The organism is Acinetobacter chengduensis, from assembly GCF_003664645.1.
Taxonomy (GTDB): Bacteria; Pseudomonadota; Gammaproteobacteria; order Pseudomonadales; family Moraxellaceae; genus Acinetobacter; species Acinetobacter chengduensis.
Genome location: NZ_RCHC01000021.1, coordinates 1 through 54,305 on the forward strand (window position 1 = coordinate 1; position 54,305 = coordinate 54,305).

The following is a 54,305-nucleotide window of genomic DNA, read 5'->3' on the forward strand; positions in this document are numbered from 1 at the left end:
AATGGTTCAAATTCAAAATGCGAAAGATTTGACCGAATTGGATTGCTTAGAAATTGAAGTATCAACGCGCCGTGCAGACATTCAGCCAAAGCTCATGGGCTGTGTAAAGCAACGTCGCTTTGAGCTTGAAAACCAAGCTGATGGGGTTTCGTCATGAAATTCAACTGCTCCTCTATCACCCGGACACTCATAGTGTTCGGGGCAAAGATGGACCATATTTTTGAAAATGTAGGTATTGGTGAAATTGAAAGCCTAATCATCAATGCGAAATTTAAAGAAGCAACTTGGAGAACAAGATGAGCTCTGTAGATGTTAACGGTGGCGTGATGGAAACAAAGCAACTAGAACCGGCTGAAATTATACGTGGCGAGATGGGAACTTGGACCCACCCTGTTTACTCAAACTATGTCAGTGAAAATCTAGATGGCAAAGAGCACATAAGCCGTGACGAATGGGATCAGCTTAAAAACCATTTCAATATCCAAACCGTCACTTTCTGGATGGAAGGCCACGTAAGCCCTGATGACTGGAAAACTATGATGGATGACTGCGATATCACAAAATGGAATCCAATTGCACCAAACGGTTTTTTCTTGATTGATATTAATTTTAGTGAAGATGACGCTTATGCAATTTTCGCTAGAAAAAAGCGTAAAACTGAGGTGGCGTGATGGATATTCAGAAAGAACGTGAAGCGTTTGAGGATCAAATAACGCGTGATGGTTTTGTAGAATTTAGTGGTTATTCATTTCAAAAAGATGAGTGTGATGAATATATTGATGAACGTGTTGAGTGCGCTTGGTTTGCGTATAAGCAAGCTTTCAGTAGAGCCATGGAACAATCCCAAAATGTTGCTGTACCTGAAGGTTTTGTTTTGGTGCAGAAATTATTGAGTGATGAATTGGCTGATGCATTAGCAAGTGATGCATTTAACAACATTCAAAGTATGTTTGATTATGAGCATAGAGATTCTCCAGCTTTACAAAGAGAGCAATTCCGATTGAGATGGTGCAAAAATAAAGCTAGAGAACTTCAAGAAAACTACAAGATGTTGATCGAAGCACAGGAGCAAGGCCATGACTAGAACTGCAAAACAAATTGTTGATCAAACACATGAACTTGCTGAGGCTTTTTATCTACACCTTGGGTATAAACATATTAGATCGTGTCACGGCAATCTTTATGAATCAACCCATCCAACAGAACAAAGTATGTGGCATTTGGCATGTTTGGCGCAAATTGAATTAACAGCTACAGATCCAAACGATGCCTTAAGTGAATTAGATGAGGAGCAAGGCGATGACAGCTAAAATTCTTGACCCGTGCTGTGGATCTCGCATGATGCATTTTGACCGTCAAAACCCAAACGTACTATTCGGGGACATCAGAACGGAAAATCATATCTTGTGTGATGGTCGCTCACTCGAAATAGCGCCAGATATTGAAATGGACTTTCGAAACATGCCTTTTACTGATGGTCAATTTAATCTAGTTGTATTTGATCCACCACACCTTGTTAAAGCTGGACCCTTAAGTTGGTTAGCATTGAAGTATGGCAAGCTTCATGAAAACTGGCGTGATGATATTAAAAAGGGTTTTGAGGAATGCTTTCGCGTGTTGGCCAACAATGGTGTGCTAATTTTTAAATGGAATGAAACACAGATTAAGGTAAGTGAAATTTTAAAACTAACAGATCAAAAGCCAGTGTTTGGTCATATTAGCGGCAAGCGTGCAAATACACATTGGATCACTTTTATGAAGATGGAAAGTTTGAAGGAGGTGTCATGATGGGTGCATTCAAATACACCATTACAATTGAATCAGATACACCTCCACAGGTGATGCTTGGTCAAAACATTGGTGGTGGCATTGTTAAGGAATTAAAAGAGGTTGAAGTGCAACTGGTGACCGCTGCACACTTGGCGAAAATTTATAACCTTAGTGTGAATACGATCCGAGATAAGCTGATCAGCATTAACCAGGGCACTGAAGGCAAGTCACTATACAATCCAAAACTTGCCCACACCCTACTCACTCAAAAAGCTAGAAAAGGCAGACCGAGAGTTAATTAACTCTCACTGCTGTTAAACATCTCCACAAGATCTTGTGCATCCGGGTTGTAGTAAGTATTAATCAGGATGCCAATTGTTTTATGACCTGTAATCTTCGCCAGTATCTCTACCGGCAATTTTCGAACTTTCACCATTCTTGTGATGGCCTCATGGCGTGTGTCATGAAAGTTGATGTGATCCAAACCCACTTCACTACGCACACGATAAAATGTCCGCCTAAATGACTTCTCACCGACCGGAACAATAATTTTCTGATCTTCAGGTATTAAGGATAGTAGTCTTTTTGCTTCAGTGGATAGTGGTACGTTTCGAGATTCACCATTTTTAGTTATAGGCAAATGAACAAAGCCCTCCATAATGTCATCCCTGGTCATTGCCAGTATCTCCCCTTTTCGCATGGCTGTTTCCAATGCAAAAAGTATGGACCATGCGACATAGTGAATAACTCTGGTTGGTCTTGTATTTCTGTCCCACTTCAGGCGATTCAGAAACAGCTCCACATCTTCAGGATAAACTCGTTGATTTCTTGGTTTTCCTTTGGGTGGCTTTACAACCGTTTTCCAAACGTTATTCTCAATCAGAAATAGTTCTTTTTGTGCATAACTGAATATCGATGAAAACATGGAGAACTCACGCAATGCTGTGCTGGTTTGCACTTCAAGAACGCGCTTATTTCTCCATCTAACAATATCATTCGGATGAAAGTCATAAATGGATTTTGTGACCAGTTCACCAGTAATGCGTTCTAAATTATCCAACTTGTTTCGAATAATATGCGCTGACTTTAATTTACTGCCACGTTCGGAATAATACTTTTCGCAAAGTTGCTTAAATGGGAATGCTGGCTTAATTCCATTCTCAATATTGGCTCGCCCAGTTTTTAACTCAAGTAGTTTTATTGCCGCCCAATCCTCACACTCTTTTGCAGTGTCACGAGTACATGAATACCTTTGCTTATGGTAGGTCACAGTAATACGCCAGCTTGACCCTCGCTGGATGGGTTTTGGTATCTTCATTTCTTGGTGTAGATTTGGTGCAGATTATTAATAATAATACCAATTATGCTGTAAAAACTGTGACAATTAATCCTATTTTGTGAATTTTCAAAATAGAAAAGCCACCTACATAAGGTGGCAAATCCTATTAAGTAACTGTAATTTAATATATTACTTTGCTACCGACGCCTCAGTAGTGATGCTCACGGTAATTTTATCACCAACATTAGGTACGTATGCACCAACACCAAAGGCAGAGCGATTAAATGACGTTGTTGCGTTAAAGCCAATAGATTCAGCTTTTGTCATCGGATGTACGCCTTGTTTATTCAACACAGCATCAAGCACTACAGGCTTAGTTACATCTTTAATGGTTAAGTTACCTGTAATTTTGTATTTGTTTTGCCCTAAAGCTTGTACTTTAGTACTTTTAAATGTGATGTTTGGATATTTTTCAGCATTAAAGAAATCCGCTGTTTTTAAATGTTCATCCAAAGCTTTCACGTTGGTATTTAAGCTAGACAGCGGAATAGTGACATCTACAGATGAATTTGCAGGTTTTGCATTATCTACGTTAATCGTACCTTGAATATCGCTAAAGTTTGCAGATGGTGTAGAAAAACCAAAGTGATTCCAATTAAATACAGTTGCCGTATGTGTTGGATCAATTTGATAAGCTACAGGCTTCGCCATAGAAAAAGTTGCAACAGATGCAAGTGCCAAACCTACTGTTAATGCTTTGATGTTCATGTTTTTATCTCACTTTAGAATACAAATCAGTTTATACAGTTCTGCTAAAAATACACTGTTAAAGATAAAACGATTTGTTGCATGTTTAGAACGATACTTTTGTAAACCCTAAGTATTTAGAGCATTCCGCTAGTTCAATGGTTTGGCCTTTCAGCAGATGAAATTAAAAGATAGATTTACCATTTTTAAACACTTCAAATTAGGATAATTGCAACAATCTAAATAAATAATAAAAACTTAGCGTATATTTTCCTAATTATAGGATACTGTTGCTTACAATAAGCCCTATTCTCCTTATTTATAATCACTAAAATAATTTCATCACCTGTATAAATAAAGTTGAATTGTTATGTCAGAAAATTTAGAAGCAATTGAAAAAGCACTCAGCACAAAACAACCTAAAGACGTTGTATTGGCTTTTTTACTCAACACCTCAAAAGAATTAGTTGCGAATGCTACAGAAAAACTTGTCGCAGAAGATGCAATTTATACCTCTCTAAATTTTAACAACCCCGAACTTAAACAAATTGAACCATGGGCAGGTACTTCAACTGGTCGCCAAGTTTATGTATATACCTTCTCAAATGTTGGCACATACTGGAATGTTGACGATTTCCAAGTCACAGATTTAATTGGCGAAGGAGAAACTGTGGCAGTATTTGGTAAATTTACCTATACGTCTGTCATTGCAAAAAATACATTCACGTCTCCATTTGCAATTAAAGCAACGGTAAAAGACGGCCTAATCACGTATTTTCAATTCTTAGAAGATACCTATGCTTCCGCTGCTTCATTCCGTGTTGCTGGTGAATGGACCATTCAACAAGATGCTGACAGCACAAAACGCTTTAATGTTTCTGCAAACTCATAATGCTGAGTTTTTAAAGTTGATAAAGCCCCCGATATCGGGGGCTTTATTTTTGGGTATCTAAACTGCATTAAAGACGATATTGAATAAAGCCTGTTTTTCTTGCAATACGATCATAAAGTTTTTGTGCTTGCTGATTATCTTGGTGTGTTAACCAATACACGCGATCACATTTTCTCTGCTGTGTATATTCTTGCACAGCTTGAATTAAAGCCCGAGCAACACCTTTCCCTCGCGCGCTCTCCAGCGTAAATAAGTCCTGCAAATATGCATAAGGCCGTACAGTCCAGCAACTATCATGTTCAATCACATGTACCAACCCAACTGCTTGATTGTCCATATAAGCCACAAAACCATAAATGTGATCTTTTTGTGGGTCAATCAGCTTTTGCCATGTATTTTCACTCACTTCTGCACTTAATTTTACCTGATAAAATTCTTGATAGCCTTGCCATAACGGCAACCAGTCTGAATATTGAATGCTATCTGATGAGAGTGGTTGAATATTTAACATAGGTATTATCGACTGTTTTAAATCTTGTATGCATTTTTATAAACGATATATACACATAAAAAAAGCTTTATTTCCTGATAGAAACAAAGCTTTTTTAGCACTACATTCAAAAACTTAGAGCTTTTCAACCAAAATGCGATCAATCTGTTTTAAACCTGTCGTTTTTTCATGGTTTTTACGACGTACTTTAATAATTTTTTCTTCAGCCATATCCTGTAACAACAGCTCAACTGCAACCATAGCTTCTAATGGAAGGTCTTGACCAATCCACTTCTGCTCGCCTGCATCCATTAAAGTGATTTCATCACTGATTTGCTCATATAAACTCATCTCTATCTCACTTCTTCGTTTTGCCTATGTATGGGTAAGACATTTACCGCAAAAATAAAAATCTGTGCTGTAAAGTTCAAAAATAAAAGACGCTCTCAATTGAGAGCGTCTTTTAAAGACTGTTTAATAACAGGTATTAAGCAGTGATTTCTTTAACCGCAGCAACAACAGCATCAGTTGTGATACCAAAGTGCTTGTACAAGTCTTTTGCAGGTGCAGATTCGCCGTAAGTGGTCATACCAATTACGCGACCATCTAGACCAACAAATTTCCACCAGTAATCAACATGCGCGGCTTCAACTGCAACACGTGCACGAATCGCTGCTGGAAGAACCGCTTCACGATAAGCTGCATCTTGTTTCACAAATTCTTCAGCACATGGCATAGATACTACGCGTACACCTTCAAGTTGAGCGTATGCTTCCATTGCCAATGATACTTCTGAACCAGTCGCAATAATGATTGCTTTCAATTCGCCTTTTTCTTTCGCAAGGATATAACCACCTTTTGCAACGTCAGCAATTTGATCCGCTGTGCGCGTTTGGAATGGTAGGTTTTGACGAGAGAAGATTAACGCTGTAGGGCCTTCTGAACGTAAAAGTGCAGATTTCCAAGAAATAGATGCTTCTACAGTGTCACATGGGCGCCATGTATTTAGATTAGGCGTACCACGTAAAGATGCGATTTGCTCTACAGGTTGATGTGTAGGACCATCTTCACCAAGGCCAATTGAGTCATGCGTATAGACATGAATCACACGTTGTTTCATCAATGCAGACATACGTACTGCATTACGCGCATATTCCATAAACATTAAGAATGTTGCAACGTAAGGAACGAAGCCACCGTGTAGCGCTACACCGTTTGCAATCGCAGTCATACCAAATTCACGTACGCCGTAATGTACGTAGTTACCTGCTGGATTGTCTTGAACGCCTTGAGCACCTTTCCAAAGTGTTAGGTTAGACCCTGCAAGATCGGCAGAACCACCTAAAATTTCAGGAAGCAATGGTGCAAATGCTTGGATCGCATTTTGGCTTGCTTTACGTGTAGCAATCGTTTCTGCTTTAGCATTCACTTCTGCAATGTATGCATCCGCCTGTACTGCAAAGTCAGCAGGAAGATCACCAGAAAGACGACGTTTTAGCTCAGCTGCTTCTGTTGGATATTGAGCAGCGTATGCAGCAAATGTTTCATTCCAAGCAGATTCAGCAGTTGAACCTTTTTCTTTGGCATCCCAAGCTGCATAAACATCAGCAGGAATTTCGAAAGGACCTTCTGTCCAGCCTAATGCTTCACGTGTTAACGCGATTTCGTCATTGCCGAGTGGTGCACCGTGGCAATCTTCTTTACCTTGTTTGTTTGGCGAACCCAAACCAATCACTGTTTTACAAATAATGATCGTTGGTTTTTTAGTTTCAGCTTTCGCTTCCAAAGTTGCAGCACGGATTGCATCAGCATCGTGACCATCAACTTTAAGTACTTGCCAGCCATAAGCTAAGAAACGTTGTTCTGTATCGTCAGAGAACCAACCTTCTACTTCACCGTCAATTGAAATGCCGTTGTCATCATAGTAAGCAACAAGCTTGCCTAGACCCAAAGTACCTGCCAATGAACATGCTTCGTGTGAAACACCTTCCATTAAGCAACCATCACCTAAGAAACAGTAAGTGAAATGATCTACAACAGCGATGTCATCTTTGTTGAATTGCGCAGCCAATGTTTTTTCAGCTAAAGCAAAACCAACAGCATTGGCAATACCTTGACCAAGTGGACCTGTTGTAGTTTCAATACCAGGTGCATAACCAAGCTCAGGGTGACCCGGAGTTTTAGAGTGTAATTGACGGAATGCTTTTAAGTCATCAATTGAAAGCTCGTAGCCTGTCAAATGCAACAAAGCATACTGAAGCATAGAACCATGGCCATTAGACAATACAAAACGGTCACGGTTAGCCCATTGTGGGTTGCTTGGATTGTGATTTAAAAACTCACGCCATACAACGTCAGCAATATCTGCCATCCCCATTGGCGCGCCTGGATGGCCTGAATTCGCTTTTTGCACAGCATCCATTGCCAATACACGAATTGCGTTTGCAACTCGACGTTCATTAAGTGGGGTCGTCATAGGTCTGCGTCCAAATAAATCTAAAAGAAACTAGAAAAGTGAATAGAAATTCAAAACTGTGTATATTGTCTTAAAAAATGGCTAAGGGGTAAAGCCTCAAGCTCGAGTTTTCGCTATTAATTCGTAATCAAATCATTTTTTGCACAATTATCCAGCACATATCGTCTTGATATCTTCTAGATTTTTATGGTCTTACAGTATATGTTGTACATCTTAAGCCGCTAAAATAGTGTTCATAGCACCCCAAACATGCGCTGGCGAGATATAAATAATTAAAATAAATATATAAATTACAAGAACTTAAAACATAGTGAATATAATTCATGTTTGTATTTTAAAAATGAATTTCCATAGGAAAACTTATCATCACGCCCATGCTTCAAGCAGATTAATAAAAATATCCCATTGTTTTAAATCAATTTAAAATAATGACTCTTGTTATATATTTAATAACAACCACATCTAAAGCATACAAAACATTGAATTATGCTCAGCACATAAAAAGCTGAATGTATAAATTTTCAACCACTTTGAGTGCTTTAGCGTAGCTTTATCACTTTTTTAAATGACCATATCAAATAAAACACCAATAAATTGAAATAAATTCATTCATTTTGGTCGACATGCGCTAGTCCTCAGACGGAAGTCGATGTAACATATTGCGTCTTTTAAATTAACTGTGATAGGACTTATGCGCGAGTACGCTGTATTTACCTCGGAATCTGTAAGCGAAGGCCATCCAGATAAAATGGCTGACCAAATCAGTGATGCTATTTTGGATGCGATCTTAAAAGAAGACCCTTATGCGCGGGTCGCTTGTGAAACGCTTGTAAAAACTGGTGCGGTCGTACTTGCTGGTGAAATCACAACAACTGCAAACGTCGACTTTGAAGCGATTGTTCGAAATACTGTAAATGGTATCGGCTACCATCATTCTGATCTTGGTTTCGATGGCTCAACTTGTGCTGTCATCAATATGATTGGTAAACAATCACCTGAAATTGCACAAGGTGTTGACCGCCAAAAACCTGAAGATCAAGGTGCGGGTGACCAAGGTTTAATGTTTGGTTACGCTAGCCGTGAAACAGATGTATTAATGCCTGCACCAATCTCATACGCGCATCGCTTAATGGAAAAACAAGCAGAGCTACGTAAGCAAGGTACACTTGCTTGGTTACGCCCAGATGCGAAAAGCCAAGTCACTTTTGCTTATGAAAATGGCAAACCTGTACGTTTAGATGCAGTTGTGCTTTCTACTCAGCATGATCCATCCATTACTCAAGCACAGCTAAAAGAAGCTGTTATTGAAGAAATCGTGAAAAAAGTGATTCCTGCTGACATGTTCCATGCAGGCACGAAATTCCACATCAACCCAACAGGCATGTTCGTCATTGGCGGTCCTGTAGGTGACTGTGGTTTAACAGGCCGTAAAATTATTGTAGATACTTACGGTGGTATGGCTCGTCACGGTGGTGGTGCTTTCTCTGGTAAAGATCCATCTAAAGTTGACCGCTCTGCTGCTTATGCAGGTCGTTATGTTGCTAAAAACATTGTAGCTGCTGGTCTTGCAGACAAATGTGAAATCCAAGTGTCTTATGCAATTGGTGTTGCTGAGCCAACTTCAATTTCAATTAACACATTCAACACTGCAAAAGTATCTGAAGATTTGATCATTGCGTTAGTACGTGAACACTTCGACTTACGTCCATACGGTATTACACGTATGTTGAACTTGATTCAACCAATGTATCAACAAACTGCATCTTATGGCCACTTTGGTCGTGAAGGTTCTGATACTGCATTTACTTGGGAAAAAACAGATAAAGCTGAAGCGCTTAAAGCCGCTGCTGGTCTTTAATTGTAAATTCCTCCCTAAAAAAGCCTGCACCATGCAGGCTTTTTTATTATTCAATTTTTAATATGCTAATTTTAGCTTCTAAGCTATTGACTCAAATTTACGCAAAGTTTATTAATAAGTATCTAAAATATATAAAGAAGAAGTTCATGCCATTTCCATTAGAATACAAATTTATAAGTGTCGCTGAAGAACAATTAGGATTTAAGTTTCCTGAAAAATATAAAGCCAAAATGCAAATTGAAAACGGTGGCGAATTCGCGATCAGCTTAAGTGATGAAGACGAATATGAAGATGGTGACGATATTGAAGTATGGTGGCTTTTCCCCTTTCAGGACACTAGTGATGTGAAAAGAATTAAACGTACCATGGAGCATCTTGTCGCAGAGCATAAATCGACGTGTGAACTTGAAGACTTTCCAGCAAACAGTGTTGCAATTGCGCATAATGGCGATGGTGATTACTTACTCATGCGGGCTGACGAAGATTCACAACTGGGAGAAGAAATTTACTTATGGCGCCATGAAGACAATGAATTTATCTACCTTCTTGCACCTTCAATTGAAGTCCTGATACCTAGTGAAGATCATTATTCAAACCATCAATAGCAGTTTGATATCGAAAAGAACTTTGGTAAAAATTACACTAAATCAACAATTTTTGATCGATTTATAAACAGCCCTTCAGCTAATATATGTTCAGCCCATGCTACGGGTATAACAAAAAAGGAAACTGTACAATGAATAAATTATTAGTTGCTCTAGGTTTAGCTGCCACTGTTGCACTTGTTGGCTGTAACAAAGACAAAGCTCCTGAAACAGGGGCTACAACAGGCGAACACTTAGAAAACGCCGCTGACCAAGCTGGCCACGATATCGCAACTGCAACTTCAGAAGCAGCAACTGCAACTGCGACCGCAGTAGACGATGCAGCAACCGCAACTGCTGACGCAGCGCACGATGCAGCAAATCATGCTGAAGCGGCGGCACATGATGCAAAAGAAGCAGCAAAAGATGCTACAGCAGCTACTGCTGGCGCAGTTGAAAAAGGTGCTGCAGACGTTAAAGAAAAAGCACAGCAATAATTGTATTACACCCAATAAAGCCCTCATACAGAGGGCTTTATTTTTTATTTGATCAAATTTACTGAAGTGTTGATGCATCCGGATTATTTCAAATCAATCAAAGATCCTATATCTCTTCACCTTTTCTCTTTATTGATTTTTATGCACAAGCTATACTCGCTTTAAGAAGAATATTTCATTTAAGCGAGCGCGTGTTATGCCTTCGTCTCATCACATAGAACAACATTATATGCAGCGTACAGGCTGGTTACGTGCAGCTGTACTGGGTGCAAATGATGGCATTATTTCTGTGACGAGCTTAATTATGGGCATGGCGGCCAGTGGTGCTTCTACACAAACTTTGCTCATTACCTGTATTGCAGGTTTAATTTCGGGTGCTACCTCTATGGCTGCAGGCGAATATATTTCAGTGAAATCTCAGGAAGACATTGAAAAAGCCGACCTTGCTATGGAACACCGTGAATTACAACGCAATCCAGAACTAGAGTTGAAAGAACTAACTCACATTTATATTACTCGTGGTTTAAGCCCAGAACTTGCACATGATGTTGCTGTGCAACTTTCTGCTCATAATGCCTTAGAAGCACATGCACGTGATGAAATTGGTATTAACGACAATACTGCAGCAAAACCATTATTGGCAGCAGGCTCTTCAGCTTTAGCATTTTCAGTTGGGGCTTTATTCCCCATGTTGTCTATTTTGTTAAGCTCAGAACAGTATGTTTCTCAAACTGTGATGATTGTAGGTGTGATTTCACTGGCTTTGCTCGGAGCACTGTCCAGCTATGCAGCAGGTACATCGTTACTTAAAGGTAGTTTGAGGGTATGTATCTGGGGCATTATTGCGATGGCTTTCTCTAGCTGGATTGGTTCTTTGTTTAATGTCACTCCGCTCTAATACACAACAGCATATAAGTTTTACAAATATATGAATTCAAATATACACATAGTATATTTATATATATTGTCCCTTCAAGGCTATTAACTTTTATACAATAGTCCTGATTCTTATTTTTTAATTTCTTCTCCTATGTCAGTGATTGCTCCGCCTGCAAATAGATCAAATGTATCTATTTGGGTGTCTTTTATTCTGTTAATTGTAGGTACATTAGGTGCCTACCAAGTAGTCGGTGTCAAACAAGCACTTTTATTCCTGATTGGTGGTGCGTTGGGTATGACGCTTTACCATGCTTCATTTGGCTTTACTTCAAGTTGGCGCGTATTTATTAAAGAACGTCGTGGCCGTGGCTTACGTGCACAAATGATCATGCTTGCGCTTGCTGTATTGCTGTTTTTCCCTGCCTTAGGTGCGGGTGAACTATTTGGCAACCCAGTCAAAGGGAATGTTAACCCAGTTTCTATGTCTGTCATGATTGGTGCCTTTATCTTTGGTATTGGCATGCAATTAGGCGGTGGCTGTGCTTCGGGTACACTTTACACTGTCGGCTCAGGCAGTATGCGGATGATTGTAACACTCATCTTCTTTTGTACAGGTTCCCTAATTGCAACCTCACATATTGATTGGTGGTTCAATTTACCCCATTTAGCACCAATTTCGATTGTAACGAGCTTAGGTGTTGCCCCTGCACTGTTCATTAACTTTGTGTTATTTGCACTGATTGCCGTAGCTACTGTGTATTTTGAAAAGAAACGTCACGGTAGTTTAGAGCTCGAACCTGTGAGCCAAACTCAAGGTTGGAAACGTTTTATTCGTGGTCCATGGCCATTAATCTGGGGCGGGATTATTTTAACCCTCCTCAACTTTGCAACATTGGCACTTGCAGGTCGCCCCTGGGGTGTAACCTCTGCCCTAGCAGTATGGGCAGCCAAGTCAGCAAGTGTAATGGGTATGGATGTTGCATCATGGGCTTACTGGCAACAACCTGCCAATGCCAAAGCACTCACTGAATCATTGTGGTTTGATATTACCTCCATGATGAACTTTGGCATCATGATTGGCGCATTATTAGCTGCTAGTCTTGCAGGTAAATTTGCACCAAACTTTAATATTCCAAAGCGTTCACTTGCAGCAGCTGTGATTGGCGGTTTAATGTTAGGTTATGGCGCACGCTTAGCGTATGGCTGTAACATTGGTGCTTATTTCAGTGGTATTGCATCAGGCAGTTTACATGGCTGGTTATGGCTGATCTTTGCGTTTATTGGTAATGGTATTGGTGTAAAACTACGTCCAATATTTTTTCCAGGTGAACGTCCGCAACCTGAAAAATTAACAGGCTGTTAATTCACTGCATAAAAAAAAGACCATAATATGGTCTTTTTTTTATGCCTTGAGCCCTTATGTATTTGGACTTAAAGCGACTCTTAAATTACATCCAAAGCCCATAATTTGCTGTGCTTGCTTATAACTACTGTAATCACTCAATGCAAATGCATAAAAGGCATCAGCATTGGCAAAATGTGGTGCTAAAGCTGTTTTAGATTGATGTTTTAACTGAATTTGATCCAACAAATTTAAGTTAAAATGCCCCAGTCTGTACAATTCATTAAAATAGCTATTCATCAACTGGCAGTATTCTTCTTTCACGGGTTTCAGCGAAGTTGCACTCACTGCATGCAAATGTAAGCTATTCAAATTCATCACATCTAAAGGCGACTGATCTGAAAATGCGATATGTTGCTGTTGCTTCAATTGCTGATAATCCAATGCTAACTGTTTATTTAAATTATCTATTTTACTCTGCAAACTTGCTGCATCAGTCACAGCATAATCAGATACTTTGACTTCAACAGATGGCTTTTGATCGGCAGTGCAAGCACTGAGCATTAGGCTAGATATAATACTCAAAGCAAGGACAAACTTCATAAATGCACTCTTTGGTCTAAAACTTTAAAACAGCCCTATTATGCATAAAAACCCAATTAAAGCGATTTTTCATTCATGTAGCGCCAATAGCGCTTTGGAACATATTGCACGTGCAAGCGCATATTCTTACGCGCTTGAATATTCACACTTCTAAAGTAATCTTTCCAGAGCTGGTCATATAACAGCTCATTATTATCAAGTTGTACACTAAAAGCCTGACTGTGCCCCAGCTGTAAATTGGTATCTACCTCATAAGCATTCATCTGTATTTGATGTACATCTTTCAAATCATAATAAATACCGTATTTACGCTGTTCATCATAAATCAGCCAGCGCTGATCCTGATATCGCGCCTTAAAATGCTTTTCAATGATCGGTAATACATTAAAATCAGGCTTAACCAGACTTAAATACAGCCCATCTTGGCATTTTTTAAAACGTACAAATGCCTCCATGCGATGCTTTTCACGACCCACTTGTTTGGCCCATTGTGAAATACCCAAAACATCGGCGTGACCATAATCCTGATCCACTGGGCGCTGCGACTGAAACACATAAACTGCAAAATTAAAACAATGCTGAAATGCCACATCTTGCTCTGAGAGAAAACTGTAATAAAAATTACGCAGTGCTTTGGCTGAAACCTTTTGCTTTAAACCCTGCCAAACCCGTTGCCCATGTTCATCGTTGGACGGTACCTCAATAAACTCATCAAACAAGCCAGACTGAGGTACCTGCCCCGCAGTCAGTTGCACATTAAATTCCTTAAACTCAAATGCGCGAAAAACACAGCTCAATAGACCCGTCATAGTACCGTCAAATTGATATACCGCCATGTTTAGAAACCAAAACCAAGTTGCGGTGACAGTTGCTGCGTATATTTAGAATTCCCCATCTGCAAAATTTGATTGCGGATTTGGCTTGGTGTCTGATCGCGCTGGAACTTTGGCGTATCTACACAGCGGATAAAATGTTGCGCGCGGTTATAAGACACGCCCATACGTTTCAGCTGATCAATATGGATTTGCCCAAAACGACGTGCTTGTACGATTTTTTTTGCAGAACGTACACCAATTCCTGGTACTCGCATAATCATACGATAATCCGCTCGGTTAATATCCACAGGAAAATGTTCTGGGTGTCGAAGTGCCCAACTCAGTTTCGGATCGATATCTAAATCAAGATTCGGATGGGCATCATTCACAATTTCAGATGCATCGAAGCCATAAAAACGCATGAGCCAATCACTTTGGTACAAGCGATTTTCACGCAATAATGGCGGTGCTGAACCCACCATTGGTAAGGCTTTTTCTTGCTCATTAATTGGAATATAACCTGAAAAATACACACGTTTTAGTTTGAATTCTTTATAGTGCCGATCTGCCATCATAATAATGTCTTGATCAGTTTCTTGAGCTGCACCAACGACCATTTGTGTGGTCTGACCTGCGGGCACAAACTTTGGCACAGAGTGAATGATTTTACGTTCATCTTTAAGCTCAATTAAACGATCACGCACAATACCTAAATCTTTTTGTACCTCAGCATGGCTTTTTTCTGGGGCAAATTGTTGTAATCCTGCTTCGGTCGGCATTTCCAAATTAATACTCATACGATCGACATATAAACCCGCCTCAGTAATAATTTCTTTAGATGCCCCTGGGATCGTTTTTAAATGAATATAGCCATTAAAGTTTTCTTCTAAACGTAGCTTTTTCACCACCTGTAACATCCGTTCCATGGTGTGATCTGCCGATTTAAAAATACCTGAACTTAAAAACAGCCCTTCAATATAATTACGACGGTAAAAATTGATCGTTAAATCCACAACCTCTTGCACAGTAAATGCTGCCCGTTGTACATCATTCGAACGACGTGATACACAATAAGCACAGTCAAAAATACAGACATTGGTAAATAAAATTTTGAGTAAAGATACACAGCGACCATCTTCGGTATAACTATGGCAAATACCATTACCCGTATTACCTAAACCTCGGTCTTTATTTTGGCGTTTGCTTCCACTGGATGAACACGACACATCATATTTAGCCGCGTCTGCCAGTATTTGCAGTTTTTCACGAATACGTTCAGACATAGGAGAAATTCAGCGTAAATTATTAATCACTGCTAAATTATAAGCCACTCATCATGACGAAATAGATAAGTACGTCGCTTAAACGTCACAGTGTGTCGTTTAAAAAAATCATCTTTATTTCGCTTAATGTTGTGCCATTTACAGACAAAATAATGAATATGATTTGCATAAAGCCTACACCTTCGGCAAAGTTAAAAGAAGATGAGGAGAAATACAAAATGAATGTATTGGAAGATTTAGCGATTAAACACCCCATTTTTTTATCTCCAATGGCAGGTGTTTCTACGCCCACTTTGGCTGCTGAGGTGTCTAATCAGGGTGGCTTAGGGGCTCTTGGCTTAGGGGCTAGTAGTATTGATGTTGCCAAACAACAGATATTGGCGACACAAGCTTTGACGGATCATTCTTTTCAAATCAATTTCTTTTGCCATCAATCGCAAGCACTCAATCCGTCGCTATCACAAGATTGGATTGATTACCTACGCCCAGAATTTGAAAAATACGGCGCATCAGCACCAACAGAACTACAGTGTATTTATCCTAGTTTTTTAGATCACGATGACTACTTAGAATTAGTGCTAGAAACACATCCAAAAGCGGTCAGTTTTCACTTTGGTATTCCGCATCCACATCAAATTAAAGCCTTAAAAGATGTGGGAATTATCACCATGGTGACTGCAACCAACTTAATTGAAGCACAGGCAATTGAAACTGCTGGTATTGATATGATTGTGGCGCAAGGTATTGAAGCGGGTGGACATCGTGGCATATTTAACCCGAGTTTTGACAGTGCTATACACACCCATGACTTAGTAAAATTGCTAAAAAAACACTGCAACATTCCAATTATAGCTGCAGGTGGCATTATGACAGGCCAAGATGCCAAACAGATGCTGACGCTCGGTGCAGATGCCGTGCAATTGGGTACAGCCTTTGTGCAATGTAAAAGTTCTCAAGCCAATGAAGCTTATCGTAAAGCGTTGTTTGATCAGTCAGTGACACAAATTTCATCTAGTATTTCTGGTAGACCTGCGCGTGGCCTAGTCAATCATTGGCATAGTCAAATAGATGCACCTGAACGCCCTGCCGTTGCCGATTATCCTTATGCTTATGATTTAGCAAAACAACTTCATCAACTTGCTTCACAGCATCAGGATCATGGATTTGGGGCATTTTGGGCGGGTAGTCAAGTTGCAAAAATTCGCGCCTTAGAAGCACCTGATTTAATCAATCAATTGATTTTAGAAATGAACTTTAAAGAGCACTAAAAACACTAATTTTTTTTAAGCTAGACACTGCTATTTGTTATCTAAACGTAATATTATGTTGCTATATGTAATCCACATAAGCTAACAATGATCGTATAACAATTAGGATAAAAATGGCAGCTCTTCTCCTTGTTTTGGTACTTTTGGGTGTATCTATTGATACCACCCAACACTTTAAATCAGACAAAACATCTCAAGTTACGCCAGTAACGACAGACCTTAAAACTGATGTAACGCCTGTTTCAGAAGCCAAAGCCTCTTAAACGGTGTAGCCTTTCAATCCTCATCTAAGCATTAAAAAAACCAGCCTTTATGGCTGGTTTTTTAATTTGATCAGTAATGGCATTATTCTGCAAATCATACTCAGCTTTCTAACAAATTTACCTGCTCAACTTGTACATCACTCATAATGTCACCATGATCCAAAAGATGATCAAAATAAGCTTCGACTACTTTAAACTGTGCAGCTGTTGAATCTTCTTTATACATATTTTGGCGAAATTCATTACTTGAGCGTAAACCCTTGGTATACCAAGCAATGTGTTTACGTGAAATTCGACAGCCCGAATACTCACCATAAAACTCGTATAGTTCAATCAAATGCCCTAGCAACACTTTTTTAACTTCTTCAATACTAGGTGCTGCCAAATGCTCACCCGTCTCCAAATAATGTGCAATTTCACGAAAGATCCAAGGACGTCCTTGAGCTGCACGACCAATCATGACTGCATCTGCACCGGTATAATCCAACACATATTTGGCTTTTTCTGGCGTGTCGATATCACCATTAGCAATCACGGGAATATTGAGTAAACCTTTGACTTCTTTAATCAGTGCATAACGTGCAGTGTTTAAATACATATCTTCACGCGTACGGCCATGTAAGGCCAAAGCAGCAATACCCGCTTCTTCAGCTCGTTTTGCCACACGTAAAATATTTTCATGGCCATTTAAAAAGCCCAACCGCGTTTTTAATGTTACAGGTACATCAACTGCCGCAACCACGCTGTCTAATATTCGCGCAACGAGGTCTTCATCTTTGAGTAAAGCTGAGCCTGCCAATTTATTACAGACTTTTTTGGCTGGGCATCCCATATTAATGTCGACAATTTGAGCCCCATTCGCTACTTGAAAACGCGCAGCTTCAGCAAGTTCTTGTGGGTCTGAACCCGCGATTTGTGCAGAAATAGGTGCAATTTCGCCATCAAAGTTGGCACGATATAAACTCTTTTTGCTCATGCGTAAGGTTTTGTCTGCGGTCATCATTTCACTGACTGCGTGCCCTGCGCCAAAATATTTACAGAGCGTTCGAAATGGACGGTCAGTAACCCCCGCCATAGGCGCGACCCACAATTTTTTACTGATGGGCTTATCAAATAACTCTTGAATTACTGCGTGTTGCACCATTAATTTTTCCACTTCGTACACATTAAACCTAGAAAATATTTTGCTTGCTGTTATCTCTACATTGTAAATTTTACAATGCAAACACCCTGAGTGAATCATCAATAAAAATTCAGCTCATCTCGCTAATGCAGATGGCAATGCGATATACAAAACCTGCATCATGCGTCACACGAGTGAGTGACGATTTTGCTTAAAGCTATTTTCTATAGGGGCTATAGTCTAAATCTTTCTGACAAAAATCTCTAGTTCAGCCATAAATGCTGTGCCAAACAACGATATAGTCCAGAGCAACTATGCTTTGCGATTCAGTCCCTTTAACGGTCTATTTCAAAATAACTCTACAGTTAATAAAAATACCCAAGCGAACTTGGGTATTTGTTTAATTAAAATCACGAGCAATCTTTATTCAATGCGAATAATTTTGCCATGTTCATCATGATGTACAATGCTAATTTTTTGCTGACGACTTTGTTCAATTTCTTGCACAGGTAAATCAAAATGATGTACATAGTCGGTCAGCGTTTTAGCAGATTGTTTTTTCACTGTTTTTGCAGGCACATAATTAGACCATAGCAACAATGAAATGGCACATGCCACTAATGCAGTAAAGCCATGTTCTAAGCCTGTGCCAAATGAGCCAAATAAATGCTCTAATACATGGTGTTTTTGCAGACTTAAGAAACCCATGACCAGTAAGGCTGGGCGCCATAGTAGCAACCAAACACCCCACATCACTGCTGTAGAGGTATTCGATGCGTATCGTTTATGCCATGGTAACTGGCGGCGTAAATCGATAATTAAGCTATTATTTTTCATTTTGTATTTACTCAGCTTTCTGATTTTATACGAATACCACGGTCAGGACTCACCCAACGAGCACGCTGGCCTGTGCCACGTCGTAATACTTTTGGGAAGGCAACTATACTGGCAGTAATGGTAATTAACCAAAATACGAAAGGATACCAAATCATCCAGAAATAGTTTTTACCCAATGATGGCTCATAGCGACTATCCATCCATTTACTGAGCGCAAATTGTAGTAAGCACGTTGCACCTAATAACATACCTGTACCGTACGGGAGGAAAGGTGAGCTCACTAAATCACCTATGCCCCCCATAGGAATAATAAAGTGTAATAACCAAATCACCGCCATAATCAGCATCATATATGACCAAACAAGGGTCAAAATAAGCTCCATCATTAATGGCCACAGAAAGTTCAGTTTGGGTTTAAACAATACGTCGATATTTTTAAGTAAAACTTGTGCCCCACCCATTGCCCAACGTAGACGTTGTTTCCATAAGCCACTGAAAGTTTCTGGCATTAATATCCATACCAAAGCATTTGGCTCAAAGCGGATATCCCAACCTTCTCGCTGCAATTTCCATGTAATATCAATGTCTTCAGTAAGCATGTCTGGCGACCAATAACCCACTGAATGCACCGCGCTTTTACGAAAGCCTGTAATGACCCCAGAGACTGTAAATAAGCGACCAAAGCTTCGTTGCGCACGTTTAATCATGCCTACAATTGAGGAAAACTCACCCACTTGAATACGGCCAATAAGTGTAGAACGGGTACGAATACGTGGATTACCAGTCACTGCGGCCACACCATCATTTTCTAAGAAGTGACGCATCATCCAAGTTGCAACATGAGGGTCTAGAAGCGCATCACCATCAATCCCAATCAGGTACTCAGCATCAGTCAACAAGCTACCTGCTTGCAATGCCATTGCCTTTCCTTGGTTTTGTGCCAAATGCACCACACGTAGCTTTTCGTATTTTCCAGCCAAGCGATCCAAAACTTCTGCAGTATTGTCTTTACTCCCATCATTGATGGCGATGACTTCAAAGTTTGGATATTGCAAACCTAAAGCGTGGCTCAAAGTTTCTTCTGCATTATCACCTTCGTTGAAACACGGGACCAATACCGCAACTTTAGGATATTCTGTTAATGCAGGTGGCTCTGAAAATGGCGGATCTTTGCGCTCTTTCCAATAAAAAATCAGTGCACCGACCATCCATAAATACGACATAAATAATGGATAGTAAAATACAAAGTGCAATGCTGAATGCCAAAATTGCTGAAGCGTTGACATAATTCAATTCCTCTAAGGAATAAGTTTGCTTGATTTCAAATCAAAGGCTTTACGCATTACATGTACATCGGGATGATCTTTAATTGGGTCATCAGGATAATAAGCCACGTGCATCACGCCTTGCTCATATAAAGACTGGATGGTTGAAGCCATCTCGTCTGAAGGGACTTTTTGATTGGTACGCCAATCCACTGCTTGTAACTCAAATACGGTCTTTTTGATTCCATTTGGAAATTGTTTGACCCGTTTTACGATGTCTTGATAGAACTTGGCACTATTGGGTGCTTGCTCCATATAAGGCATGGCCATAATCGCGGTAAAATCATAACGATTTAGCGATTGCTCAAGTGACTGTGAATACCAATTTTCTGCATACGGTTTTAAAGCAACTTGTGCATATAAATTACGAGCAGTCAGTAAAAATGGTTGATACTGACGAACTTCTGACGCCAATTGCATCGCAAAGTTGTCTATATATTCCGTTTTAAAAGCAGTCCATTTTTGCAACTGCGCATCGTTATTACGAATTGCATTTAAATCTTGCGGTAAACCAATTGAAGCGTAGGCCTTCATCGCGTCTGGGCTAGCATCTTCATAATCAGACAATGTGGTGTCATCATGGAATAAAACCCCATTAAATGATGCTGATTTTGCAAGGTCTGTGTATATACCCGCAATCGTTGCACGGGCATCAGCAGAAAATGGGCTCAAACGGTGATATCCCATATTTAAATGCTCACCCTCTTTGCTTTGCTGTGTTTCCACCAAATCTTCTGAAACCGCGTTATTTTTTGGCAAATCCCATGCAAGCAACGGCATCCACGCATAGATACGGCTGACATTGGTACGCGTTTGAATTTGCCACGCAACGCGGTTAAATAAGTCCGCACGCATAGGTAAGTAATGATTTGGGAAATACACCATATCCGCAGAACCATTCGCATCTGGATCTGAAAAGGCTTGTAAATAGACGGTATTGACTTTCATGGCTACAATACGATCCAACAAACTACCTAAATTACGTTCTTGCTGAGCTGGATCAGGATCATAAATATAATCCAAATCGATATGCATAATTTTTTGTGGACGGTTGTTATCGCCTAAGTTTTTTTGACGGTTTTCAATTTCTTGGGCCAATTCAGTCGTCGACATATTGCCTTCGACTAAAATCCGATTGAGCTGACCTAAAGAGGTTTTTGCAGAGTCTGCACCGTCATCTAAACTAATGGCCACTGGCATCCCAAGTTTTTTTGCAATGCTCACTGTTTCCATGTTGTAACGACCATAAGGCCACACCATCACACGTGGTGACTTCAAACCATGTGCAACCAAGAGCTGATTATTCTGTTTTAAATCTTGGGTAATACGCTGTGTATACTGCGCATCACCTTCATAGCTTGATGTTTTAGGATCGTATAAGCGCGTCACTGCAGCAGGTTCAGAGTTACCTTGCGGATTGCCTAAAATGCCACGATGCAAATTATAGCTATGGCTTGCGATTTCAACTAAGCCACTATTTTGCATTTCTTTCAGCTGATCCCACGTTAGCATGTCACTACGTGGGATTTTCTCATCTGAAAAATCGACTTGAGCTCCCGCTTTAGGCTCTAACCAAGAACCCACCACAGCTAAAACTACGGGTATCTTATGTGCTTTAATTACAGGATATGCATTTTGATAGAAAGATTCATAGCCATCATCTACAGTCAGCAATACAGGCTTAGCGGGTAAAGTCGATTTACCTTTATTCGCATTTATGAGTTGATCCACTGTAATAAAATGAAAGCCTTGTTTTTCCAGCCATTCAATGTGCTGTTGAAACTGCGCTGTACTAACTGCATATTCTGGAATTAATGCGTTTTTGTTGTTGGTGATTTCATGATAACCAATAACAGTAAGTGTTTTTGTTGTAGCACTATGATTTGGTGTCGCAGCCATGGTGGCTTGATTTGCCAAGCTTGCCAAAAGAGAGGCAGCGATTAGCGTTTTAAGAAAACGAATTTTCATGGATTATGGCTCAAATATGATTGCGAGAATTGCAGCACACCCCCCAATCATCCATCATTGCAGTTGCTCTTCCTAAGCGAGGGTGTACTGAATTCCCATGCTGACTTTTTAGCAGAGCAAGCTGAAAAGAAACTTAAAAATTAAAGGTTTTTCATTATTTTTTCTGAGTAAATACAGACACTATTCCAAGGTAGCTCTATAGAGTTAAATTCAATCGCATAGGTGCATATTCGCTCAACATTTACTGCATTCTATAAATAGGCTCTAGTTCGCTTAAAGTTGAAGGCACAATGATTTTTTATAACAGAGTGATTTTGATTTTAGAGGGCTAGGCAATATAAATGCATTATGATATTTTTTCTAAACCTAGCTTGCAGAAAAATAGCTGTTCTGCAATCACTTAGCTTTAAGGCTCATTTAATTTGTGTGGTTTTTACTGGCGCTATGTATGCGGTTTAAACGCTTAAGTTGAGTACTTAAGGCTTTATATATGGGGCTTTGAATACTATGACACTCAGATAATTGTCATGCTTTTTTATGCCGACATAGTATACTGCTAGCGTCAGATAGACCTCCCTTTTCGGAATGTGTTTTCTTCAATATGAAAAAATCTTTTGCTCCTACCTATGGTGTTAAAACACTTTCTGTTTTAGCACTTTCTATTGGCTTAACTGCATGTGGCAATGGATCTTGGTGGTCTAACGATAAAGAACCCACCCTCAATGCAGACCAGATTCGCAAAGCCATTCCAAGTCGCGTGCAAGAGCGCAGCTCGTGGGCAAAAGATATCTACGACATTACCGAGCAACTGGGTATTCCACAAACCAAAGAAAATGTTTGTACGATTGTGGCGGTTGTTGATCAAGAATCAAACTTTCATGCTGACCCTGAAGTACCAGGACTGGGTCAAAAAGCAGTGAAAGAAGTACAAGACCGTTTAGATGAAAAATTTAAAGAAAAACTAGGCGATAAAATTGGTGGCACAATCGCAGGCTACTTCCAAGAAGTACTCAAGACCCAGCCAAGTCCTGAAGATAACTATTTGAGTCAAATGAGCCGTGTTCGAACTGAACGCCAATTAGATGAACTATACCGTGAAATTTTTGCTTATATGGCCAAGCATTATCACGTTAGCGCCCTCACAGGTACAGCTAAACTTTTAGGGCAAGATATTAGCGAAAAAATGAATCCAATCACCACTTTGGGTTCTATGCAAGTCTTAGTCAGTTATGCCAAAGAGAATAAACGCCAAAGTGGTAATATGGCGGAATTACGTACAGATATGTATTCACAATACGGTGGTTTATATTATGGTATTCACCGTCTTATGATGTATGACGCAGATTATAACAAGCCTATTTATCGCTTCGCAGATTATAACTCTGGCAAATACTCAAGCCGTAATGCTGCGTTTCAAAGCATGTTAAATAAAGTCAGTGATTCGGATTTAGCCTTAGATGGAGATTTACTGCTCTATAACAAAGAGGGATCTCCACTGGCCACTAAAAGTTCATCTGAACGTGAATTATTAAAAGCTTTTTCTACCAATAATGTGATCTTAACGCCAAATCAGATTCGCTCAGATTTGAAAAAGGAAAAAGACATTGATTTCGAGAAAACAGCAACTTACCGTGCAGTGACAAAACTTTATCAAGAAAAAACGGGCAAAGAACCTTTTTATGCCATAATGCCTGAAGTGGTTATTTCTGGTCCAAAATTAAGTAGAGACTACAATACTAACTGGTTCGCTTCTCGCGTAAACGGACGCTATCAAACATGTATGAGCCGAATAAAACATCTAAAAATTTAGCCCTTTTTGATTTTGATGGAACCCTGTGTAACAAAGACAGTTTTACAGGGTTTATTTTCTATGCGCTATCTAAACGACATATTGTACGGCAAGGTTTAAAAATACTACCTTGGATTCAGGGCTACTATCTTAATATTTACCCTCCTCATGCAATGCGCCCAAAGCTCTATCATGCGATGTTTCGTAATACCCAAGCAGACTCGCTCTACCAGTTGGCCAATGGCTATGCGGAAGAATTAATTCAACATCTAGATCCCGCTCTTTTACATCAACTAAAATGCCATCAGCAATTGGGACATCAAGTGGTGTTGGTTTCCGCGTCTATCGATATTTACTTAAAGCCTATTTGTGAGTTATTGGGCATCGAACTAATTTGTACCGAGGTTGAAATTCAAAATCAGAAAATAACGGGACGATATCAAACCCAAGATTGTAGTAGTGAGCAGAAAAAAATCCGTATTTTGGAAAAATATAATCTGCATGACTACGATAGCATCTATGCCTACGGCAACAGTCACGAAGACTTTGCCATGCTCAGTCTAGCGGACTTTCCTTTTATGGTAGGTCAGGCACAAAGCTTACCTGAGTTAAATCTGGCACGTTCTGCTTAGCACTATAAAATGAATACAAAGATTTTTAGGTTGTACAAAAGGCCATAAAAAAACCTGCATCAGCAGGTTTTTTTATAACGCTCAAAACTATTTATTTTTTAAATGGAAACGCATATTTCACAATACGTTTTAACACGCTACCATACTGCTTGACTAAGCTGGCATTGTTATAGTTCAAACCATATTTTTCACATACAGCCTGTACTTTTGGCGCCATTTTACGGTAACGACGTGCAGGCACATCTGGATATAAATGGTGTTCAATTTGATGGCTTAAATGACCTGTCAGAATGTGGAAAGCTTCTGAACCAGTTAGATTTGAAGAACCACGAATTTGACGCATGTACCAATGCCCACGGCTTTCATTTTCAAGTACTTTTTTTGGGAAAACTTCAACATCTTTGGTAAAGTGACCACAGAAAATAATACTGAATGTCCAAATATTACGAAGACCATTGGCGACCAAATTCCCAGTAAATACAGGCAAAGCAGCTGGCCCTGCAATCAATGGAAAGAACACATAGTCTTTGAATAATTGCTTGCTAATTTTGGCCTGCATTGGTTTCCATTCTTCTTTGGTCTGTTCTTTGCTCTTACGCCCTTTGAAGTATCGGCCCAATTCAAGGTTTTGAATGGCTACACCCCATTGAAACAACAAGCAAAATGGAATGCTATAAATAGGCTGTAAAAGATAGCCAGGCTTCCAACGTTGCTCTGGGAACAAACGCACTAGACCATAACCAATATCATCATCCATCCCTTTAATATTGGTATAGGTATGGTGCTTAAAGTTATGTGTTTGACGCCAGTTATCTGCCGTACCCACAATATCCCACTCATAGGTTTGACCATTGAACTTCGGATCATTCATCCAGTCATATTGACCATGCATCACATTGTGGCCCAATTCCATGTTTTCCATGATTTTGGCAAAACCTAATAGGCCTGTACCCAATAGCCATGCCGGTGGGAACCATCCTGCAAACAGTAAAGCACGACCAGCAAATGATGCATAACGAATACTTGCATACACACGGCGGATATATATGGCATCTTTTTCGCCAAGGTCGTCTAAAACTTCTTGCTTAATCGCATCAAGCTCACGTGCAAGTTCGTCTAACTGACTTTGTGTCAATTCGTTGTTTTTAGGGTTTTTAAAATATTCAAATTTTACAGGCATATTCATCGCAATGGTCCTACCTTATAAATCAATGACAAGATCAGACTGAGCTGAGTTCACACAAATTTTAAGCAAATTGCCAGGTTCAGTGTTTTGTGCACCATTCACCATATTTTTGGTTGAACCTTCTGCTTTGTTACATGCACATTTATTACAAATACCCATACGGCAACCATGTTTTGGTTTGATATTTTGTTGCTCTAAAGCCACCAAAATAGATTCACCTTTTGGAATACTGAGCACTTTATTCGATTGTGTTAGCGTGACATTCACAAAACCAATATCATCATTGGACATTAAGCTCATGCTAAATGCTTCGCTTTTAAATGACTGAGCATGTGAAAAAAGTTGCTCTGCAATAGACACAAAGCCCGATGGGCCACAGGCATATACCTTGCTCGTTTCGACCTGTGTCAGTTGCTCTACATGACTGGCATTTAAGCGCGCGTCTGCATCGGCTTCTTGGGTATAAAAAATTTGATAGCTAAATGTAGGATGCTGTGAAGCCAACTTCTCAAAACGCTCAACAAAAGCAGCGTCACTTTGTTTTTTAACCCAATACATTAAACGAACTGACTGATCTTTGAGCTGGTTATTTTTAGCCATGTCTTTCAACATACTCAGCATTGGTGTAATACCACTGCCCGCCGCTAGCAATACCAGCGGTTGGTGTAGCGCAGTAATAACCATGTCACCAAAAGGTGCGCCAAACTCAACTAAATCCCCCGCCTGAGCACGCTCTGCTAACCATGTGCTCACTTTACCGCCTTGCAAGGTTTTTACCGTAAGCAATACATGCTGTGCATCAAGTTTGGTTAAGCTGTATGTACGCTCATAGCGAATACCATCGACCACAGCAAATACTGGATGATGCTGTCCAGCTTGCCCAAATTGAAAATGACGATTCACTTGAATCGTGAGGCTAACCATGCCTTCAGCAGCAGTATCCTTCTGCACAACTTTACCCAAAGCTTTGTTACTCGACCAAAGCGGATTGATCTTTTGAAGCCAAAAATTAATAGCATCTAGATCTAACACACTGTCTGTAACGAAGCTTAAAGGCGATTTTGCTTTAGCAAGAACATGCATTGTCATGTATATCTCGTGGGTTTTTTAATTATTATACACATGTATATATATCTGTATATATATTTGTGCATAAATTATTCAGACCCAAAACACTATTAAGCTCAAGTCAATCTATGTTAATGTTTCTCATCCTTTGAAAGACATGGCATCTGTCTGCCTTGAATACGAATATAGACACTATGCTCCAAGAACAAACGCAACCTGAAATGACTCCTACTATTCGCAATGTCGGACGCAAAGCGACCATTACAAAAGACGAACTCTTTCAAGCCGCACTCAATTTAATTGGGCCTCAAAAAAGTATTGCCTCTTTAAGTTTGCGTGAAGTGGCACGTGAAGCAGGCATTGCGCCAAATAGTTTTTATCGTCATTTTAAAGATATTGATGAACTAGCTATTGAACTGATTGACCGTGCAGGTGTTGTACTGCGTCAAATTTTGCATGAAGCACGTCTTAAAGCATCAAAGCAAAGCAGTATTATTCGCAGTTCAGTTGAAGTATTTATTCAACAACTGGATGCCGACACAGGCAATTTAAGTTTGCTCCTGCGTGAAGGTTATACAGGTTCAGATTCATATAAAAAAGCAGTTGAACGTCAGCTGAACTTTTTTCAACAAGAGTTGAGAGAAGATTTAATCGTGTTGGAAAAACTCAACAATAGTAAGCTGTCTCACCCAGATATAGTAGCTAAGGCCATTACACAATTGGTGTTTAATATGGGCGCCAAAGTGATTGATATGCCTACTATTGAACGAACTGAAGTGGCTGAACAAACCATGATTATGATTCGAATGATCTTGGAAGGTGCTCGTCAACTTGACGAAGCTAAAATTCGTTAAACGATTCTCATGCTTCATTTAAACCAACCTGCTGACTTAAATAAAACGCTGAGCTTGCCGAGTTTAAAGCCACCTTCTGCTCAAAACTGATATACACATTTATATGCGGTATAAGCATACCGCCTATACAGGGCTTATTATCTGCAATCAAATTTCAACACCTATAAACTCAATATTTCATGAGTTGTATGCACGGTGGCGAATATTCTCTAAACCCTTTCGTATATCTTGAATCATGCTATAGATTCAAACTGGCAATTCATCTTCAGATCCAAACCTTCCATTTACACATATCAAAATACAAAGTTGAAGCTGTGTTCGCCCTGTTATATTGAGCTTTATTTGGCGGATACAACCAGGGCTTGCTGTGGTAAAAAACTTGCGCCACAGGTGGTTTTATCCCCAGCAACTACAACTGCACGACCTTTAACTATGGTAGTTTGATCAGATGCTATCGCAGCTACCATCGCTTTGCACTTAGGGCAAAAATGCTTCATGCCATTTAAGTGCACAGCAATTCCATTGATGATGAAAGAACTTTCAACTTCCGTTACGATGCCACCATGTGAAGTTTTTGCGCCAAGAGTAATCAGTGCTTTAGACATTGTTATTATTTTTCGAGTTATTTTAGATGGGCTCATTTTAACGAAACACTGCACAAATCTCCACCGCTCAATCACGACACTAATCGCTCATCAAAACTCCTAAATTATTTTCATTTTTTATCTTATTTACATCTATAAGCCGTATTTAATTTCTGTGAATCGTTTACATTAAATAGCATATCTAAGAATGTGAGTATTTAATGATGAATGAATGTCATAGACATGAAATACAGCAATTTTTTCAATTATTTCAGCATACTTTAGACCGCATTCAAATTAATTATAACGAAGCATCCTCAAACCTAAGTGTCAGTCCTATTTTTGCCATACAAACACATCGCAATGAACAGCACACTTGGCAAATTCAAGCTTTTTATCAATCTATTTCAGCAACCAACCCTATCATTGAAATTGAATATTTCTTAAATCGCCTAGTCTCAAGCCAGCAGATTCGAGAACAAAATATTCATGACTTATTTTCATTGGTTGCACACTATTGCCAAGCTCAATATACAAATCTGCCCCAACAGAAGCTCTTCGCCCTTTACCGTCATCTGTATACATGTTTCTTTGCTTCAACTATGCAAATCACCTCAATACAACAGCACGAAATATGCATCGAGCACCAACATATTGAAGCCTGTAAGCAACAGTTAAGGGCCGTGGTAGCACAATTAAAAAATACGACTTTACATCAACTCTTAGATCCAACGATTACCAATTGGTATTTACGCATTTGGAGCGAGTTTGATCTACACACCTATAGTCAATTTAGCCTAAAGATTAAGCCACACATTGGCGATTTAAAACGTTGGGAACAAGAAAATCCAAACCGGCTGTTTTGGTTCTTGTTATGGCAAGATTTCAACTCTGTTGATGATCCGAGCTATTTTAGTTATATGCATTTAATGCAAATAAACTATTTAGATGTCCCTTTATTTCAGCATAAAGGTCAAATTAAACAGCTATTTGCACAAGTACCAGATCAATTTATTGCTTTACTAAAATTGGTTTTTTCAGCATCCACACAAAAAATGTATGCTTCACAGATTATTTTTAACTTAATTCCACACTTAAGCTGTCAGGAACAACTGCTAAACCTCAGTATGATGATGCCACACGGTCAGTATAGCCTGTACGGCGAATATGTAGCACAATATAGTCACGCACTGGCTTTAAACTTACATATCATCCAAAACCTCGAACAGTTTAATGACATTGACTTATCACTGAACGATTTCATTTATGGGCAACAAATACATGGTACTGAATATACGCAACTGCCCAATATTGCATTGATTCAATCTTCCACAACTGCACAAAGCTTGATTCGCCATAGTGCGATTTGGCACAAAAAAAGCCAACGCATACAAATATCAAATTATCCCTTTGATTTTAAAGCCAGTTCATTTCAATTCCATGATTGTACCTTTGAGCTAATTTGCAATACTCAGGAATTATTAACTGAAGCCCAAGAAATGGAACATTGTATCCTGAGCTTTGCATCGTCTATTCATCATGAACAGTATTATTGCTTTCGGGTGTTTTGGCAGGAATTTCGAGGCACTTTAGGTTTGCGCTACAACAAAAACTGTTTTAAATACGAATTTCACCAATTAACGGCACCACGTAATGCACCTGCACCCGAATATGTGATCCGAGTTGCGAAAACTTTGAGTGAATATCTGACTGTAGAAGATATCTATTTTGACAATCCGTTGATTGCAGCATAAATTCATTAGGATGTGATTAGGCGTCAATATACGACGCCAAGAACTCGTTAAATTGCAAATGCACTTTATAATATTGTGATAAATAAAAACATAACACCGCAAGGGAATAAACCATGACACAACCAGATCCAGCAGAACAATTTATTCTCAATATTCGCCAAACACTCAACCACGACTGGAACCCTATTAGTGTTGGCAATTCACCTGAGTTACAGGATGAATATGATAGCTACATCGATGGACTTCTAGATATTTTAGATGATGAAAATGCATCAATTGATGCCTTAAAAGACTATCTATTAATCATAGAAAATGAACAGATGGGATTAGAACCTGATTCTAATAAAGCCCAAAAAGTAGCTGAAAAACTCTGGCAACATTTTGAACGTTTTATTGCATAACAGGAAAGTCCACGCCTCTTAAACCATTTAAGAGGCATTTAATGCAGTGATATATAGCACGCGTAGTGACCAGATTATGCTTCATCTCTCTTTATATTTTTACAATTTGGAGTTTAGTCATGCGCTTTTTAGATGATTTTAATACTGAACAATCAGATCGCCAGATTCATTTAGACTTGAGCCAATCAGATGTAGATCTACAAAAGACCCTACTCAATTATTGTATTGAGCAACAGCCTGAAGTGCTTGTGGCTGATGGCATAGAAGCCGATCATGTGCTTAATCTTTTACCATCATTAAGCATTCACTGTGGTGCTATTGCACTCCAGCATCCCAGCTTAAAGCAAGTGAATATAGAGCAACTCAGCTCACAGTATGGCATCATCATTCAACTCGATCCTCAGCATCCACACTATGAAGCCTTAAATCAGTGCTTTGCAATGATTCCATTAGAAGAAGACTTTGAGCAGGCAGTACAATTTCTTAAAAACACCTACATGCTCTCACCTCTTGATCCTAGCGATTTGATGGATTAAAAAAAGCACCCGAAGGTGCTTTTTATGTATCATTTTCAGGATTATGGTTTAACCACAACCATCACCTGAATAGCTTCTGGTGTTACAGATAAACCATCCAGTAAAGTTAGACCTTCTTTCTGCAATTTTTGCAAACGTGAAATTTCATCTTCACGGATACTTGGGTTAAATTGCTTTAAGTAAGTCAAACGATCAATTTCATACTGCCATTTGTTGCCATACACTTCTTTAGCTTGTTGTTTGAAGTTTGGCAATGCAGCTTTCGCTATATCCAATGCTTGGTTATAACGCGATTCAATGACATCACGACGCGCTTTCACCACTTGGCGACAGCTATTGCCATCCAAATGATGTAAATATGGCTTCAAGATTTCAGGTGCAATTTTTTGCGATAAATCTTGGCCTTTTTCACTCAGCAGTACACGTACCAATTGTTGAGGCAAACTTGAAGGTAAGTTCAATGCTTTTGGTGCAATCACATCAACCTTAAACCACACTTCAATTAATACTGAGCCTTGTGGTAGCGCTGCAGACTTTAATACTGCCACATTGGTACTACCAAAACCTTGGGTATTAATCATTTCCATCACGCTTTCAGTGAATGGATGCTCCAGTGTTAAATACTGTGCATCTTCACGCAATTGTGCTTGGTCACGATAGAAAGTTGCTGTCATGCCTTCTTCATCTAAGGTCAGACCTTGAACCTGCATTTGATCTGTCGGCTTAATAATCACTGTACCATTGCTTTGCTCATCAAAATCAATGTTTGTAGACGCCATAAAGCGCTTCATAAACATAGGCAAAGTGGTATTGTCATCATAGTCTTCAAGTGCAGTTACAATTTCTTGTGCCACAATTGGACGGCAAGAGTTGTACTCAAGCAAGCGGTCACGACCAGCTTGAAGCTCTGCTTCTAAAGCTTCACGTTGTACTGATACTTCTTCAAGTAAATCTTCAAACTGTTGACCTAAATCTGCCAATAGACAGTCTTTAAGTTGCACGATGAAGTTTTCTTGTAAAGTTTGCGCTGTTGGCGAAATATTGCTGAAAATATTCAAGCCTTCATTGTACCAACGGAACATACGTTCTTGCGCCGTACCAACCAAGTATGGCACATGAATTTGAATACGGTTTTCTTGACCAATACGATCCAAACGCCCAATACGCTGTTCTAATACATCTGGGTTAGCTGGTAAATCAAATAACACTAAATCAGATGCAAATTGGAAGTTACGCCCTTCTGAACCAATTTCAGAGCACAGTAAAATTTGTGCACCGTATGATTCTTCAGCAAAATATGCAGCCGCTTGGTCACGCTCAAGTAAGCTCATACCTTCATGGAACATCGCTGTACGCACGCCTGCATGTAAGCGAAGTACATTTTCCAAAGCTTCAACCACTGGGCCACTACGCGCAATTAATAACACTTTATTGTGTTTTAAATCTGTGCGTAATTTTTCCATCAACCACATCACACGTGGATCATGCTCCATCCAAGCACCATCAAGCTGTGCTTCTTCAGGCCACATTTGCTCACGTAGCTTACCATCTTTAGACCAGTTTTCTGGTGCTGGTAATGGTGCTGGTTGACAATCACGACCTGGGAAACCTTGAATTGCTTCGCGGGTGTTACGGAATAAAATACGACCTGTACCGTGACGATCTAAAATTTCATGAATCGCACGGAAGCGTTGCTCTGGTGTATCGTCAATACGTTGGCCTAACAGCACTTCAACCGCATCTAAATGTACTGCTTCAAGCGGGAAATCAGACATCAACACTTCTGCAATTTTTGCAGTTTGTTGATATTGCTCTTCTTCATCTAAGAAACGGTCAAGCGAGTTAAAACGTGATGGGTCAAGCAAACGTAAACGTGCAAAATGGCTTTCTACACCCAATTGCTCTGGTGTTGCTGTTAATAGCAACACGCCCGCTGTTTGCTGTGCCAATTCTTCAATTAAGTCGTAGCGGTCGTTACCACCGTCTTCTTCATTCCACATCAAATGATGTGCTTCATCGACAACCAACAGATCGAAACCAGCTTCAAGCGCCTGTTCACGTAAATCGTCATGGTCAATCATCAAGTCAACAGAAGCAATAATACGTTGCTCTGTTAAGAATGGATTTAAATCTGGATCGTGTTCTTTAATAGACGCGGTACGGGTCAAATCAAATAACGAGAACTCAAGATTGAAACGACGACGCATTTCAATCATCCACTGGTACTGGAGTGAATCTGGAACCAATACCAAAATACGTTCAGAACGACCTGTTTTGAGTTGCTGATGAATAATCAGACCGGCTTCAATGGTCTTCCCCAAACCTACTTCATCGGCCAAAAGTACACGCGGTGCAAAACGTTTACCAACTTCATGTGCAATATACAGCTGATGCGGAATAAGGCCCACACGAGAACCGACCAAACCACGTAATGGGCTGGCTTTCATATTGGCTTGCATAAGTAATGCTTCAATACGTAAGTCATACCATTCTTTATAATCGACTTGGCTTGCCAATAAACGATCAAGTGGCTTAGACAACTGAATATTTGCGCCAATACGCGTTTCATTCAGTGCTTTGCGTTCTTCTAAACCATCTTCAAGCTGGCGAATCACGTTATAACGGAGTACGCCATGACGGTCTTCTACAGATTCGACCTTCCAAGTTGAGCCTTCTTGATCTTGAAGTTCATCGCCTGCGTTAAAAACAATACGAGATAAAGGCGCATTGTGGCGTGCATAGACTCGAGTCTCGTCGCTTTTTGGGAATAAAATGCTGATAGATCGCTCATCTACATCAATGAGAACTCCTAAACCAAGTTCTGTTTCTGTGTCTGATAACCAACGCTGACCAATAGCAAACTGCTGCAATTTTTCCACCTTTATCTTGAATTTAGGCTATATATTTTAAAACTCAAACACTGTTTGATATTTGAGCAAAAAATAGTACCTCTTAGCAATATATTTTGACATAAAGCTCACCAAAATGTGAGCCCAATAACCGATGTTATTTAGACCTTAAAACGGCACAGGACAATTAAATTCTACGCCTTGCTCAGTTTTGGGATGCTTAAAGCTTAATTGCGCCGCATGCAAACATAAACGTGATGACAGCGCCTGTTGTTCTGGACTTGCATATAAGGTATCTCCAATGATTGGATGCCCCAAATACTGCATGTGTACACGTAATTGATGCGAACGCCCTGTAATTGGCGTCAAAATGACCCGCGTCACAGGAGAGCCGTTAATTTCAAATTGTTCAGCAACCTTCCAATACGTTAAAGCAGGTTTATTGTGTTCAGGTGCCGCAATATGCAAAGGCGGATGTTCTGGATCATAAATCACAGGGACATCGACAGTGCCTTCACCATGCAAATGGCCTGCCACAATAGCTTGATAGGTTTTGGAGGTTTGACGTTCTTGAAACTGACGGGAGATGCGGTTTTGACCCAACTTAGAGAGCGCAAAAACCAAAATACCTGAGGTATCGCGGTCTAAGCGATGAATCAGTAGCGTTTTGGGTTCTGCTTGAATTAAGCGATTGATTAAGCAGTCCTGTAGATCTGCGGTTTTTCCTGGTACGGTGAGTAAGCCTGCTGGCTTGTGAATCACCATAAAATCTTCATCACGATGAATTAAATGTTCTGTTAGAAAATTATTCAATGTTCAATCCAGGCCAATCGTGAAAACAAGGGCGCAATGATAAAAAGCTTAGCAAAGAAATACAATGCGAAAAGCTTTATTTCCTGATGATTTTTCCGATTTTATAAAAAATAAATTTCAATTCTTCAAAAATTAATTTTTGCACTGCAAAATTTTGAGTAATTCTTGCAAAGTTGCATGTTGCCAAAACAGTTCATAACTAATATTTGCACCATTTGCTCGCCATAAACCCACTAGGCTGACCATAGCCACCGAGTCTAGTCCATAACTACGCAAATCTGCGGTCGGATCAATATCCAAGGCGTCCATATTTAACTGTTCTGCAATGGCCAGTAAAATGCCTTTTGTCGATAAAATAAATTCCGCAGGTGCAGACAGATTCCAAAGGCGCATCAGACTATAGCTATTCATGTGATGAATGCCTTGTGCTGACATTGAATCTATCCATTGAATATGCTGTTCTTGAGTATTTAACAGCACTGCATCATCCACCAGACAAATTTGCTCAGTTACGCTATATAAATGGGGCAAAATTTGTTTCAGCATTGGCGTAATTTGCCCTGCGAATATCAACTGAGGATGTGTACTTGCGTATTCGCCCAACTGTTGCATCCCTTGTAGCAAATCATCTCCATATAAATCGACTATTGGAATGTCTAGCGCCTTCGCTTTATTGGTCAAATGAATCAGATTTTCCATCAACTGCGTGTCTTGTATACCCTCTTGCATACGTAAGTTTTGCAAACCCACCAGTACCAACACAGACTGTGCAGATGACAACTGCCATTTTGCTTGAGAGAGTGAAAATTGGATTTTTTTGGGCATTGGATACAGCATACAGGCTCGGTACAAAACTCATGTTGGAACACCTGTTATGCTAACGCAGAATCAAGCCATCGAGTTGGTTTATTCTTATGATGATTTAGTTTTCGTCTCAGTTAGGCCTTTCATATCATCATGATGATGTTCAATACCCTCGAATTTAGATGTAATTCATTTGACTTTGTGTCATTTCATTTTTTAACCAATTTAAAAAAATGATTTTCCGAGGGTCTTCCGTAAAACTCGTATGCGATAGCAAATAATATGAAGAGCCATCTTGAATAGGCTGTGTCAATTGATCCAAAGACTTTAAATCCAGTTCTTTTTCAATCATGTAAATAGAAATAATTGTTGCCCCTAAACCCGCCAAACATCCTTCTAAACAGAGATAAAAATGCTCTAATTCTGTCTTTGAATATGTTTTTAACAAATATTTAAGATCAGCCAATTGATTTAATTTTTTAAAAAAATTTGGCCTAGATTTAGAAATTAATAGTTCTTGCGTTTTGGGAAGATGTGAAGCTTGAACCGCTACAATATATTCGTCTCCTATTTTTTCGCTAAAAATATGTGCGCCCCAGTCAAAGTCGTTTCGACGAATAGCGATATCTATATTATTTTTTTCGAAATCAATATCACCGCCATCAGTCAATAAAACAACTTCAAAATCATGCCCAAGTTTTTTAAATTCTACGAGCCTAGGAATCAGCCATTTCATAGAAATTGTTGGCTCACAGGAAAGTACCAATTGTTTTTGTTCAATTTTATTTTTAGTTAAACCAATCAGGCATTCATCTAATTGATTAAAAATCATTTGAGCACAATTAAAAAGTATCTCCCCCTCTTTCGTAAGAATTAAAGATTTATTTCGTCTCTCAAACAGTTCGATATCTAATAGCTCTTCTAGATTGTAGATTTGTTTGCTTACAGCACTTTGTGTAACAAATAATTTTTTTGCGGCAATCGTCACACTACTGTACCTAGCAACAAAATAAAAAAATTTTAGTGAATTCAAAGGGATTTTCTCTATCATTCCAAATACTCATATATGCTTAGTCGATTTTATCAATTTTATTTTTTTAACTATTGTTCAAAATAAAAATCACCATAAGCAACAATACAGCTAATACAATGGAAAATATATTAAAAATAAGTTCATTTAACAAAAAACCGTTTCCAGAATACACACATTCGAAAGAAATTATAGATCATGGCTATACATTTATTGATTCAAATACATTCCAAAAAATACAATATTTGAATAATTTTTACGAGGTAAAAGAACAAGATATATGCAACTTTATCAATAGCTGGAATGAGCTCGAATTAGATCAATTTATGTCTGACAAAGGAAAATACAGAACTAGAAAACATGCAACGTTTACAATTAATGATAAGCATAAAATCTTAATAAAAAATTCATATATCCCTCATTTTCAGACCATTGAATACAACACTTTAAATGGAGGAATTGCCAGATATTTTTCAGAAATTGAGAAAAATACTATTGAAAATCCTGTTTTTAAAAATTTACTGCAATTTGCTTATCTAACTTTTTCTGAAATTAAAACTGAAAATTGGTTTATTGAAGCGCATCAATTCCGAATTAAAGCTCAAGTAAATGACATTGGTAAGCCCACACCAGAAGGTATTCACCGTGACGGTGTAGATTTTGTCTTAATGGCAATTATTAACCGCCATAACATCAAAGGTGGAATGACGAAAATTTATGATTTAAATAAAAATTTAAAAACTGAATTTATGCTTGAAAATTTTTTAGATGTCGCACTCGTTGATGATCATCAGGTTTATCACAGTGTAACTGAAATACAGGTCGATGATTCCATTCAAAGCAACACTGGTTTACGCGATGTATTAGTTATCACTTTTAAAAAGGCATAATTCATGGGTGAACTTATTGCTGTTATTCTCATTACTTTACTTGCGGTTGTCAGTCCTGGCGCTGATTTCGCAATCGTGACCAAAAATAGCTATTTATATGGTAGAAAAATTGGTGTTTTAACTTCATTGGGCATCTCCCTCGGCGTTTTAATCCATGTTAGCTACACGCTGATTGCTGTTGCATTTGTAATGGCTTATACACCGCAAATTCTTAATATCGTCAAGTATATTGGTGCTATATATCTGATATATATTGGCTATAAAACTTTTGTACAAAAACCAATCACCGATACTTCAGTAATTTCTGTAATAAATCCCTTTCAAGCAATCAAATACGGCTTTTTTACCAATGCCTTAAACCCTAAAACGACATTATTTGTGATCAGCACATTTACGCAAATCGTCAGTACAACTACACCTAAAATTATTCTTATCAGCTATGGCATATTTATGTCATTTGCCCACTTTTTATGGTTTTCATTAGTTGCATTACTGTTCTCTTCAATTGTTTTAAGACAGAAAATGTTGGCGCGACAAGTGCAAATCAACAGAGTTATTGGATCTATTTTATGTGTACTCGGAATACTTCTTCTTTTTGCTAAGTTTAAATAATTTGGAAAATACTATGAAAAAAATGGCTTTTATTGATATGGAAGGTGTTCTTATTCCAGAACTATGGAAACACTTCTCAACTGTACTGAATATCCCTGAATTAGCGGTTACGACTCGAGAAGTAGCAGACTATAAGTCGTTAATGAACTTCAGAATCAATATACTGAAAGAAAACAACATCCCTTTAACAAAATTAGTTGAGCTCATTAAAGAAATTGATGCAAGTCCAAATGCTAAAGAATTCTTGGAATACTTAAAAAATAATAAAAAATTTGAGGTGAAAATAATATCGGACTGCTTCTATGAGTTTTTAGATCCTTTTTTTGATAAATTAAATTTACCCATTAATAATGCATATTGTCATAATTTAGAAATCAATTCGAATGGTTATATAGAAAATGTAATTTATAATAGAAAAAAAGGAAAGCATGAAATTATTGTAAATTATCAAAAAGAAAAAGTGCCATTAAAAAATAGTATCGCCATTGGAGATGCATTCAATGATTTTACGATGTTACACTTAGTTGATCATGGTTTTTTATTTCAACCCTCCGAAGAAGTAAGTAAAAACTCTCCTTTTTATTTTCATAAAGTTGAATCGTATCAAGAAATTATTCAATATTTAACCTATAATAGAGTCGCATAATCTAAGTCATTCTCAATTTCTATAAAATCATACCTATACATTTTATAAAAATTCATCACTTATAAAAAAAAGCTCAAGATGAAACTCTTGAGCTTTTTCATTATATGTCATGTTCTACATATTATTTAGGATCAAACTGAGAAAATCTTTTTAAAGATTAGACCTGTGCGAAAAACTTCTCAATCGCCTGCTGTGCAATTTCTGCATCCTGAAATGATTTCACACCAGATACCCCTATTGCCCCGACCAGTTGACCTTCATACATAATTGGCTCACCGCCCTCAAGCATGCCAGAAAATGTTTCCATGGTCAGAAACCCCATCTGCCCGCCTTTAATAATATCTTCAAACAGCTTAGAAGGACGATGGCTGATAGCAGAGCATTTGGCTTTTTCCAAACACAAATTCGCAGTCATTGGCGATGCACCATCCATGCGTTTCATTGCCAACAAATTGCCCGTTTCATCTGTAATTGCAATGCTCACATTAAAGCCATTTTCTAAAGCATAGGCCTGTGCTGTGTTTAACAAAAACTCTGCATCTGCCAAGGTTAAATAATGTTTGGTTTTCATTTACAAAGTCCTTTTCTTAAAAAACTAATCTTAAAACAACAAAAAAGCCCACAGCAGGCTGCGGGCTTTATTCTAAAGCAGAATTTACAGATTTAAATGAAAATTACTTCATTTCAGCAAAAACTTCTTTTGCCATTTCAATGGTAAAAGCAATGTCTTCATCGCTGTGCGCGCTTGAGAAGAAACCTGCTTCAAATGCAGATGGTGCAAGGTTTACACCGCGTTGTAACATACCGTGGAAGAACTTACGGAAAGCATCTACATCACATTTTAAAATGGAATCAAAACCTGTGATTTCTGTTTGATCTGTAAAGTAAATACCAAACATACCGCCTACTTGCTGAGTAAAGAACGGAATACCCGCTTCATCTGCAGCTGCTTGTAAACCAGCAAGTAAACCAGCCAATTTTTCTGTTAAAGTTTCATAAAAACCTTCAGCACGAAGATGCTTAAACATTTCAATACCAGCACGCATTGCCAATGGGTTACCAGACAATGTACCCGCTTGATAAACTTTACCCAGTGGCGCGATGCATTCCATCACTTCGCGTTTACCACCAAATGCACCCACAGGTAAGCCAGCACCAATAATTTTACCCAAAGTGGTTAAATCAGGTGTTACACCATAATGTGCTTGCGCACCGCCTAAACCAACACGGAAACCTGTCATCACTTCATCAATAATGAATACTGAACCGTGCTCGTCACATACATCACGGATTGCTTGGAGGAAACCATCAATCGGTTTTACCAAGTTCATATTACCTGCTACAGGCTCTACAATCACACCCGCGATTTCTGAACCAAATTTTGCAAAGCATTCTTTCAGCATGGCAATATCGTTATACGGAAGCGTTAACGTATGCTTAGCAAAATCAGCTGGTACACCCGCAGATGTCGCCTCACCTTCACCCTTAGTGAGTAAACCAGAACCTGCTTTGACTAAAAGCGAGTCTGAATGGCCATGGTAACAGCCTTCAAATTTCACAATCTTGTCACGGCCTGTATAGCCACGTGCAAGACGGATTGCCGTCATGGTCGCTTCTGTACCCGAGTTGGTCATACGTACCAATTCAATCGACGGCATAATTTCACAAATGATGTCCGCCAAAGTCGTTTCATGCACGGTAGGCGCGCCAAAGCTTAGACCATCAACCGCAGCTTCTTGCACTGCTTTAATAATATCAGGCTGTGCATGACCTAAAATCATGGGGCCCCAAGAACCCACATAGTCCACATAGCGTTTGCCGTCTACATCGTACAAATATGCGCCTTGTGCTTTTTCAATAAATACAGGTGTACCGCCTACACCGTTAAATGCGCGCACAGGAGAATTTACGCCACCAGGAATATGCTTACTGGCTTGTTTAAATAATTGTTCTTGCTTAGCAGATAAAGTCATGAAAATACTCAACTCAAAAAATTAAAATGCGATTCAATACTTAAGCTTTTGCAGCAAAAAGCTCAGACCAGTCGTATACACGTTGTCCAACCACAGACATCGAACGGCCCAATACATCACTAACAACAGCACAAAGATCTGCACCGGCTTCAATCACCTCAGCAGAATTTTCTACGGTTAAACCGCCAATTGCGCAAATAGGTACATTCAATTTTGCTTTGGCTTGTTTTAGGGTTTCTAAACCAATGTTGCCAGCTTCTGGTTTGGTTTCAGTCGCAAAAATGGCACCAAAAGCCACATAGTTTGCGCCATCGGCAATCGCTTGCTCAGCCAGTTCTAATGAATTATTACAGCTACGACCAATCAACACGCCTTTAGGCAAGCGCGCAACTGCATCTTGTATAGAGCCATCATCCTGACCCAAATGTACACCCACACCGTACTGCACAGCAGCTTCTAAGTCATCATTAATGACGAATGGCACTTTGTACTGTTCACATAGATGTTTCATATAACCAATTTCATAGTCCTGATTTTCTTTTGCAACATTCTTACGGCGATATTGCAAAACAGCCACTTCATACGTTGCCATTGCGCCTTCTAGCTTGGCTAAAAGTAGCTCAATCGGGTCATCATTGGTAATTAAATATAAACCGCGCATAATACAATCACTTATCAAAACTTAGCAGTATTATAGGCTGAACTAGAGAGCTAAGCGCATAGATATTTGCTTAGGCAATGCAAGATTGACTGAGAAATTTGAAAAAAGAAGTTTTTTTTACAAAAAAGTGCTTTTAGGTACAAAATATACCCAATTATAGGGATAGCGACATGCCAATAATCACGCTTTAATAGCTTACACAACAACAGCAATAATATAAAAAAATCAGTACACTTTAAAAAAGAAATCTACAGCGCAAATTGGATCTATAAGTGTTTTATTTAAAAACGTTTTGGGGAACGTTGAAACACTTATAGATCCAACCTATTTTCCTTTTATATCGCATTCTTCACAGTAAAAAACTACAGAATCACTTGGGTGATTTTGATCATTTGTTAAAATATCTTGAAGCATAAAAAAAGCCTAGAGAAGGTCACTCTAGGCTTGGAAAACTGGTCATGTGTCTATGACTAACAATATTAGAAGAATAACAGTAAAAATATGATTTGTGTATCTCGCATTGCCCATTCTAATGCTTTTCTTAGAGTATTTTACCTAATTAGGCAACATAACCGATCAGATTAACAACTTATGAAACTCACCATGATGCTCGCTTCCAACCTATTAGCTTTCTATACGGTCATGGCGACGGTCTATCAAACTTAAATTACCTTGAACAATATCGTTAAGCATTCGCCAATCTGAAATAAAGCTATATAGGGGTTGTTTAAAGCTCGCAGGTTTATTACGTTCAAATACAAAATGCCCCACCCATGCACAGGCATAACCAGATACTAGCCCGTAAAGTACATATTTAGGACGTCTTTTGATGATTGCTTTGGAGAAAAAATATAGACCAATTGTGCTACCCGTTGCATGTAAACGACGGCTGGTAATATTTCGATGCTCGGTCAAATAAAAACGGTAAAAATCCGAATATTTTCGAATAGGTAATTGGAATTCTGGCTCTTGCTCAAATTTGGGTTGTACCTGCGCATTCATTGCAACGTCCTCATTGTTTTCTTTCACCATAGCTTAAATTTCAGCCAATGAAAAGCCGTTTTATACTCGCTGGTTTCCCCCAAATACTGCCTTTATTTTTGATTTAACGTATAGCTGTTAGCCCATACAAATTCAAAACAAATACGCAGTGATTTCCGAATCAAATAAAAAGATCAAGTCTTACTTTGCACTGTTTTTTGTTTACAATCGAGCCTGAAAAATTGAAAGTACATTCAATTTCAGATGCTTTTTCAAGCGATCTGACATTGCAAGCAACCTCTTTAGATAGGTTGTTTTTATTTAGGACATAATCATGGTTGAAGTTGAATTAAAATTTCAGATTCCAGAAGCACGACGCGCAGCATTGCTTAAAGCAATCGATCCAAAAAAATCAGAACAGATTCAACTTAAAGCCAAATATTTTGATACTGCCGATAAATTACTGGCACAACAACATGCCGCAGTGCGCCAGCGTTTAGAAGGCGATCGCTGGGTACAAACATTGAAAGCTGCTGGGAAAACCCATATTGAGCGCTTTGAACACAACCTTGATTTAGGTGTACATGAGATTGCACCTGAACTCAATCTAGCAATTTATCAGCAACATCTAGAAGCTTTACAGGTGCTACAAAATGCCTTGGGCAATCAAGTTGATCAACTGCAATTACAGTTTGAAACTGACATTCTGCGCACTTGCCGTGTGATTCAATACGAAGACGCTGAAATTGAAGTGAGTCTAGATGTGGGCTGTATTCGCACTCAACATGCAGAACACAGCGTGCATGAGGTTGAGTTTGAATTGAAACAGGGATCTATTCAGTCTTTACTGGCATTTTGCTTTGAATGGGTTAAAAAGTACCAACTTTGGCTGGATGTTCGCAGTAAAGCTGAAATTGGCAACTTATTGGTTGCTTCGCAATTGGTTAGCCCTGCTGTAGTCTCTAAAGACTTTGTCCTCAGTAAAAAAGACCCAGCGAGCCAAAACTTGCGTGCCTTGGTTGCACAGCAAATGCAGCATTTATTGCCTAATATTGCAGCCATTTCAGCCTCGGTTGCCACACCAGAGCACATGCAAGAAGCACGCAATGCACTCAAGCATTTACAGTTAACCATTAGCTTGTTTAAAGACTGGAACCCCGATGTTTCAGACAAATGGGGCTATCAATTAGATGCTTTTAAGCAACAGTTTGATCAGTTACAACACTTTGAACACATGCGCGATACGCTGGGTGCTTTTTTACAAAACCCGACCACTGCAGAGAATTTGGCAAAAGATATTTTATATGCCAAAGAAAAGCTGGGGAATTTGGTCAAATCCACACTCAATGTGCATCATTATTTAGAACTGATGATGTTCAGCCTGAATAACACTCAGCATGTGCAGAGTCATGATTTAAAATGGTATGCACACAATACACTGCAACAGCAGTACAAGTTGCTACAAGACAGCCTCACAGTTGCAGACATCACTGACTTTGAAAGTTTGGACGTATTGGCTCGACATATTCAAGAGTTAAAATTTAGCTTCCCAATTTTAACTTCTATTTACGATGTGAAAAATCTACAGAAATACGGCAAAGCTCTGAATGATGCACAATTAGCAGCACATGAATATCAAGTCCTGTCTTCTTCTGCTCAGTATATTCAACAAACTGAACTCGAAGCCAGTGATTGGTTTGTACTTGGCTGGTTAACAGCAAAACAAGAAGTGTATGCTCAGCGCTTACTGGAAGCGACTGAACAATTTTTAGTGAGTCGTAAATTAATTAAATAACTAAGCGAAATAGGCTTTTACTGTACATAAAAAAGCAGACACCTGTCTGCTTTTTATTGGATAGATCAGTATCAACATGCTTATTAGATACGGCGTATTGAAACTTCAGTTATATGCTTAACGATTTTTTCCAAAAACCTTCCATGTATTATTATCTGCCAAGGCATCTGCATAGCTATCACTACGCTGTTTGCGGGGTTTATCACGTGCGTCCACCAATTTAAAATCAGGTTCTACACTTAATACTATGCCATTCACATAGAACCGTGTTCGCGTGTAATCACTTTGCCCATGCTGAAAAACATAAGTTCTTAAATCAATAAATTCTCGATGTGCGACTAAAACTGCTGTTTCATCACTATCCAACCAACGACGCATCGCCAATACCTGCTCCGCTTCATATTGGCCACATTTTTCAATTAAGCTCGCAATACCGCGAAAGCTTTTAGATTCTTTAGCTCTGGTTTTATTAATTCGAATACGGTCTACATAAAAATAAAACAACGGTAAATTTAAATGACTTGGCAAATGAATCGCATCCATCACCTCATCATCCATAAACGGTTGAAATAAGTCTTGTGCCCTTTCAATCAGACCCGTCCACTGTTGATAGTATTCATCAACCTCCGCCTTCGTTCCGTAGTAGATCGGGAGGCCTTCAACATTGGCTAAATTTGCAGGTGGCCAAATATTTTGACGTAATAAAGCAATATCACTTTTTAGGCTTTGTACTGCAATGGCATCTTGCATGAGGCATCCATTTTATTGCTTAGGCTATTTTTAGATTATGTCAAAGTTTTATTTTCTGCAAGGCTTTGCCTATAATTAGGCTTTAAGATTTTAGATGTCAGGAAAAATTCATGGTTCAAAAGATTGAAGCAACCGATGTAACCGAAGAAGAAGCGTTAAATGCGGCATTCTTTGAACGTGCAGATGAATTTATTAAACTCGCAAATGAATTTAGCCGTGTAGAAAAAGGTAGCGAAGAAAAACCTGCTGAAAAACGTGGCCAAATTAGTGCTGCTATGTTGTTTGGTACCGCGCGTTTTAATACTTGGGTGGCTGCCAATAACTTCAAAGACGGTAATGAAATGCGTGATGCCAAAGAGCAAGTGATGTCTTATGTATTACAGCAATTTCAAATGATGCTGGAAGACAACTATGACGAATACTGCGAACAGTTTGAAAACTACCTCCGCTTCCGTCACAACGAAGAATTCCATGCCAATAAGCATAAGCACGATCATAATCACTAAGTGATTGAATAAAGCTCCTTTGGGAGCTTTATTCTTTTATAGCTTAGCTAAATGCTATTAAAACAACCATTTGTCACTTTTTCATTCTGTTTTGCTGTTTTATTCGCTCAGACCTTTTATATTAAAAATAGATTGCTGCAAACAAAGGACAGTCATGCATCAGCTCGGTTTTTCTATTATTGATGCCCACATTCATCAATGGGACCCCTATAACACGCCTCATGCTGCCAAAATGGCAGTGAAACTCTTGGGGAAACACCCTTATTTACTCGATAAAATGATGCGTCTTGTAAAATCCGAAGACCTCATTGAGACTGTCGGATTAACACAACACGTGACAGCGCCTTATTTGCCTAAGAATTATAAAGCAGATCTTGGCGACTACGATGTCGATAAAGTCGTCCATGTTGAAGCTAATTGGCACCATCAAAAGGGCAAAGCTGTGGTCGCTGAAACGGAGTTTGTCTCTAAATTAGATTTTCAGGCCCAACATTTGACTTTAGCTGGCATTGTAGGGACTGCCGATCCACGTGATGCCAACTTTAAAAAGATTTTAAAACTGCATCAGGCAGCATCACCACTATTTCGTGGCATTCGTAAAATGGCTGCATACCATGAAGATCCTAAAATTCATGCATGGACAGATGAGCCACATTTATATACCAACAAAAAATTTATGAAAGGCTTTGAAGCCTTAGCTTCAATGAATTTAAGCTTTGATGCTTGGACTTATTCGAGCCAATTGACAGACCTCATTCAGTTAGCCAAAACGTTCCCAGAAACCTCCATTGTACTGGATCACTTTGGTACACCAGCAGGCCTCTTTGGCCCTGTAGGTTCACATACTGGCTTAACCAAAACAGCGCGTGAAAATATACTATTTCATTGGCAAGAAGACATGGCCGAATTAGCAACTTTACCCAATGTTTATACCAAAATGTCTGGACTATTTATGCCAATTTTGGGTCATCAATTCCATAAACAAAAACGGCTAGCCAGTAAAACCGAAGTCTTTGATTTGGCCTATCCTTTAATTAGCCATGTATTACACTGTTTTGGGCCGTATCGAATCATGTTTGCTTCTAACTTTCCTATGGATAGTGTAAGCACCAGTTTAGTCAATATTATTGATGCCTTTAGTGATGCTATAGCCGTATCGCACCCAGACGCTTTAAGCCTCGTATTCCGTGATAACGCCAAACAGTTCTATCGCCTGTAAAAGTTATGCTTTCAGTTAATGTTGTACTGGAGTCGATAGAGACTCCTAATCTCAGTTCAACGTATTGAAAGTGGCAATAAAAAAGCGCCCTAAGGCGCTTTTTTATTGCTTCATTTTAAATTAATTAGTTTTGCTTTAAGGCTGAAGGTGGTTGATTAACCATTTTACCGTATTGATCTGCCATCACCTCAACCAAACCATCTAGATGAATGTATTTTTGAATGACCGCATCAATGTCTGCTTTGGTTAATTTCGCAATCGCCTGATCACGTGCTTCACGTTCAGCCAAAGTACGACCATGTTCCATTTGTGGAATCAGCATCGAATGGATATTGCGCTCATCTTCTAAAGAGGTGACACGTTTTTTCAATATGCTCGCTTTAGCCGCTTCTACTTCCTGCTCAGTTACGCCCTTGCTGAGCATGTCATTTAACACTTTATGCACAGCTTGTGACACTTGTGCTGACTTACCTGCTGTGTAATTCGCCCCAATTCCCAAAGCACCAGAGTCTTTCCAACTGCTCAAGCTCAAAGAACTACTAAAACCATAGACCAGTGCATTCTTTTCGCGGAGTTCTTGCGCTAAACGCGAAGACAATTGCGAGTCACCTAAAATATGACGGAACACTTGCAAAGCAGGCGTATCTGCGTGGTATGAGCCCACTGGGAAAGATAATACAGCCTGATAGCTACCAAATTCACGTTGCTCCGAAAGTGCATGAACTTTCGTTGCTTTTAATGCTGTATAGTCAGTTTCCAAGCGCTCAAAAGGCTCTTTAGTCGACCACTGCGAAAATTCTTTTTTCAAAAATTTCTGCATGTTTTTGGCATCAAAATCGCCAGTCACAGCAATATTTACCCGCTGAGTTTTAAAGAACTGTTGATACAACTGCATCACTTGCTCACGTGTAGCTGCTTCATACTGCTTTTTCACTAAATCAGGTTCAAAGTGATAGCGTAAATCACCCGGTTGATACTTTTCCAACATCCGTGATAGGGTCATGCCTGCTACGGTATCAGGCTCTGTATATGGACGATCTAAACCCGATAAGCTCTGGGATTTAATTAAATCAAACTGGCTTTGCTCAAAAGTTGGCGCGGTCACTACGGCCATAAAGTATTTAAAAAATTCGTCAAATTTTTCTTTTTTGGCTGAAATATTTAAACTTAGACCATTAGAACTTGCACTGACTGACGCACCACCACCACTTTCAATAATTTTATCTGTGATGTTTTGCAGGCTTTGCTCAGCCGATGCCCTAAACAACAAATATGCAGTGAGATCTAACACCTCACCTTTATTCATGAGGGATTGCGCTGTACCAAAGTCCAAGGAAATAGTCGCATAGGTCTTGTCATCACGTGTCTGTGTTGGGAACAGCGCGTATTGAATGCCATTTTTAAGTTTACCACGTTGAATTTGTTGTTCTTTCGAAGTCAAATAACCTTTCGATTGTTCAACATATTGTTTTACTTCCGCTTGATAGGAAGCGACATCTTTTAGTGGTTCTTCAGTCTGTGTGGTCGCGCCTAAAGTTTTGGCAGGCTCTGCCACCTTTTGTGTTTGTGCTTTTTTCTGATCTTCAGGTGTAGGTAAAATATTACCAACAATACGATTTTCAGGAACTAAAAAATCCTTATAGGTACGATTGACTTCATCGACTGTGAGTTTTTGCAAATCGTCTAAATCTTTAAAGTATTTAGACCAATTACCATCATAAGCGACATAGTAATCACTAATTCGTGTACCCAATGCAGCTGCATTATTTTTAATTGAATCGGCCTGATTACGCGTCATAGCCTTAACACGATTGAGCTCTACTTCATTAAATGCTTGGCTTTGTTCAACACCTTTATTTAAAGTTGTTTGAACTTGTTGAGCATTTTGGTTTGGCGCATATACTGCCCCCATAAATACCAAGTTAAAATCACGGTCTAACCACGTACTGGACTGCACACCGTTGGCGATACCACTTTCTACGATATCTTTATACAAATGACCACTCGGTTGCAGTGAATAAAGTACAGGCGATGCAGATAAAGCCGTGGTGATTGAATCATTTGCACCATTCAAATAAATATTGAATTTGGCTAAATCGCTACCCTTTTGTACGCTAAATTCACGTTGTTTGATATCTTTACCGCGAATAGTTGGCACAATAGTTTGCGCAGGTACAGTACGTGAAGCAATCGGGCTAAATTGCGCATCAATTTGCTTCAATACTGCTTGTGCATCAAATTTCCCAGACAGCACCATCACCGCATTATTCGGCGCATACCAAGTACGATAAAACTGATTCAATTCTTGCATCTTAATAGATTGCAGTTCTTTTAAATCACCAATAGGCAAACGCCCTAAATATTGGTTGCCATAGGCTGATTTAAATATTTGATCCATCAGCACTGAAAATGGCTGATCTAAACGAATTTCACGCTCACGCTTCACAATTGCAATTTCTGAAGGTACATATTTTTCTTGTAAAACCAACTTGTCCATTCGCTCAGCTTCTAAATGAATCACTTCATTGAGTACGCTCTGCTCAGGACGAATAATATTGGTATATTTTGTCGAATAGTAATCTGTACTGGCATTGGTGCCTAATGTGTACTGATCCAAACGACGCTGAAATTCTTCACCTTTAATATTTTTTGTGCCTTTAAAGGCCAAATGTTCTAGCAGATGCGCCAGCCCCCCTTTACCTTGCGGATCATTTAACGAACCTGTACGGTAAATCGTATTCATAAATACTTTATTTTCTTTATCATTCGGCGCAAGAATAATTCGAAAACCATTGTCTAATGTATATTCTTGAATGTTATTGTCTGTTTTGATCAAAACAGGTTGAGCAAGCACTGTGCCAGTCGAAGCTAATAAAACAAGCGACAGCGTGAGTTGTGTTAAACGCATATTTATTTATTGACCTTCATGTAACATTTCAAATGTTTTACGACACAATTATAAGAGAATGATTCTCATTTTATGGCATGTTTTGTAGTATTTTTTTCATAATTTTGTCTTTTAAGCACTGCTTTCATTCATTGTATGCATGATTATCTTCATTTGAATAATCGTGCATACAATTTAGAATTTATATCGTACTTAAAAGACTCATCATAAAATATAGATATCACAATTAAAGGATATCTACATCAATTTCTGCCTGCATATATAATTTTGCATAGCCAGATATTTCAATCCGATCATTACCTAATAACGTACAATGGAGTTCTCCGCCACGTTTAGACGCTTGATAAGCTGACACAGTGCTTTGACCTAGCTTATCTGCCCAAAGTGGTGCAATTGCCGTGTGAATTGAACCCGTAACAGGATCTTCGTCAATTCCATTGGCTGGCGCGAAATAACGTGATACACAGTCGTACTGTTGCCCCAATGAAGTAATAGCAACATCTCGTGGCGATTGTGTCTCCGATGCTGTAATAGCTGTCCGTATTTTTCCTAAGGTTTTTAAGAGCTCTAAATTGGGCTGTTCATCTAGTACATCTTGTACGGTTTCGTATACCACAATATACGCCTGCGTATTTAAATACACATGTTTAAAGGGCTTCGTTAAAGCTTGGCGAAGTTCATCAGGATACTCTGTTACAAGGCTAGCTCTGCGCTGTGGAAAATTCATTTTGATTTTGCCATCAGCTTCTTGCTCCACAATAAAAATACCCAAGTTTTTCACATGAAAATGAATTTTTTGGGCTTGCGTGTAGTCTTTAAACAGTACAAAACTGCTGGCCAAAGTGGCATGGCCACAAAAATTGACTTCAGTGGTTGGGGTAAACCAACGGATCTCAAAATTTTCTGCATCTATTGGCTTTACAAAAGCCGTTTCAGATAGGTTATTTTCCATGGCAATATTGAGCATCAGCTCATCGGTGAGCCATTCATCCAACACCAATACCGCAGCTGGATTGCCCTTAAACAAAGCTGCCGTAAAAGCATCTACTTGATACATTTTCATTGTATAAATTCCAAATAACCTATGTGTATTTTATGAGCTTTTATGCATGCATATCATCTAATATGCTATATGTTATGTAACGACTCGCCAAACTTTTAATCCGCTATTTATCCTAATTATGAATGAGCTCAATTTAATTCCTCATATACTGCCCGTACCTCTGGAAAAAGCCTATCGCTTACTTAATCATGGCCCAACGGTTTTAGTATCTGCGCAAGATCAAACACATATAGGCGTAATGACTGCTGCATGGGCCTGCCCTGTCGAATTCAAACCTGCCAAAGTGAGCGTGGTACTCGATAAAAGCACCATGACCCGAACCATCATTGAAAATTCAGGTTACTTTGTTTTACAAGTTCCCAATCTAAAACAACTCAAAATGGTTTATGCACTCGGCATGATGAGCCAACACGATGCGCCTGAAAAACTTCGCCAATGTGGCGTGAATCTATTCCATTTTCCACATTCAACACTTCCCGCAGTTGAGGGTTGCTCTGCATGGTTATTGTGTACATTAATAGTCGAACCTCACCATCAGCAGCAACACGATTTGTTTATAGGTGAAGTGATCCATGCCTATGCAGATGAACGTATATTTAAAGATGGGCATTGGTTATTTGATCAAGCCTCAGAAGATTGGAAAAGTCTACATCATGTTGCGGGTGGTCATTTTTACACGATTGGCCATGCAGTATCGGTTGAATAAACCTGTTCCGTATCACTTTAAAAAGCACAGAAATTTCCCTGTGCTTTTTAAAGCTAACTGTTAATCTTTCCACAGCAAAATAATATTAATTAGAGCTTCGAAGTCAGAGGATTAGGCTACTGCTGTAAATAGGCTTTGGTTATATTTTGTCGCATTACGATTTCAGTATTTACCTGAATAGCCATTGATTTTACAACATGCTATCTTAAGACATCCCTATTCTTCTTCGACCCGATAAATGACTTATAAAATTCACTGTATCGACGTTAAAAACTCATTACAAAACTATATTTGGTTGCTTGAGCATCAAGAAAGTTCAGAAGTTCTCGTGGTTGATCCAACAGAAGCAAATCTAGTTGAAGAATATTGTCAGTCACACCAACTTAAACTTGCACAAATCTGGTTAACGCATTGGCATAAAGACCATATTGGTGGCGTGCCTGAACTGGTTGCAACACGCTCTATTCCAGTGTTTGGTCCACGCGAAGAATTGTCCAAAATTCCATTTATTTCTGATGCGCTGATGCATGAACAAGTAATCGAATTTCATGACCTAAAAGTTGACATTATCGCTGTTCCTGGGCATACCCTCGGGCATATTGTGTATTTTATAGATGCACTGGATGCCATGTTCTGCGGTGATACCTTGTTTGCTATGGGATGTGGGCGCGTTTTTGAAGGCACTCATCAACAAATGTTCCATTCTTTGTCGCGTCTAGCCGCTTTACCGCCCCAAACAGCCGTATATTGCACCCATGAATATACCCTTTCAAATGCACAATTTGCTTTGCATGTAGAACCACATAACCTAGCCATTCAACAGCGCGCCGAAGATGTACAACGTAAACGTATGCTTGGTGAATGCACATTGCCTAGCCGTATAGACATCGAGTTAGAAACTAATCCATTTTTAAGAGCTGAGAGTGTGGAAGAATTCCAACGCTTAAGAGAATTAAAAGATCACTTTTGATTGCGATTAAAGCTCAAATAAAGCCCGCTCTTTATTGCGATTGGTTTTTAAATTCATCCATAAACGGACGTAACGCCATTTTAAGCAACATTTAAAAAGTACTTTAATATCGTCTATTACTTATAAAATTTGATTGCTTTGTGCGTACAAGTCTAACTCTGCTTGCGTCACTACACGCATGGCATACATTTCGTCTACACGTACTAATAATAAACCGCTTAATGCAGGCTGGTAACGACGTGCACTGCCAAATGGCGTATAGGCAACTTTCGATTCAGTCGAAAATACCAACCAATCTTCATGGCCTAACATCACGCCTACAGCTTGAAGGCCCTGCTGCTGCATCGCATTTATCTGTTCTTTTACCTGAGTTTCAATCGTGGTTAGGCTCATTACACAGCTCTTACATACAAAGTGATCTTAATATTATGGAAGTATAAGTGCTCCGCATACAATCTAAATCACTTTTCATGCTTCACTGCTGAATAAAACAACATTAAACACAAAAACCTATAGCTGGCTAAATTAGATAAATCGCCATTTTTATACCCTCTTATACCTTCCAATTTTCACAAGCCCGTACACACTGTGAATCTCACTTTATGTACCATATTGCATGTTTTAAATAGCGGAATGAATCTACATCGTAGTGAGTAAAAAGGGATCTCGCTGAAGCATGGTCATTTGGCTTTTCAACACTTTGTAGCAAAGATTAATATATTTAGTTACATGATTAAAATATCTAAAAATATGAAAGATTTGTTTCATTCTACTCATACCAAAACGCGATTATTCGATGAAAAAATATTCAAAATAAAATATTTTATATAAAACTGAGTTAACAGACCTTTAAAAATGATTTGTATGTCCCTATTAATATTTTAAGATGGATATGGAGTTCGCCTGTGAAAAAAGTGGTTAAAGCAAAGAATCTAATCGCCTTCCGCCTATGGTTAGAAAAACTCGGTTATAGCGTACGCAACTTGGCCGATGGACGTGGTTTTACTTTCAGTTTTAAAAAAGAATATGGTTTAGTCACCTATGAACTTGCAGGAAATGCTTTAGCGATGCAACTAGGTGAAGAATTTGAGGATCACCTCAAGGCTTAAGCAATGCTAAAAGCCCTTTCAACCATTTTTTGAATTACATCTACCGCTCAATCAAATAGGGAAAGTTTGATCAGCTCAATTTATTATTCTTCATTAAGCTTGGATTATTCCAAGCTTTTTTATATATTGCATACGGTATAGATATATCATTTTCAGCACACGTATATTTGCAATTTCATTGCATGTGAAATCTCAAAAGCCTAGATCGAAACTTTGGCTTTAAATTTTAACCTCTCATATAGTCTGATATGATTAATAATAATTCTTAATTAAGATATTTATATGCACGAATCAAAAGATAAAGATTTAGCTATCGCATATTGTTTACTAATTTTCTGTGGATTCTTAGGTATCCACAGGTTTTATTTAGGAAAAAATATCAGTGGCATTTTATTTATTCTTCTTTCTTATTCGTGTTTAGCCTTTTCACCTGCAATCGTGTTCGTGACTATTTGGCTCATTATAGATCTTTTTCTATTGCCAACCTTCGTTAAGTCCGCAAACACTTTTCAATATAGCGCCATTTAACATCATGGCTGCTATACAAACTTGTATTGTATGCCACATATAAAAATAGCTACGTCTAGAATATTAAATTACAAATGCTAGCCATAAAAAAAGGCAAGATGAATATATCATCTTGCCTTTTTTGTATCTTGGTGGGGACGGAGAGACTCGAACTCTCACACCTTGCGGCGCTGGAACCTAAATCCAGTGCGTCTACCAATTTCGCCACGTCCCCAATGGCTGGGTATATTATAGAGATAGAATGCTGATGACAAGCGCTTTTCTAACCAATCAAACATTTTTTTATCATAAAAACAGCAATTAACTTATTTTATTTTCACCGCCCTACCCAATCTTAAACGGTTTATGTCAAACACCAAATTTTAGGCAATAAAAAAGCAAGGTCTATA

At 38.9% G+C, this 54,305-nt stretch carries 56 protein-coding genes and 1 tRNA gene; 29 read left to right on the top strand and 28 right to left on the bottom strand.

Features of this window, described 5'->3' with window-relative positions; translation table 11 throughout:
* Positions 1 to 296: 296 nt before the first annotated feature.
* From D9K81_RS15310 to D9K81_RS15330, 5 genes are read left to right on the top strand one after another with little or no spacing between them, the layout of a single operon-like run.
* The gene (locus tag D9K81_RS15310; RefSeq protein WP_235831051.1) at positions 297 to 671 is read left to right on the top strand and encodes a hypothetical protein; all 375 of its coding nucleotides are present in this window, start codon (positions 297 to 299) and stop codon (positions 669 to 671) included.
* On the top strand, positions 671 to 1,084 hold the full coding sequence (locus D9K81_RS15315; protein ID WP_121523614.1) for a hypothetical protein: 414 nt from the start codon (positions 671 to 673) through the stop codon (positions 1,082 to 1,084). Before D9K81_RS15310 ends, D9K81_RS15315 begins: the two co-directional genes overlap by 1 nt.
* Positions 1,077 to 1,310 (top strand): hypothetical protein, encoded by a 234-nt coding sequence (locus D9K81_RS15320; protein WP_121523616.1) that lies wholly within the window; start codon positions 1,077 to 1,079, stop codon positions 1,308 to 1,310. The genes D9K81_RS15315 and D9K81_RS15320 overlap by 8 nt, the downstream gene beginning before the upstream one ends.
* Positions 1,300 to 1,788, top strand: coding sequence for a TRM11 family methyltransferase (locus tag D9K81_RS15325; protein WP_121523618.1), 489 nt, complete (start codon positions 1,300 to 1,302; stop codon positions 1,786 to 1,788). The genes D9K81_RS15320 and D9K81_RS15325 overlap by 11 nt, the downstream gene beginning before the upstream one ends.
* Positions 1,788 to 2,072, top strand: coding sequence for a DNA-binding protein (locus D9K81_RS15330; RefSeq protein WP_120365361.1), 285 nt, complete (start codon positions 1,788 to 1,790; stop codon positions 2,070 to 2,072). Before D9K81_RS15325 ends, D9K81_RS15330 begins: the two co-directional genes overlap by 1 nt.
* Here D9K81_RS15330 and D9K81_RS15335 read toward each other — a convergent pair.
* Both D9K81_RS15335 and D9K81_RS15340 read right to left on the bottom strand, forming a co-directional pair.
* Positions 2,069 to 3,088, bottom strand: a complete 1,020-nt coding sequence (locus tag D9K81_RS15335) for a site-specific integrase (protein WP_121523620.1) — start codon at positions 3,086 to 3,088, stop codon at positions 2,069 to 2,071. The genes D9K81_RS15330 and D9K81_RS15335 overlap by 4 nt on opposite strands.
* 150 nt (positions 3,089 to 3,238) lie before the next feature.
* A complete protein-coding gene (locus D9K81_RS15340) occupies positions 3,239 to 3,817 on the bottom strand; it encodes a YceI family protein (protein WP_121523622.1) in 579 nt (192 codons plus the stop codon).
* A 349-nt stretch (positions 3,818 to 4,166) separates the two neighbouring features.
* Between D9K81_RS15340 and D9K81_RS18465 the strand changes: the two genes are divergently transcribed.
* On the top strand, positions 4,167 to 4,688 hold the full coding sequence (locus tag D9K81_RS18465; protein WP_171406952.1) for a nuclear transport factor 2 family protein: 522 nt from the start codon (positions 4,167 to 4,169) through the stop codon (positions 4,686 to 4,688).
* Between the two features lie 67 nt (positions 4,689 to 4,755).
* Here the strand turns inward: D9K81_RS18465 and D9K81_RS15350 are convergent, their stop codons facing one another.
* The 3 genes from D9K81_RS15350 to tkt all read right to left on the bottom strand — a co-directional run bounded on the left by D9K81_RS15350 (position 4,756) and on the right by tkt (position 7,654).
* Positions 4,756 to 5,199 (bottom strand): GNAT family N-acetyltransferase, encoded by a 444-nt coding sequence (locus tag D9K81_RS15350; RefSeq protein ID WP_120373432.1) that lies wholly within the window; start codon positions 5,197 to 5,199, stop codon positions 4,756 to 4,758.
* A 114-nt stretch (positions 5,200 to 5,313) separates the two neighbouring features.
* The gene (locus tag D9K81_RS15355) at positions 5,314 to 5,529 is read right to left on the bottom strand and encodes a hypothetical protein (RefSeq protein WP_120373433.1); all 216 of its coding nucleotides are present in this window, start codon (positions 5,527 to 5,529) and stop codon (positions 5,314 to 5,316) included.
* 136 nt (positions 5,530 to 5,665) lie between these two features.
* On the bottom strand, positions 5,666 to 7,654 hold the full coding sequence (gene tkt / locus D9K81_RS15360; RefSeq protein ID WP_120373434.1) for a transketolase: 1,989 nt from the start codon (positions 7,652 to 7,654) through the stop codon (positions 5,666 to 5,668).
* Positions 7,655 to 8,345: 691 nt separating this feature from the next.
* Between tkt and metK the strand changes: the two genes are divergently transcribed.
* The 5 genes from metK (at position 8,346) to D9K81_RS15385 (ending at position 12,835) form a co-directional block, all read left to right on the top strand.
* Entirely contained in the window at positions 8,346 to 9,512 is a 1,167-nt protein-coding gene (gene metK, locus D9K81_RS15365; RefSeq protein WP_120373435.1) for a methionine adenosyltransferase, read from the top strand.
* A 146-nt stretch (positions 9,513 to 9,658) separates the two neighbouring features.
* Positions 9,659 to 10,117 (top strand): SMI1/KNR4 family protein, encoded by a 459-nt coding sequence (locus tag D9K81_RS15370; protein WP_171406953.1) that lies wholly within the window; start codon positions 9,659 to 9,661, stop codon positions 10,115 to 10,117.
* 131 nt (positions 10,118 to 10,248) lie between these two features.
* Positions 10,249 to 10,593 carry a hypothetical protein gene (locus D9K81_RS15375; protein WP_120373437.1) on the top strand — a complete coding sequence of 115 codons (345 nt, stop codon included), beginning with the start codon at positions 10,249 to 10,251 and terminating at the stop codon, positions 10,591 to 10,593.
* 196 nt (positions 10,594 to 10,789) lie between these two features.
* A complete protein-coding gene (locus tag D9K81_RS15380; protein WP_120373438.1) occupies positions 10,790 to 11,491 on the top strand; it encodes a VIT1/CCC1 transporter family protein in 702 nt (233 codons plus the stop codon).
* A 132-nt stretch (positions 11,492 to 11,623) separates the two neighbouring features.
* A complete protein-coding gene (locus D9K81_RS15385) occupies positions 11,624 to 12,835 on the top strand; it encodes a YeeE/YedE family protein (RefSeq protein WP_120373439.1) in 1,212 nt (403 codons plus the stop codon).
* Positions 12,836 to 12,889: 54 nt separating this feature from the next.
* On the opposite strand, the gene D9K81_RS15390 is transcribed toward D9K81_RS15385, so the two are convergent.
* Genes D9K81_RS15390 through D9K81_RS15400 form a run of 3 tightly spaced genes read right to left on the bottom strand, consistent with a single transcriptional unit; the run spans position 12,890 to position 15,515 of the window.
* Complete coding sequence (locus D9K81_RS15390; RefSeq protein WP_120373440.1) at positions 12,890 to 13,417, bottom strand: hypothetical protein; 528 nt, start codon at positions 13,415 to 13,417, stop codon at positions 12,890 to 12,892.
* Between the two features lie 56 nt (positions 13,418 to 13,473).
* On the bottom strand, positions 13,474 to 14,253 hold the full coding sequence (locus D9K81_RS15395) for a TIGR03915 family putative DNA repair protein (protein ID WP_120373441.1): 780 nt from the start codon (positions 14,251 to 14,253) through the stop codon (positions 13,474 to 13,476).
* Between the two features lie 2 nt (positions 14,254 to 14,255).
* A complete protein-coding gene (locus tag D9K81_RS15400; RefSeq protein ID WP_120373442.1) occupies positions 14,256 to 15,515 on the bottom strand; it encodes a putative DNA modification/repair radical SAM protein in 1,260 nt (419 codons plus the stop codon).
* 218 nt (positions 15,516 to 15,733) lie between these two features.
* Between D9K81_RS15400 and D9K81_RS15405 the strand changes: the two genes are divergently transcribed.
* Entirely contained in the window at positions 15,734 to 16,783 is a 1,050-nt protein-coding gene (locus D9K81_RS15405) for an NAD(P)H-dependent flavin oxidoreductase (RefSeq protein WP_120373443.1), read from the top strand.
* Positions 16,784 to 16,896: 113 nt separating this feature from the next.
* Positions 16,897 to 17,046 carry a hypothetical protein gene (locus D9K81_RS18470; RefSeq protein ID WP_171406954.1) on the top strand — a complete coding sequence of 50 codons (150 nt, stop codon included), beginning with the start codon at positions 16,897 to 16,899 and terminating at the stop codon, positions 17,044 to 17,046.
* Between the two features lie 100 nt (positions 17,047 to 17,146).
* Here the strand turns inward: D9K81_RS18470 and dusB are convergent, their stop codons facing one another.
* The 4 genes from dusB to pgaB all read right to left on the bottom strand — a co-directional run bounded on the left by dusB (position 17,147) and on the right by pgaB (position 22,299).
* Positions 17,147 to 18,190, bottom strand: a complete 1,044-nt coding sequence (gene dusB, locus D9K81_RS15410) for a tRNA dihydrouridine synthase DusB (RefSeq protein ID WP_121523624.1) — start codon at positions 18,188 to 18,190, stop codon at positions 17,147 to 17,149.
* 402 nt (positions 18,191 to 18,592) lie between these two features.
* Positions 18,593 to 19,006, bottom strand: coding sequence for a poly-beta-1,6-N-acetyl-D-glucosamine biosynthesis protein PgaD (gene pgaD / locus D9K81_RS15415; RefSeq protein WP_120373445.1), 414 nt, complete (start codon positions 19,004 to 19,006; stop codon positions 18,593 to 18,595).
* Positions 19,007 to 19,017: 11 nt separating this feature from the next.
* On the bottom strand, positions 19,018 to 20,292 hold the full coding sequence (gene pgaC, locus D9K81_RS15420; protein WP_120373446.1) for a poly-beta-1,6-N-acetyl-D-glucosamine synthase: 1,275 nt from the start codon (positions 20,290 to 20,292) through the stop codon (positions 19,018 to 19,020).
* Between the two features lie 12 nt (positions 20,293 to 20,304).
* Positions 20,305 to 22,299, bottom strand: a complete 1,995-nt coding sequence (gene pgaB, locus D9K81_RS15425) for a poly-beta-1,6-N-acetyl-D-glucosamine N-deacetylase PgaB (protein ID WP_120373447.1) — start codon at positions 22,297 to 22,299, stop codon at positions 20,305 to 20,307.
* Between the two features lie 601 nt (positions 22,300 to 22,900).
* On the opposite strand from pgaB, the gene D9K81_RS15430 reads away from it, so the two are divergent.
* Positions 22,901 to 24,109 carry a DUF1615 family protein gene (locus D9K81_RS15430; protein WP_120373448.1) on the top strand — a complete coding sequence of 403 codons (1,209 nt, stop codon included), beginning with the start codon at positions 22,901 to 22,903 and terminating at the stop codon, positions 24,107 to 24,109.
* Positions 24,076 to 24,720 carry an HAD-IB family hydrolase gene (locus tag D9K81_RS15435; RefSeq protein ID WP_120373449.1) on the top strand — a complete coding sequence of 215 codons (645 nt, stop codon included), beginning with the start codon at positions 24,076 to 24,078 and terminating at the stop codon, positions 24,718 to 24,720. The genes D9K81_RS15430 and D9K81_RS15435 overlap by 34 nt, the downstream gene beginning before the upstream one ends.
* A 91-nt stretch (positions 24,721 to 24,811) precedes the next feature.
* Here the strand turns inward: D9K81_RS15435 and D9K81_RS15440 are convergent, their stop codons facing one another.
* Together D9K81_RS15440 and D9K81_RS15445 are read right to left on the bottom strand one after the other, a co-directional pair.
* Positions 24,812 to 25,906, bottom strand: a complete 1,095-nt coding sequence (locus tag D9K81_RS15440) for a fatty acid desaturase family protein (RefSeq protein ID WP_120373450.1) — start codon at positions 25,904 to 25,906, stop codon at positions 24,812 to 24,814.
* Positions 25,907 to 25,921: 15 nt separating this feature from the next.
* Positions 25,922 to 26,989 (bottom strand): ferredoxin reductase, encoded by a 1,068-nt coding sequence (locus D9K81_RS15445; RefSeq protein WP_171406955.1) that lies wholly within the window; start codon positions 26,987 to 26,989, stop codon positions 25,922 to 25,924.
* Positions 26,990 to 27,168: 179 nt separating this feature from the next.
* Here D9K81_RS15445 and fabR point away from each other — a divergent pair, with 179 nt between their 5' ends.
* Positions 27,169 to 27,828, top strand: a complete 660-nt coding sequence (fabR, locus tag D9K81_RS15450; protein WP_120373452.1) for an HTH-type transcriptional repressor FabR — start codon at positions 27,169 to 27,171, stop codon at positions 27,826 to 27,828.
* 338 nt (positions 27,829 to 28,166) lie between these two features.
* On the opposite strand, the gene D9K81_RS15455 is transcribed toward fabR, so the two are convergent.
* On the bottom strand, positions 28,167 to 28,433 hold the full coding sequence (locus D9K81_RS15455) for a PAAR domain-containing protein (RefSeq protein WP_120373453.1): 267 nt from the start codon (positions 28,431 to 28,433) through the stop codon (positions 28,167 to 28,169).
* Positions 28,434 to 28,633: 200 nt separating this feature from the next.
* Here D9K81_RS15455 and D9K81_RS15460 point away from each other — a divergent pair, with 200 nt between their 5' ends.
* From D9K81_RS15460 to D9K81_RS15470, 3 genes are all read left to right on the top strand, one after another.
* On the top strand, positions 28,634 to 30,166 hold the full coding sequence (locus tag D9K81_RS15460; RefSeq protein ID WP_120373454.1) for a hypothetical protein: 1,533 nt from the start codon (positions 28,634 to 28,636) through the stop codon (positions 30,164 to 30,166).
* A gap of 113 nt (positions 30,167 to 30,279) precedes the next feature.
* On the top strand, positions 30,280 to 30,567 hold the full coding sequence (locus D9K81_RS15465; RefSeq protein WP_120373455.1) for a hypothetical protein: 288 nt from the start codon (positions 30,280 to 30,282) through the stop codon (positions 30,565 to 30,567).
* Positions 30,568 to 30,686: 119 nt separating this feature from the next.
* A complete protein-coding gene (locus tag D9K81_RS15470; protein ID WP_120373456.1) occupies positions 30,687 to 31,103 on the top strand; it encodes a hypothetical protein in 417 nt (138 codons plus the stop codon).
* A 41-nt stretch (positions 31,104 to 31,144) separates the two neighbouring features.
* Here D9K81_RS15470 and rapA read toward each other — a convergent pair whose 3' ends face one another.
* The 4 genes from rapA to D9K81_RS15490 all read right to left on the bottom strand — a co-directional run bounded on the left by rapA (position 31,145) and on the right by D9K81_RS15490 (position 36,620).
* Positions 31,145 to 33,982: an RNA polymerase-associated protein RapA gene (rapA, locus tag D9K81_RS15475; protein ID WP_120373457.1), complete on the bottom strand. Its 2,838-nt coding sequence runs from the start codon at positions 33,980 to 33,982 to the stop codon at positions 31,145 to 31,147.
* Positions 33,983 to 34,120: 138 nt separating this feature from the next.
* Positions 34,121 to 34,765 carry an RluA family pseudouridine synthase gene (locus D9K81_RS15480; protein WP_120373458.1) on the bottom strand — a complete coding sequence of 215 codons (645 nt, stop codon included), beginning with the start codon at positions 34,763 to 34,765 and terminating at the stop codon, positions 34,121 to 34,123.
* Between the two features lie 132 nt (positions 34,766 to 34,897).
* Positions 34,898 to 35,602 carry a phosphopantetheine-binding protein gene (locus D9K81_RS15485; RefSeq protein ID WP_120373459.1) on the bottom strand — a complete coding sequence of 235 codons (705 nt, stop codon included), beginning with the start codon at positions 35,600 to 35,602 and terminating at the stop codon, positions 34,898 to 34,900.
* A gap of 145 nt (positions 35,603 to 35,747) precedes the next feature.
* The gene (locus D9K81_RS15490) at positions 35,748 to 36,620 is read right to left on the bottom strand and encodes a LysR family transcriptional regulator (RefSeq protein WP_120373460.1); all 873 of its coding nucleotides are present in this window, start codon (positions 36,618 to 36,620) and stop codon (positions 35,748 to 35,750) included.
* Between the two features lie 98 nt (positions 36,621 to 36,718).
* On the opposite strand from D9K81_RS15490, the gene D9K81_RS15495 reads away from it, so the two are divergent.
* Genes D9K81_RS15495 through thrH form a run of 3 tightly spaced genes read left to right on the top strand, consistent with a single transcriptional unit; the run spans position 36,719 to position 38,747 of the window.
* Positions 36,719 to 37,489, top strand: coding sequence for a 2OG-Fe dioxygenase family protein (locus D9K81_RS15495; protein ID WP_120373461.1), 771 nt, complete (start codon positions 36,719 to 36,721; stop codon positions 37,487 to 37,489).
* A gap of 3 nt (positions 37,490 to 37,492) precedes the next feature.
* Positions 37,493 to 38,101: a LysE family translocator gene (locus D9K81_RS15500; RefSeq protein WP_120373462.1), complete on the top strand. Its 609-nt coding sequence runs from the start codon at positions 37,493 to 37,495 to the stop codon at positions 38,099 to 38,101.
* Between the two features lie 13 nt (positions 38,102 to 38,114).
* Entirely contained in the window at positions 38,115 to 38,747 is a 633-nt protein-coding gene (thrH, locus tag D9K81_RS15505; protein ID WP_120373463.1) for a bifunctional phosphoserine phosphatase/homoserine phosphotransferase ThrH, read from the top strand.
* A 157-nt stretch (positions 38,748 to 38,904) separates the two neighbouring features.
* Here thrH and D9K81_RS15510 read toward each other — a convergent pair whose 3' ends face one another.
* The 4 genes from D9K81_RS15510 to D9K81_RS15525 all read right to left on the bottom strand — a co-directional run bounded on the left by D9K81_RS15510 (position 38,905) and on the right by D9K81_RS15525 (position 42,383).
* Positions 38,905 to 39,318, bottom strand: coding sequence for a GlcG/HbpS family heme-binding protein (locus D9K81_RS15510; RefSeq protein WP_120373464.1), 414 nt, complete (start codon positions 39,316 to 39,318; stop codon positions 38,905 to 38,907).
* Between the two features lie 103 nt (positions 39,319 to 39,421).
* Positions 39,422 to 40,720, bottom strand: a complete 1,299-nt coding sequence (gene hemL, locus D9K81_RS15515; protein WP_121523626.1) for a glutamate-1-semialdehyde 2,1-aminomutase — start codon at positions 40,718 to 40,720, stop codon at positions 39,422 to 39,424.
* A 40-nt stretch (positions 40,721 to 40,760) separates the two neighbouring features.
* Positions 40,761 to 41,381 (bottom strand): thiamine phosphate synthase, encoded by a 621-nt coding sequence (thiE, locus tag D9K81_RS15520; protein WP_120373466.1) that lies wholly within the window; start codon positions 41,379 to 41,381, stop codon positions 40,761 to 40,763.
* A gap of 624 nt (positions 41,382 to 42,005) precedes the next feature.
* A complete protein-coding gene (locus tag D9K81_RS15525; RefSeq protein ID WP_120373497.1) occupies positions 42,006 to 42,383 on the bottom strand; it encodes a DUF962 domain-containing protein in 378 nt (125 codons plus the stop codon).
* Positions 42,384 to 42,696: 313 nt separating this feature from the next.
* Between D9K81_RS15525 and D9K81_RS15530 the strand changes: the two genes are divergently transcribed.
* Positions 42,697 to 44,157, top strand: a complete 1,461-nt coding sequence (locus tag D9K81_RS15530; RefSeq protein WP_120373467.1) for a CYTH domain-containing protein — start codon at positions 42,697 to 42,699, stop codon at positions 44,155 to 44,157.
* 117 nt (positions 44,158 to 44,274) lie between these two features.
* Here the strand turns inward: D9K81_RS15530 and D9K81_RS15535 are convergent, their stop codons facing one another.
* Positions 44,275 to 44,907 carry a hypothetical protein gene (locus D9K81_RS15535; RefSeq protein WP_120373468.1) on the bottom strand — a complete coding sequence of 211 codons (633 nt, stop codon included), beginning with the start codon at positions 44,905 to 44,907 and terminating at the stop codon, positions 44,275 to 44,277.
* Between the two features lie 110 nt (positions 44,908 to 45,017).
* On the opposite strand from D9K81_RS15535, the gene D9K81_RS15540 reads away from it, so the two are divergent.
* Both D9K81_RS15540 and D9K81_RS15545 read left to right on the top strand, forming a co-directional pair.
* Positions 45,018 to 45,413, top strand: coding sequence for a DUF3144 domain-containing protein (locus D9K81_RS15540; RefSeq protein WP_120373469.1), 396 nt, complete (start codon positions 45,018 to 45,020; stop codon positions 45,411 to 45,413).
* Between the two features lie 154 nt (positions 45,414 to 45,567).
* Entirely contained in the window at positions 45,568 to 46,632 is a 1,065-nt protein-coding gene (locus D9K81_RS15545) for an amidohydrolase family protein (protein ID WP_120373470.1), read from the top strand.
* Positions 46,633 to 46,756: 124 nt separating this feature from the next.
* On the opposite strand, the gene D9K81_RS15550 is transcribed toward D9K81_RS15545, so the two are convergent.
* Both D9K81_RS15550 and D9K81_RS15555 read right to left on the bottom strand, forming a co-directional pair.
* Positions 46,757 to 49,540 (bottom strand): M16 family metallopeptidase, encoded by a 2,784-nt coding sequence (locus D9K81_RS15550; RefSeq protein WP_120373471.1) that lies wholly within the window; start codon positions 49,538 to 49,540, stop codon positions 46,757 to 46,759.
* 226 nt (positions 49,541 to 49,766) lie between these two features.
* Positions 49,767 to 50,603 carry a PhzF family phenazine biosynthesis protein gene (locus D9K81_RS15555; protein ID WP_120373472.1) on the bottom strand — a complete coding sequence of 279 codons (837 nt, stop codon included), beginning with the start codon at positions 50,601 to 50,603 and terminating at the stop codon, positions 49,767 to 49,769.
* 118 nt (positions 50,604 to 50,721) lie between these two features.
* Between D9K81_RS15555 and D9K81_RS15560 the strand changes: the two genes are divergently transcribed.
* Both D9K81_RS15560 and gloB read left to right on the top strand, forming a co-directional pair.
* Positions 50,722 to 51,309 carry a flavin reductase family protein gene (locus tag D9K81_RS15560; RefSeq protein WP_120373473.1) on the top strand — a complete coding sequence of 196 codons (588 nt, stop codon included), beginning with the start codon at positions 50,722 to 50,724 and terminating at the stop codon, positions 51,307 to 51,309.
* 238 nt (positions 51,310 to 51,547) lie between these two features.
* The gene (gene gloB, locus D9K81_RS15565; RefSeq protein ID WP_120373474.1) at positions 51,548 to 52,279 is read left to right on the top strand and encodes a hydroxyacylglutathione hydrolase; all 732 of its coding nucleotides are present in this window, start codon (positions 51,548 to 51,550) and stop codon (positions 52,277 to 52,279) included.
* Positions 52,280 to 52,399: 120 nt separating this feature from the next.
* Here gloB and D9K81_RS15570 read toward each other — a convergent pair whose 3' ends face one another.
* The gene (locus tag D9K81_RS15570) at positions 52,400 to 52,672 is read right to left on the bottom strand and encodes a hypothetical protein (RefSeq protein ID WP_120373475.1); all 273 of its coding nucleotides are present in this window, start codon (positions 52,670 to 52,672) and stop codon (positions 52,400 to 52,402) included.
* A 512-nt stretch (positions 52,673 to 53,184) separates the two neighbouring features.
* On the opposite strand from D9K81_RS15570, the gene D9K81_RS15575 reads away from it, so the two are divergent.
* Positions 53,185 to 53,388, top strand: coding sequence for a hypothetical protein (locus D9K81_RS15575; RefSeq protein WP_120373476.1), 204 nt, complete (start codon positions 53,185 to 53,187; stop codon positions 53,386 to 53,388).
* A gap of 282 nt (positions 53,389 to 53,670) precedes the next feature.
* On the top strand, positions 53,671 to 53,916 hold the full coding sequence (locus D9K81_RS18860; protein WP_120373477.1) for a TM2 domain-containing protein: 246 nt from the start codon (positions 53,671 to 53,673) through the stop codon (positions 53,914 to 53,916).
* A 129-nt stretch (positions 53,917 to 54,045) separates the two neighbouring features.
* Here D9K81_RS18860 and D9K81_RS15585 read toward each other — a convergent pair.
* Positions 54,046 to 54,130: transfer RNA gene (locus D9K81_RS15585), tRNA-Leu, on the bottom strand.
* Between the last annotated feature and the right edge of the window lie 175 nt (positions 54,131 to 54,305).

Coding starts and splice junctions, on each gene's coding strand:
- D9K81_RS15310 (WP_235831051.1), top strand. CDS start 297: ATGAGCTCTGTAGATGTTAACGGTGGCGTGATGGAAACAAAGCAACTA.
- D9K81_RS15315 (WP_121523614.1), top strand. CDS start 671: ATGGATATTCAGAAAGAACGTGAAGCGTTTGAGGATCAAATAACGCGT.
- D9K81_RS15320 (WP_121523616.1), top strand. CDS start 1,077: ATGACTAGAACTGCAAAACAAATTGTTGATCAAACACATGAACTTGCT.
- D9K81_RS15325 (WP_121523618.1), top strand. CDS start 1,300: ATGACAGCTAAAATTCTTGACCCGTGCTGTGGATCTCGCATGATGCAT.
- D9K81_RS15330 (WP_120365361.1), top strand. CDS start 1,788: ATGGGTGCATTCAAATACACCATTACAATTGAATCAGATACACCTCCA.
- D9K81_RS15335 (WP_121523620.1), bottom strand. CDS start 3,088: ATGAAGATACCAAAACCCATCCAGCGAGGGTCAAGCTGGCGTATTACT.
- D9K81_RS15340 (WP_121523622.1), bottom strand. CDS start 3,817: ATGAACATCAAAGCATTAACAGTAGGTTTGGCACTTGCATCTGTTGCA.
- D9K81_RS18465 (WP_171406952.1), top strand. CDS start 4,167: ATGTCAGAAAATTTAGAAGCAATTGAAAAAGCACTCAGCACAAAACAA.
- D9K81_RS15350 (WP_120373432.1), bottom strand. CDS start 5,199: ATGTTAAATATTCAACCACTCTCATCAGATAGCATTCAATATTCAGAC.
- D9K81_RS15355 (WP_120373433.1), bottom strand. CDS start 5,529: ATGAGTTTATATGAGCAAATCAGTGATGAAATCACTTTAATGGATGCA.
- tkt (WP_120373434.1), bottom strand. CDS start 7,654: ATGACGACCCCACTTAATGAACGTCGAGTTGCAAACGCAATTCGTGTA.
- metK (WP_120373435.1), top strand. CDS start 8,346: ATGCGCGAGTACGCTGTATTTACCTCGGAATCTGTAAGCGAAGGCCAT.
- D9K81_RS15370 (WP_171406953.1), top strand. CDS start 9,659: ATGCCATTTCCATTAGAATACAAATTTATAAGTGTCGCTGAAGAACAA.
- D9K81_RS15375 (WP_120373437.1), top strand. CDS start 10,249: ATGAATAAATTATTAGTTGCTCTAGGTTTAGCTGCCACTGTTGCACTT.
- D9K81_RS15380 (WP_120373438.1), top strand. CDS start 10,790: ATGCCTTCGTCTCATCACATAGAACAACATTATATGCAGCGTACAGGC.
- D9K81_RS15385 (WP_120373439.1), top strand. CDS start 11,624: ATGTCAGTGATTGCTCCGCCTGCAAATAGATCAAATGTATCTATTTGG.
- D9K81_RS15390 (WP_120373440.1), bottom strand. CDS start 13,417: ATGAAGTTTGTCCTTGCTTTGAGTATTATATCTAGCCTAATGCTCAGT.
- D9K81_RS15395 (WP_120373441.1), bottom strand. CDS start 14,253: ATGGCGGTATATCAATTTGACGGTACTATGACGGGTCTATTGAGCTGT.
- D9K81_RS15400 (WP_120373442.1), bottom strand. CDS start 15,515: ATGTCTGAACGTATTCGTGAAAAACTGCAAATACTGGCAGACGCGGCT.
- D9K81_RS15405 (WP_120373443.1), top strand. CDS start 15,734: ATGAATGTATTGGAAGATTTAGCGATTAAACACCCCATTTTTTTATCT.
- D9K81_RS18470 (WP_171406954.1), top strand. CDS start 16,897: ATGGCAGCTCTTCTCCTTGTTTTGGTACTTTTGGGTGTATCTATTGAT.
- dusB (WP_121523624.1), bottom strand. CDS start 18,190: ATGGTGCAACACGCAGTAATTCAAGAGTTATTTGATAAGCCCATCAGT.
- pgaD (WP_120373445.1), bottom strand. CDS start 19,006: ATGAAAAATAATAGCTTAATTATCGATTTACGCCGCCAGTTACCATGG.
- pgaC (WP_120373446.1), bottom strand. CDS start 20,292: ATGTCAACGCTTCAGCAATTTTGGCATTCAGCATTGCACTTTGTATTT.
- pgaB (WP_120373447.1), bottom strand. CDS start 22,299: ATGAAAATTCGTTTTCTTAAAACGCTAATCGCTGCCTCTCTTTTGGCA.
- D9K81_RS15430 (WP_120373448.1), top strand. CDS start 22,901: ATGAAAAAATCTTTTGCTCCTACCTATGGTGTTAAAACACTTTCTGTT.
- D9K81_RS15435 (WP_120373449.1), top strand. CDS start 24,076: ATGTATGAGCCGAATAAAACATCTAAAAATTTAGCCCTTTTTGATTTT.
- D9K81_RS15440 (WP_120373450.1), bottom strand. CDS start 25,906: ATGAATATGCCTGTAAAATTTGAATATTTTAAAAACCCTAAAAACAAC.
- D9K81_RS15445 (WP_171406955.1), bottom strand. CDS start 26,989: ATGCATGTTCTTGCTAAAGCAAAATCGCCTTTAAGCTTCGTTACAGAC.
- fabR (WP_120373452.1), top strand. CDS start 27,169: ATGCTCCAAGAACAAACGCAACCTGAAATGACTCCTACTATTCGCAAT.
- D9K81_RS15455 (WP_120373453.1), bottom strand. CDS start 28,433: ATGTCTAAAGCACTGATTACTCTTGGCGCAAAAACTTCACATGGTGGC.
- D9K81_RS15460 (WP_120373454.1), top strand. CDS start 28,634: ATGATGAATGAATGTCATAGACATGAAATACAGCAATTTTTTCAATTA.
- D9K81_RS15465 (WP_120373455.1), top strand. CDS start 30,280: ATGACACAACCAGATCCAGCAGAACAATTTATTCTCAATATTCGCCAA.
- D9K81_RS15470 (WP_120373456.1), top strand. CDS start 30,687: ATGCGCTTTTTAGATGATTTTAATACTGAACAATCAGATCGCCAGATT.
- D9K81_RS15485 (WP_120373459.1), bottom strand. CDS start 35,602: ATGCTGTATCCAATGCCCAAAAAAATCCAATTTTCACTCTCTCAAGCA.
- D9K81_RS15490 (WP_120373460.1), bottom strand. CDS start 36,620: ATGATAGAGAAAATCCCTTTGAATTCACTAAAATTTTTTTATTTTGTT.
- D9K81_RS15495 (WP_120373461.1), top strand. CDS start 36,719: ATGGAAAATATATTAAAAATAAGTTCATTTAACAAAAAACCGTTTCCA.
- D9K81_RS15500 (WP_120373462.1), top strand. CDS start 37,493: ATGGGTGAACTTATTGCTGTTATTCTCATTACTTTACTTGCGGTTGTC.
- thrH (WP_120373463.1), top strand. CDS start 38,115: ATGAAAAAAATGGCTTTTATTGATATGGAAGGTGTTCTTATTCCAGAA.
- D9K81_RS15510 (WP_120373464.1), bottom strand. CDS start 39,318: ATGAAAACCAAACATTATTTAACCTTGGCAGATGCAGAGTTTTTGTTA.
- hemL (WP_121523626.1), bottom strand. CDS start 40,720: ATGACTTTATCTGCTAAGCAAGAACAATTATTTAAACAAGCCAGTAAG.
- thiE (WP_120373466.1), bottom strand. CDS start 41,381: ATGCGCGGTTTATATTTAATTACCAATGATGACCCGATTGAGCTACTT.
- D9K81_RS15525 (WP_120373497.1), bottom strand. CDS start 42,383: ATGAATGCGCAGGTACAACCCAAATTTGAGCAAGAGCCAGAATTCCAA.
- D9K81_RS15530 (WP_120373467.1), top strand. CDS start 42,697: ATGGTTGAAGTTGAATTAAAATTTCAGATTCCAGAAGCACGACGCGCA.
- D9K81_RS15535 (WP_120373468.1), bottom strand. CDS start 44,907: ATGCAAGATGCCATTGCAGTACAAAGCCTAAAAAGTGATATTGCTTTA.
- D9K81_RS15540 (WP_120373469.1), top strand. CDS start 45,018: ATGGTTCAAAAGATTGAAGCAACCGATGTAACCGAAGAAGAAGCGTTA.
- D9K81_RS15545 (WP_120373470.1), top strand. CDS start 45,568: ATGCATCAGCTCGGTTTTTCTATTATTGATGCCCACATTCATCAATGG.
- D9K81_RS15550 (WP_120373471.1), bottom strand. CDS start 49,540: ATGCGTTTAACACAACTCACGCTGTCGCTTGTTTTATTAGCTTCGACT.
- D9K81_RS15555 (WP_120373472.1), bottom strand. CDS start 50,603: ATGAAAATGTATCAAGTAGATGCTTTTACGGCAGCTTTGTTTAAGGGC.
- D9K81_RS15560 (WP_120373473.1), top strand. CDS start 50,722: ATGAATGAGCTCAATTTAATTCCTCATATACTGCCCGTACCTCTGGAA.
- gloB (WP_120373474.1), top strand. CDS start 51,548: ATGACTTATAAAATTCACTGTATCGACGTTAAAAACTCATTACAAAAC.
- D9K81_RS15570 (WP_120373475.1), bottom strand. CDS start 52,672: ATGAGCCTAACCACGATTGAAACTCAGGTAAAAGAACAGATAAATGCG.
- D9K81_RS18860 (WP_120373477.1), top strand. CDS start 53,671: ATGCACGAATCAAAAGATAAAGATTTAGCTATCGCATATTGTTTACTA.